Origin of the sequence: Polynucleobacter sp. Adler-ghost, from assembly GCF_018688495.1 — a bacterium.
GTDB lineage: Bacteria > Pseudomonadota > Gammaproteobacteria > Burkholderiales > Burkholderiaceae > Polynucleobacter.
Map to the genome: position 1 here is coordinate 1,175,432 of NZ_CP061320.1, position 55,004 is coordinate 1,230,435.

Annotated in this window: 67 protein-coding genes, 1 other RNA gene, 1 pseudogene and 1 riboswitch (2 of these 70 running past the window's edge); of the genes and pseudogenes, 29 read left to right on the plus strand and 40 right to left on the minus strand. The window is 43.6% G+C overall.

What is annotated here, in order from left to right; all coding sequences use genetic code 11:
- The 3 genes from ispG to ndk all read right to left on the minus strand — a co-directional run.
- On the minus strand, window positions 1–958 hold the 5' portion of the coding sequence (gene ispG, locus ICV89_RS06110) for a flavodoxin-dependent (E)-4-hydroxy-3-methylbut-2-enyl-diphosphate synthase (RefSeq protein WP_215307406.1). It extends 311 nt beyond the left edge of the window; 958 of the gene's 1,269 nt are visible here — the first part of the coding sequence; its start codon is at window positions 956–958; its stop codon lies off the left edge, out of view.
- 18 nt (window positions 959–976) lie between these two features.
- Window positions 977–2,173, minus strand: coding sequence for a 23S rRNA (adenine(2503)-C(2))-methyltransferase RlmN (gene rlmN / locus ICV89_RS06115; protein ID WP_215310346.1), 1,197 nt, complete (start codon window positions 2,171–2,173; stop codon window positions 977–979).
- Between the two features lie 91 nt (window positions 2,174–2,264).
- Entirely contained in the window at window positions 2,265–2,690 is a 426-nt protein-coding gene (ndk, locus tag ICV89_RS06120; protein WP_215307408.1) for a nucleoside-diphosphate kinase, read from the minus strand.
- Between the two features lie 293 nt (window positions 2,691–2,983).
- On the opposite strand from ndk, the gene ICV89_RS06125 reads away from it, so the two are divergent.
- Window positions 2,984–3,685 carry a Bax inhibitor-1 family protein gene (locus tag ICV89_RS06125; RefSeq protein ID WP_215307409.1) on the plus strand — a complete coding sequence of 234 codons (702 nt, stop codon included), beginning with the start codon at window positions 2,984–2,986 and terminating at the stop codon, window positions 3,683–3,685.
- Window positions 3,686–3,759: 74 nt separating this feature from the next.
- Here ICV89_RS06125 and rlmD read toward each other — a convergent pair whose 3' ends face one another.
- From rlmD to dnaX, 15 genes and pseudogenes are all read right to left on the minus strand, one after another.
- Window positions 3,760–5,187 (minus strand): 23S rRNA (uracil(1939)-C(5))-methyltransferase RlmD, encoded by a 1,428-nt coding sequence (gene rlmD / locus ICV89_RS06130; protein ID WP_215307412.1) that lies wholly within the window; start codon window positions 5,185–5,187, stop codon window positions 3,760–3,762.
- Window positions 5,180–6,001, minus strand: coding sequence for a 3'-5' exonuclease (locus ICV89_RS06135; protein WP_215307415.1), 822 nt, complete (start codon window positions 5,999–6,001; stop codon window positions 5,180–5,182). Before ICV89_RS06135 ends, rlmD begins: the two co-directional genes overlap by 8 nt.
- A gap of 31 nt (window positions 6,002–6,032) precedes the next feature.
- On the minus strand, window positions 6,033–6,797 hold the full coding sequence (locus tag ICV89_RS06140; protein WP_215307417.1) for a peptidoglycan DD-metalloendopeptidase family protein: 765 nt from the start codon (window positions 6,795–6,797) through the stop codon (window positions 6,033–6,035).
- Window positions 6,798–6,805: 8 nt separating this feature from the next.
- Window positions 6,806–7,429: pseudogene (locus ICV89_RS06145) on the minus strand (protein-L-isoaspartate(D-aspartate) O-methyltransferase); the annotation flags it as partial.
- 29 nt (window positions 7,430–7,458) lie between these two features.
- Window positions 7,459–8,253 (minus strand): 5'/3'-nucleotidase SurE, encoded by a 795-nt coding sequence (gene surE / locus ICV89_RS06150; protein ID WP_215307421.1) that lies wholly within the window; start codon window positions 8,251–8,253, stop codon window positions 7,459–7,461.
- Between the two features lie 25 nt (window positions 8,254–8,278).
- Window positions 8,279–11,356, minus strand: a complete 3,078-nt coding sequence (locus ICV89_RS06155; RefSeq protein ID WP_215307423.1) for an efflux RND transporter permease subunit — start codon at window positions 11,354–11,356, stop codon at window positions 8,279–8,281.
- Window positions 11,357–12,628, minus strand: coding sequence for an efflux RND transporter periplasmic adaptor subunit (locus tag ICV89_RS06160; protein ID WP_215307425.1), 1,272 nt, complete (start codon window positions 12,626–12,628; stop codon window positions 11,357–11,359).
- Window positions 12,629–12,637: 9 nt separating this feature from the next.
- Complete coding sequence (locus ICV89_RS06165; protein ID WP_215307427.1) at window positions 12,638–14,110, minus strand: TolC family protein; 1,473 nt, start codon at window positions 14,108–14,110, stop codon at window positions 12,638–12,640.
- 229 nt (window positions 14,111–14,339) lie between these two features.
- Window positions 14,340–15,758: a carbohydrate porin gene (locus ICV89_RS06170; protein WP_215307429.1), complete on the minus strand. Its 1,419-nt coding sequence runs from the start codon at window positions 15,756–15,758 to the stop codon at window positions 14,340–14,342.
- 209 nt (window positions 15,759–15,967) lie between these two features.
- Window positions 15,968–16,156, minus strand: a complete 189-nt coding sequence (locus tag ICV89_RS11010) for a ParD-like family protein (protein ID WP_215307431.1) — start codon at window positions 16,154–16,156, stop codon at window positions 15,968–15,970.
- The gene (locus ICV89_RS06180) at window positions 16,156–16,425 is read right to left on the minus strand and encodes a type II toxin-antitoxin system RelE/ParE family toxin (protein WP_215307432.1); all 270 of its coding nucleotides are present in this window, start codon (window positions 16,423–16,425) and stop codon (window positions 16,156–16,158) included. Before ICV89_RS06180 ends, ICV89_RS11010 begins: the two co-directional genes overlap by 1 nt.
- Complete coding sequence (locus ICV89_RS06185) at window positions 16,409–16,633, minus strand: DUF6290 family protein (protein ID WP_215307434.1); 225 nt, start codon at window positions 16,631–16,633, stop codon at window positions 16,409–16,411. The genes ICV89_RS06180 and ICV89_RS06185 overlap by 17 nt, the downstream gene beginning before the upstream one ends.
- Before the next feature lie 202 nt (window positions 16,634–16,835).
- The gene (gene recR / locus ICV89_RS06190; protein ID WP_215307436.1) at window positions 16,836–17,450 is read right to left on the minus strand and encodes a recombination mediator RecR; all 615 of its coding nucleotides are present in this window, start codon (window positions 17,448–17,450) and stop codon (window positions 16,836–16,838) included.
- A 25-nt stretch (window positions 17,451–17,475) separates the two neighbouring features.
- Window positions 17,476–17,799, minus strand: a complete 324-nt coding sequence (locus ICV89_RS06195; protein WP_046330302.1) for a YbaB/EbfC family nucleoid-associated protein — start codon at window positions 17,797–17,799, stop codon at window positions 17,476–17,478.
- 27 nt (window positions 17,800–17,826) lie between these two features.
- Complete coding sequence (gene dnaX, locus ICV89_RS06200; protein ID WP_215307438.1) at window positions 17,827–19,473, minus strand: DNA polymerase III subunit gamma/tau; 1,647 nt, start codon at window positions 19,471–19,473, stop codon at window positions 17,827–17,829.
- A gap of 32 nt (window positions 19,474–19,505) precedes the next feature.
- On the opposite strand from dnaX, the gene ffs reads away from it, so the two are divergent.
- An RNA gene (gene ffs, locus ICV89_RS06205) (signal recognition particle sRNA small type) lies at window positions 19,506–19,603 on the plus strand.
- Window positions 19,604–19,671: 68 nt separating this feature from the next.
- Here ffs and ICV89_RS06210 read toward each other — a convergent pair.
- The 4 genes from ICV89_RS06210 to ICV89_RS06220 all read right to left on the minus strand — a co-directional run bounded on the left by ICV89_RS06210 (window position 19,672) and on the right by ICV89_RS06220 (window position 22,654).
- Complete coding sequence (locus ICV89_RS06210) at window positions 19,672–20,073, minus strand: hypothetical protein (RefSeq protein ID WP_215307440.1); 402 nt, start codon at window positions 20,071–20,073, stop codon at window positions 19,672–19,674.
- Between the two features lie 87 nt (window positions 20,074–20,160).
- Window positions 20,161–20,292: a hypothetical protein gene (locus tag ICV89_RS10970; protein ID WP_256441772.1), complete on the minus strand. Its 132-nt coding sequence runs from the start codon at window positions 20,290–20,292 to the stop codon at window positions 20,161–20,163.
- Between the two features lie 132 nt (window positions 20,293–20,424).
- A complete protein-coding gene (locus tag ICV89_RS06215; protein WP_215307442.1) occupies window positions 20,425–21,783 on the minus strand; it encodes a VWA domain-containing protein in 1,359 nt (452 codons plus the stop codon).
- On the minus strand, window positions 21,776–22,654 hold the full coding sequence (locus ICV89_RS06220) for a helix-turn-helix domain-containing protein (RefSeq protein ID WP_215307443.1): 879 nt from the start codon (window positions 22,652–22,654) through the stop codon (window positions 21,776–21,778). The genes ICV89_RS06215 and ICV89_RS06220 overlap by 8 nt, the downstream gene beginning before the upstream one ends.
- A 312-nt stretch (window positions 22,655–22,966) precedes the next feature.
- On the opposite strand from ICV89_RS06220, the gene dcm reads away from it, so the two are divergent.
- From dcm to ICV89_RS06235, 3 genes are all read left to right on the plus strand, one after another.
- Window positions 22,967–23,938 (plus strand): DNA (cytosine-5-)-methyltransferase, encoded by a 972-nt coding sequence (gene dcm / locus ICV89_RS06225; protein ID WP_215307445.1) that lies wholly within the window; start codon window positions 22,967–22,969, stop codon window positions 23,936–23,938.
- A gap of 69 nt (window positions 23,939–24,007) precedes the next feature.
- Entirely contained in the window at window positions 24,008–26,260 is a 2,253-nt protein-coding gene (locus ICV89_RS06230; RefSeq protein WP_215307447.1) for an McrB family protein, read from the plus strand.
- Between the two features lie 17 nt (window positions 26,261–26,277).
- Window positions 26,278–28,671, plus strand: a complete 2,394-nt coding sequence (locus ICV89_RS06235; protein WP_215307449.1) for a DUF2357 domain-containing protein — start codon at window positions 26,278–26,280, stop codon at window positions 28,669–28,671.
- Window positions 28,672–28,758: 87 nt separating this feature from the next.
- Here ICV89_RS06235 and ICV89_RS06240 read toward each other — a convergent pair whose 3' ends face one another.
- On the minus strand, window positions 28,759–29,103 hold the full coding sequence (locus ICV89_RS06240) for a polyhydroxyalkanoate synthesis regulator DNA-binding domain-containing protein (protein WP_215307451.1): 345 nt from the start codon (window positions 29,101–29,103) through the stop codon (window positions 28,759–28,761).
- 154 nt (window positions 29,104–29,257) lie between these two features.
- On the opposite strand from ICV89_RS06240, the gene ICV89_RS06245 reads away from it, so the two are divergent.
- Genes ICV89_RS06245 through ICV89_RS06260 form a run of 4 tightly spaced genes read left to right on the plus strand, consistent with a single transcriptional unit; the run spans window position 29,258 to window position 35,818 of the window.
- Window positions 29,258–30,859, plus strand: coding sequence for a hypothetical protein (locus ICV89_RS06245; protein ID WP_215307453.1), 1,602 nt, complete (start codon window positions 29,258–29,260; stop codon window positions 30,857–30,859).
- A gap of 5 nt (window positions 30,860–30,864) precedes the next feature.
- On the plus strand, window positions 30,865–31,623 hold the full coding sequence (locus ICV89_RS06250) for an OmpA family protein (protein ID WP_215307455.1): 759 nt from the start codon (window positions 30,865–30,867) through the stop codon (window positions 31,621–31,623).
- Complete coding sequence (locus ICV89_RS06255) at window positions 31,620–32,981, plus strand: EH signature domain-containing protein (protein WP_215307457.1); 1,362 nt, start codon at window positions 31,620–31,622, stop codon at window positions 32,979–32,981. The genes ICV89_RS06250 and ICV89_RS06255 overlap by 4 nt, the downstream gene beginning before the upstream one ends.
- On the plus strand, window positions 32,978–35,818 hold the full coding sequence (locus ICV89_RS06260) for a DEAD/DEAH box helicase (RefSeq protein WP_215307458.1): 2,841 nt from the start codon (window positions 32,978–32,980) through the stop codon (window positions 35,816–35,818). The genes ICV89_RS06255 and ICV89_RS06260 overlap by 4 nt, the downstream gene beginning before the upstream one ends.
- A 115-nt stretch (window positions 35,819–35,933) precedes the next feature.
- Here the strand turns inward: ICV89_RS06260 and ICV89_RS06265 are convergent, their stop codons facing one another.
- Window positions 35,934–36,488, minus strand: a complete 555-nt coding sequence (locus ICV89_RS06265; protein WP_215307460.1) for a hypothetical protein — start codon at window positions 36,486–36,488, stop codon at window positions 35,934–35,936.
- Window positions 36,489–36,668: 180 nt separating this feature from the next.
- On the opposite strand from ICV89_RS06265, the gene ICV89_RS06270 reads away from it, so the two are divergent.
- The 3 genes from ICV89_RS06270 to ICV89_RS06280 are packed head-to-tail and all read left to right on the plus strand — an operon-like array spanning window position 36,669 to window position 37,711.
- On the plus strand, window positions 36,669–36,887 hold the full coding sequence (locus tag ICV89_RS06270) for a sigma factor-like helix-turn-helix DNA-binding protein (RefSeq protein WP_215307462.1): 219 nt from the start codon (window positions 36,669–36,671) through the stop codon (window positions 36,885–36,887).
- 9 nt (window positions 36,888–36,896) lie between these two features.
- Window positions 36,897–37,319 (plus strand): hypothetical protein, encoded by a 423-nt coding sequence (locus tag ICV89_RS06275; protein WP_215307464.1) that lies wholly within the window; start codon window positions 36,897–36,899, stop codon window positions 37,317–37,319.
- Window positions 37,316–37,711, plus strand: a complete 396-nt coding sequence (locus ICV89_RS06280; protein WP_215307466.1) for a hypothetical protein — start codon at window positions 37,316–37,318, stop codon at window positions 37,709–37,711. Before ICV89_RS06275 ends, ICV89_RS06280 begins: the two co-directional genes overlap by 4 nt.
- On the opposite strand, the gene ICV89_RS06285 is transcribed toward ICV89_RS06280, so the two are convergent.
- On the minus strand, window positions 37,704–38,141 hold the full coding sequence (locus tag ICV89_RS06285) for a DUF1810 domain-containing protein (protein ID WP_215307468.1): 438 nt from the start codon (window positions 38,139–38,141) through the stop codon (window positions 37,704–37,706). The two genes, ICV89_RS06280 and ICV89_RS06285, sit on opposite strands and share 8 nt — an antisense overlap.
- Window positions 38,142–38,244: 103 nt before the next feature.
- Between ICV89_RS06285 and ICV89_RS06290 the strand changes: the two genes are divergently transcribed.
- From ICV89_RS06290 to ICV89_RS06305, 4 genes are all read left to right on the plus strand, one after another.
- Window positions 38,245–38,679 (plus strand): hypothetical protein, encoded by a 435-nt coding sequence (locus ICV89_RS06290; protein ID WP_215307470.1) that lies wholly within the window; start codon window positions 38,245–38,247, stop codon window positions 38,677–38,679.
- A complete protein-coding gene (locus tag ICV89_RS06295; protein ID WP_215307472.1) occupies window positions 38,676–39,281 on the plus strand; it encodes a hypothetical protein in 606 nt (201 codons plus the stop codon). The genes ICV89_RS06290 and ICV89_RS06295 overlap by 4 nt, the downstream gene beginning before the upstream one ends.
- Window positions 39,282–39,480: 199 nt before the next feature.
- On the plus strand, window positions 39,481–39,891 hold the full coding sequence (locus ICV89_RS06300; protein WP_215307474.1) for a hypothetical protein: 411 nt from the start codon (window positions 39,481–39,483) through the stop codon (window positions 39,889–39,891).
- A 20-nt stretch (window positions 39,892–39,911) separates the two neighbouring features.
- Window positions 39,912–40,844, plus strand: a complete 933-nt coding sequence (locus ICV89_RS06305) for an RES domain-containing protein (protein ID WP_215307476.1) — start codon at window positions 39,912–39,914, stop codon at window positions 40,842–40,844.
- A gap of 26 nt (window positions 40,845–40,870) precedes the next feature.
- Here ICV89_RS06305 and ICV89_RS06310 read toward each other — a convergent pair whose 3' ends face one another.
- The 3 genes from ICV89_RS06310 to ICV89_RS06320 are packed head-to-tail and all read right to left on the minus strand — an operon-like array spanning window position 40,871 to window position 43,520.
- Entirely contained in the window at window positions 40,871–42,808 is a 1,938-nt protein-coding gene (locus ICV89_RS06310) for a DUF3857 domain-containing transglutaminase family protein (RefSeq protein ID WP_215307478.1), read from the minus strand.
- Complete coding sequence (locus ICV89_RS06315) at window positions 42,805–43,200, minus strand: hypothetical protein (protein ID WP_215307480.1); 396 nt, start codon at window positions 43,198–43,200, stop codon at window positions 42,805–42,807. The genes ICV89_RS06310 and ICV89_RS06315 overlap by 4 nt, the downstream gene beginning before the upstream one ends.
- Before the next feature lie 29 nt (window positions 43,201–43,229).
- On the minus strand, window positions 43,230–43,520 hold the full coding sequence (locus ICV89_RS06320) for a hypothetical protein (RefSeq protein ID WP_215307482.1): 291 nt from the start codon (window positions 43,518–43,520) through the stop codon (window positions 43,230–43,232).
- 211 nt (window positions 43,521–43,731) lie between these two features.
- Here ICV89_RS06320 and ICV89_RS06325 point away from each other — a divergent pair, with 211 nt between their 5' ends.
- The 7 genes from ICV89_RS06325 (at window position 43,732) to ICV89_RS11015 (ending at window position 46,378) form a co-directional block, all read left to right on the plus strand.
- Window positions 43,732–44,079 carry a DUF6516 family protein gene (locus tag ICV89_RS06325; RefSeq protein WP_215307484.1) on the plus strand — a complete coding sequence of 116 codons (348 nt, stop codon included), beginning with the start codon at window positions 43,732–43,734 and terminating at the stop codon, window positions 44,077–44,079.
- Entirely contained in the window at window positions 44,076–44,450 is a 375-nt protein-coding gene (locus ICV89_RS06330) for an HTH domain-containing protein (protein WP_215307486.1), read from the plus strand. The genes ICV89_RS06325 and ICV89_RS06330 overlap by 4 nt, the downstream gene beginning before the upstream one ends.
- A 71-nt stretch (window positions 44,451–44,521) precedes the next feature.
- A complete protein-coding gene (locus ICV89_RS06335) occupies window positions 44,522–44,842 on the plus strand; it encodes a hypothetical protein (RefSeq protein WP_215307488.1) in 321 nt (106 codons plus the stop codon).
- Window positions 44,839–45,039 (plus strand): DUF4177 domain-containing protein, encoded by a 201-nt coding sequence (locus tag ICV89_RS06340; protein WP_215307490.1) that lies wholly within the window; start codon window positions 44,839–44,841, stop codon window positions 45,037–45,039. Before ICV89_RS06335 ends, ICV89_RS06340 begins: the two co-directional genes overlap by 4 nt.
- Entirely contained in the window at window positions 45,039–45,464 is a 426-nt protein-coding gene (locus tag ICV89_RS06345; protein ID WP_215307492.1) for an HAD domain-containing protein, read from the plus strand. Before ICV89_RS06340 ends, ICV89_RS06345 begins: the two co-directional genes overlap by 1 nt.
- 6 nt (window positions 45,465–45,470) lie before the next feature.
- Window positions 45,471–46,124, plus strand: a complete 654-nt coding sequence (locus ICV89_RS06350; protein ID WP_215307494.1) for a bifunctional 2-polyprenyl-6-hydroxyphenol methylase/3-demethylubiquinol 3-O-methyltransferase UbiG — start codon at window positions 45,471–45,473, stop codon at window positions 46,122–46,124.
- Between the two features lie 44 nt (window positions 46,125–46,168).
- Entirely contained in the window at window positions 46,169–46,378 is a 210-nt protein-coding gene (locus ICV89_RS11015) for a CDGSH iron-sulfur domain-containing protein (protein ID WP_215307496.1), read from the plus strand.
- Between the two features lie 5 nt (window positions 46,379–46,383).
- Here ICV89_RS11015 and ICV89_RS06360 read toward each other — a convergent pair whose 3' ends face one another.
- The 5 genes from ICV89_RS06360 to ICV89_RS06380 are packed head-to-tail and all read right to left on the minus strand — an operon-like array spanning window position 46,384 to window position 48,103.
- On the minus strand, window positions 46,384–46,851 hold the full coding sequence (locus ICV89_RS06360) for a hypothetical protein (protein ID WP_215307498.1): 468 nt from the start codon (window positions 46,849–46,851) through the stop codon (window positions 46,384–46,386).
- Window positions 46,844–47,032, minus strand: a complete 189-nt coding sequence (locus ICV89_RS06365) for a hypothetical protein (RefSeq protein ID WP_215307500.1) — start codon at window positions 47,030–47,032, stop codon at window positions 46,844–46,846. Before ICV89_RS06365 ends, ICV89_RS06360 begins: the two co-directional genes overlap by 8 nt.
- Window positions 47,033–47,034: 2 nt before the next feature.
- Window positions 47,035–47,370: a hypothetical protein gene (locus ICV89_RS06370; protein ID WP_215307502.1), complete on the minus strand. Its 336-nt coding sequence runs from the start codon at window positions 47,368–47,370 to the stop codon at window positions 47,035–47,037.
- A gap of 18 nt (window positions 47,371–47,388) precedes the next feature.
- On the minus strand, window positions 47,389–47,733 hold the full coding sequence (locus ICV89_RS06375; protein WP_215307504.1) for a hypothetical protein: 345 nt from the start codon (window positions 47,731–47,733) through the stop codon (window positions 47,389–47,391).
- Window positions 47,723–48,103: a hypothetical protein gene (locus tag ICV89_RS06380; RefSeq protein ID WP_215307506.1), complete on the minus strand. Its 381-nt coding sequence runs from the start codon at window positions 48,101–48,103 to the stop codon at window positions 47,723–47,725. The genes ICV89_RS06375 and ICV89_RS06380 overlap by 11 nt, the downstream gene beginning before the upstream one ends.
- A 300-nt stretch (window positions 48,104–48,403) precedes the next feature.
- Here ICV89_RS06380 and ICV89_RS06385 point away from each other — a divergent pair, with 300 nt between their 5' ends.
- The 3 genes from ICV89_RS06385 (at window position 48,404) to ICV89_RS06395 (ending at window position 50,031) form a co-directional block, all read left to right on the plus strand.
- The gene (locus tag ICV89_RS06385) at window positions 48,404–49,375 is read left to right on the plus strand and encodes a YafY family protein (protein ID WP_215307508.1); all 972 of its coding nucleotides are present in this window, start codon (window positions 48,404–48,406) and stop codon (window positions 49,373–49,375) included.
- A gap of 73 nt (window positions 49,376–49,448) precedes the next feature.
- Window positions 49,449–49,724: a type II toxin-antitoxin system RelE/ParE family toxin gene (locus tag ICV89_RS06390; RefSeq protein WP_215307510.1), complete on the plus strand. Its 276-nt coding sequence runs from the start codon at window positions 49,449–49,451 to the stop codon at window positions 49,722–49,724.
- Window positions 49,725–49,728: 4 nt separating this feature from the next.
- On the plus strand, window positions 49,729–50,031 hold the full coding sequence (locus tag ICV89_RS06395) for a HigA family addiction module antitoxin (RefSeq protein ID WP_251370791.1): 303 nt from the start codon (window positions 49,729–49,731) through the stop codon (window positions 50,029–50,031).
- Window positions 50,032–50,063: 32 nt separating this feature from the next.
- On the opposite strand, the gene ICV89_RS06400 is transcribed toward ICV89_RS06395, so the two are convergent.
- The 7 genes from ICV89_RS06400 to ICV89_RS06430 form a co-directional block, all read right to left on the minus strand.
- Window positions 50,064–50,561 carry a hypothetical protein gene (locus tag ICV89_RS06400; RefSeq protein ID WP_215307512.1) on the minus strand — a complete coding sequence of 166 codons (498 nt, stop codon included), beginning with the start codon at window positions 50,559–50,561 and terminating at the stop codon, window positions 50,064–50,066.
- A complete protein-coding gene (locus ICV89_RS06405) occupies window positions 50,558–51,265 on the minus strand; it encodes a DUF3293 domain-containing protein (protein WP_215307514.1) in 708 nt (235 codons plus the stop codon). Before ICV89_RS06405 ends, ICV89_RS06400 begins: the two co-directional genes overlap by 4 nt.
- Window positions 51,262–51,645, minus strand: coding sequence for a hypothetical protein (locus tag ICV89_RS06410; protein ID WP_215307516.1), 384 nt, complete (start codon window positions 51,643–51,645; stop codon window positions 51,262–51,264). The genes ICV89_RS06405 and ICV89_RS06410 overlap by 4 nt, the downstream gene beginning before the upstream one ends.
- Window positions 51,646–51,724: 79 nt before the next feature.
- Window positions 51,725–52,087: a hypothetical protein gene (locus ICV89_RS06415; protein WP_215307517.1), complete on the minus strand. Its 363-nt coding sequence runs from the start codon at window positions 52,085–52,087 to the stop codon at window positions 51,725–51,727.
- A gap of 80 nt (window positions 52,088–52,167) precedes the next feature.
- Window positions 52,168–52,785 carry a hypothetical protein gene (locus ICV89_RS06420; RefSeq protein WP_215307519.1) on the minus strand — a complete coding sequence of 206 codons (618 nt, stop codon included), beginning with the start codon at window positions 52,783–52,785 and terminating at the stop codon, window positions 52,168–52,170.
- Window positions 52,782–53,213: a hypothetical protein gene (locus ICV89_RS06425; protein ID WP_215307521.1), complete on the minus strand. Its 432-nt coding sequence runs from the start codon at window positions 53,211–53,213 to the stop codon at window positions 52,782–52,784. The genes ICV89_RS06420 and ICV89_RS06425 overlap by 4 nt, the downstream gene beginning before the upstream one ends.
- 96 nt (window positions 53,214–53,309) lie before the next feature.
- A complete protein-coding gene (locus tag ICV89_RS06430) occupies window positions 53,310–53,546 on the minus strand; it encodes a hypothetical protein (RefSeq protein ID WP_215307523.1) in 237 nt (78 codons plus the stop codon).
- Window positions 53,547–53,622: 76 nt separating this feature from the next.
- Window positions 53,623–53,727, minus strand: a riboswitch (SAM-I-IV-variant riboswitch).
- Between the two features lie 301 nt (window positions 53,728–54,028).
- Here ICV89_RS06430 and ICV89_RS06435 point away from each other — a divergent pair.
- The 3 genes in view from ICV89_RS06435 to ICV89_RS06445 are tightly spaced (at most 48 nt apart) and all read left to right on the plus strand, a layout consistent with a single transcriptional unit that may run on beyond the window.
- Entirely contained in the window at window positions 54,029–54,202 is a 174-nt protein-coding gene (locus ICV89_RS06435) for a hypothetical protein (RefSeq protein ID WP_215307525.1), read from the plus strand.
- 2 nt (window positions 54,203–54,204) lie between these two features.
- Window positions 54,205–54,630, plus strand: a complete 426-nt coding sequence (locus ICV89_RS06440; protein ID WP_215307527.1) for a polymer-forming cytoskeletal protein — start codon at window positions 54,205–54,207, stop codon at window positions 54,628–54,630.
- A gap of 48 nt (window positions 54,631–54,678) precedes the next feature.
- On the plus strand, window positions 54,679–55,004 hold the 5' portion of the coding sequence (locus tag ICV89_RS06445) for a hypothetical protein (RefSeq protein WP_215307529.1). The gene runs 73 nt beyond the window's last position; only the first 326 of its 399 coding nucleotides appear in the window; its start codon is at window positions 54,679–54,681; its stop codon lies off the right edge, out of view.

The following is a 55,004-nucleotide window of genomic DNA, read 5'->3' on the forward strand; positions in this document are numbered from 1 at the left end:
TTCTGCCACAACCCGGACAGGCAATCACCATAGGTGTGAAATTACGCAATCCCATGGTTTGTAAAATCTCTTGAGCCACAATGATTTCATTCTCTCGTGGCGCACCTGGGTCAGGCGTTAAAGAAACTCGAATAGTGTCGCCAATACCCTCTTGCAACAAGATACCCAATGCCGCAGTGGAGGAAACAATACCCTTGCTTCCCATGCCTGCTTCGGTCAATCCCAAATGCAATGGGTAATCTGAGCGATTAGAGAGATCGCGATACACCGCAACCAGATCTTGTACGTTACTGACTTTACAAGACAAAATAATTTGGTTTGGATTCATACCAAACTCCACCGCTTTTTCAGCAGACTGCAAGGCTGACTGAATCAAAGCTTCAATCATGACCTCTTGCGCAGTCTTGGGAACTGGCAGTGCTGCATTAGCATCCATGATGCTGGCTAACAAGTCTTGATCCAAGCTACCCCAGTTCACACCAATGCGAATCGGCTTGTCGTATGTACAGGCCGCTTCAATCATTTGCGCAAATTGCGGATCACGTTTAGCGCCCTTACCTACGTTACCGGGATTAATTCGATACTTCGATAAAGCCTTGGCACACTCAGGATAGTCTTTTAATAGGGTGTGTCCGTTGTAGTGGAAGTCACCGATCAATGGCACTAAGACATCCATCTTGTCTAACTGCTCACGAATATAGGGCACTGCTGCAGCTGCAGCTGGAGTATCCACAGTGATACGAACCATCTCTGAGCCAGCACGAGCCAACTCTTTAATCTGGATAGCGGTACCGACTGCATCAGCAGTATCGGTATTGGTCATCGATTGCACGCGCACTGGTGCGTTACCACCAATCGTAATGATGTTGGTTTTCCAGGCAACTGTTGCCTGACGTGTTTCTCGTTTTGGCAATGGGCCTAATGGCAGCTTTGCAGGATTGCTAGATGTATCGCTCATAGGACTCTTTTTATGAAATTAGTCGTCTAATCTTTTAAGCCACTGCACTGGGTGCTCAGCTAGGTACTCTTGCTCTTCTTCATCATCATCAAGACTATCAGTATCGTCATCTTGACCCAAATTCATCTGCTTGTCATGTACGGCACGCTCACGCACTTTGGTGCGATCAACCACATCACCCGCTAATTGACCACAGGCTGCAGCAATATCATCGCCTCGGGTTTTACGAACAGTAGCGACCATGCCAGCGTCCAATAAAATGCTGGCGAAGGCATGAACGCGCTGCGCTGTTGAGCGTGTTAATCCTGACTCTGGAAACGGATTAAATGGAATCAGATTGATTTTGCATTTGATGTTTGCCAGTAAACGCACTAACTCCTTAGCCTGAATATCAGAGTCATTAACGCCATCGAGCATGCAATATTCAAAGGTTAAGAAATCTCTTGGGGCAAAAGGTAAATACCGTTCGCACGCAGCAAGCAATTCTCTTAATGGATACTTTTGATTGAGTGGAACGAGTTGATCGCGTAGCTTATCGTTCGGTGCATGCAATGACACCGCCAATGCGACTGGGCAATCTTGTGCCAAGCGATCAATCATTGGTACTACGCCAGAGGTTGAGAGCGTCACACGACGACGCGATAAACCATAGGCTCTGTCATCGAGCATCAAACGTAAAGCCGTTACCACGTTATCATAGTTGAGCAAAGGCTCACCCATACCCATCAGCACCACGTTCGAAATTACACGACCCGTGTGCTCCCAACCTGGAGTTGGATATTTCTCAATACGGCGAACGGCATTTGGATCTGTGCGGAGTAAATGTTCTGCAAACCAGAGTTGACCAATGATTTCACCAGCGGTGAGATTGCGTGAGAAGCCTTGATGCCCCGTTGAGCAAAAACGGCAATTGACTGCACAACCAGCCTGAGATGAAATGCACAAGGTGCCACGATCATCTTCAGGAATAAATACAGACTCGACAGCATTTCCAGCGCCAACATCGAGCAACCACTTCCGGGTACCATCGGCTGCATGCTCATCTTTCATGATTGGCAGTGAAAGAACTTCTGCCTTATCGAGCAGCGTTGCTCTAAAGCTTTTTGCTAGATCACTCATGTCATTAATGTCAGAAACACCACGTTGGTGTATCCACTGCATGAGCTGCTTTGCCCTAAAGGGCTTTTCATTTAACCCCGCGACATACGCTGCCATTTGGTCAGCGTCAAAATCTAAGAGATTTACGCGCGGGGAGGTCAATGCGACTACTTATGTATTAAATAGCTTATTCGTTAGCAATCGTGAATTAACGATTGAAAACATTCATGCCAGCGAAGAAGAATGCAACTTCGACAGCTGCAGTTTCAGGAGCATCAGAGCCATGAACCGCGTTTGCATCGATGCTATCAGCGAAATCAGCACGAATCGTACCTTTATCTGCCTTCTTAGGATCGGTAGCACCCATCAAGTCACGGTTCTTAGCAATTGCGCCTTCGCCTTCCAATACCTGAATCATGACAGGACCAGAAATCATGAAGCTCACTAAATCCTTGAAGAAAGGACGTGCTGAGTGAACGGCGTAAAACTGCTCGGCTTCAGCTTGTGACAAATGCGCCATTCTGGACGCAACAATCTTCAAACCAGCAGACTCGAAACGGTCATAGATCTTGCCAATGACGTTTTTTGCTACAGCGTCAGGTTTGATGATAGAAAGGGTGCGTTCAATAGCCATGTAAAACTCCAATAGTGATTTCAAAGATTTTGCCAAATTGGCGCTGAATTAGGTCCAGAGAGAACTTCTCCCCTACTTCCTACAACGCGCCAGGATTTCGGCGACCCCCAAATTATACATCGGCTGACCGTATTTACCCTGATCTGAGCGGGTCTAAGCCATTGAATTTACAGGGCATAACCCTTCAATTTGTAGTCCTTTTCAGGGGGGGCTTGAAATTACCCTATTTTGTCTATACTTACTGTCAACAGTCCCTTGTGGGCTTATGTATTCACAATGAAAAAGGAGTCAATATGAGCGATCTAAACTCTTACGGCTTTGGGCAAACTGGCTCGATTAGCACCCCTCAAGTACGCAACCGCGTACTGCGCAACACTTACGCCCTTTTGGCGCTCTCGATGGTTCCGACTGTCATTGGCGCATGGCTTGGCGTTGCTTTTGGGCTGAACTTCATGGCGGGCAGTCCTTTTCTAGGCTTCATCGTCTTCATGGCAATCGCTTTTGGTTTCTTCTGGGCGATTGAGAAAAACAAAGACACTGGAGCAGGCGTTCTGCTGCTGCTGGGTTTCACCTTCTTTATGGGCATCATGATGTCCGGCTTAGTGGGCTACACCCTCAATAGCTACAGCAATGGCGCAACCTTAATCATGCTGGCCTTTGGTGGTACTGCTGCAATTTTTGCAGTCATGGCCTCCATTGCTACCGTGAGCAAGAGCGACTTCTCAGGCATGGGTAAATGGTTGATGGTTGGCGTACTGCTCTTGATCGTGGCTTCATTAGCCAACATCTGGTTGCAATTGCCTGCTTTGATGCTCACTGTGATGGTTCTCGCAATTGCGATCTTCTCAGCTTTCATCTTGGTTGACGTACAGCGCATCATCAACGGTGGTGAGACCAACTACGTGATGGCAACTTTAGCTATCTACCTAGATGTGTATAACGTCTTCACAAACTTGCTCGCACTCTTGGGTATTGTGGGCGGTAATAGAGATTAAGCATTGGTATGCTTCAATAGAAAAGGCACCTGAGGGTGCCTTTTTCTTTATCTCGATCATCATCTGCTGAGTTGTCAGGGTCTTTCAAATACCGCCATGGATTCCACATGGGAGGTATGGGGGAACATATTGACGATACCCGCACTCTTGAGACTGTAACCTGCTTGATGACACAAAATCTCGGCATCTCTAGCTAGTGTCTTAGGATTGCAAGAGACATAGACAATGCGTTGGGGCGGAAGATCACTACCCTGCTCATGCAATTGGGCTAAGGCTTGGCATATTTCCATAGCACCTTCGCGCGGCGGATCCATTAACCAGCGCTCAGCTTTGCCCCATGAGGCAATCGTTTCTGTTATCACTTCAAACAAATTGCTTTGCATGAAACTGACTTTATCTGCCAGTTGATTGTGTTCGGCATTGGCTTTAGCTCTAGCTGTCAGAGTTTCTAAGCCTTCAATACCTAAGACAGTATTTGCTCGCCTTGCAAGCGGTAAGGTGAAGTTACCAATGCCACAGAATAAGTCGAGTACACGATCACTTGCCTGAACATCTAAAAGACGAATCGCCCTACTGACCAATGCACGATTCATCATGTGATTGACTTGCGTGAAATCCGCCGGCTTGAAGGGCATCTCGATTTCAAATTCAGGTAAGCGATAACAAAGCTTACCTGTTAGCGGGTAGAACGGCGCAACAGTTTCTATGCCTTTGGGCTGCAACCAAATCCAGACCTGATGCTCATCTGCAAAATCTCTGAGCAACTGTTCATCTGCTGGTGTAAGTGGAAGGAGATTTCTAAACACCAAGGCAGTGACCGGCTTTGCTTTTTTAAGGTCGTCCGAATTGGGATCCTCGGGCTCACCAACAGCGATTTCGATTTGCGGCATACGATCCACAATCGATAAGCCCATCACCAATTTACGCATCTCTGGCAATAAATCAGATACATGCTTAGGTAAAATTTCGCAAGCAGTCATATCAGCGACATAGCCACTCTTGCCTTCATGAAATCCAATCAGTACGGTACCTTTTTTAATCGAGCGATTGACGGCGCTTAAGCGTGCGCGATGACGATACTCCCAAGCAGGACCACCCATCGGACGAAGAATCTCTTCAGGAGCCACTTTTGCTATGTGCTTGAGATCATCTTCGAGTACCCGTTGCTTCATGGCTACCTGCGCTCGAATATCTAAGTGCTGCATAGTGCAGCCACCACATACGCCAAATGCTTTGCACTTAGGCTCCGCTCTAAATACGGCAGGCTTGAGGATATCGAGAACTTTGGCTTTACTAAAGCGAGCTTTGTCACGCGTAATGACGTAAGTGACTAGTTCAGTTGGCAAGGCACCTTGAATAAAGACAACCTTACCGCTTTGACCTTGATTAAGCTCTTCCTCGTTAGGTGTCAAGCGTGCAATCCCTTGTGCTTCTAAATCAAGGGAATCAACTCGGACTGGCTCAGTCACAATAATGTGGACTGGCTTTTCTCCTCTACGCATCCGGAGTAAAGCCTAAGAGATATTCTTGCCACTGTTCACCATGTGGCTCTTTAGACTCTTTCTCTAAATACGCTTTTACAAAAGCAATTTCTTCTTTGTATTCTTCTAATGAGAAACCACCACGCAGTAGCTGAAAGCGGCAATACATCAGATAGGTATTAACCACATCAGTTTCACAATAGCGACGAATCTCATCAATTCTGCCTTCTTGATACGCAGGCCATACTTGACTGCCATCCATTCCCATCTTGCCTGGGAAACCGCAAAGTTTTGCTAGGCCATCGAGAGGTGCGTTGGCGCGACCATTAAATTTAGCTAAAAGATCCATTAAATCTAAATGGCGCATGTGGTAACGACTGATGTAGTTGTTCCACTTAAATTCTCGGCTATCGTTTTCTTGGCTCTCACCCATCTCCCAATACCGCGGCGCTTGCACATGGTTTGCTAATGCGCGGTAATGCAGTACCGGCAAGTCAAAACCACTGCCATTCCACGACACTAACTGGGGAGTGTATTTTTCAATGAGCTCAAAGAAGGTCTGAATCAATACTTTTTCATCATCTTGCGCACTGCCTAAGGTTCCCACCTTAATTTGAGGTGAGCCGTCTTTGCTGGTTCTGCGAATGACACAGGAGATAGCGCAGATACGCTGTAAATATAGTGGGAGAAATTCGATACCGGTTTTCTCGGCGCGCTCTGCCATCGCTTTTGTAGCAACTTCACTATCTGAAAGCGTATCCGGATAGTCATTGAGGCGACGTAGTCCTGCAACATCAGGAATAGTTTCAATATCGAAGACGAGAACGGTTGCCATACTTAAATCGCTAGCAATAGATTGAAAGCAATTACTGCAAGTACGGCGTTGGATTTACAGGCTTGCCATTCACGCGTAATTCGAAGTGGAGCTTGACTGAAGTCGCATCGGTATCACCCATCTCGGCAATCTTCTGACCCTTCTTAACTGAATCACCCTCTTTCACCAAGAGTGTGCGATTGTGAGCATAGGCCGTCAGATATGTATTGTCATGCTTGATGATGATCAGGTTGCCGTAGCCACGCAAGCTGTTGCCAGCGTAAACCACCTTGCCTTCAGAAGCTGCCATTACAGGCTCGCCTAACTTACCTGCAATATCAATACCCTTGGTCTTTTCACTGAAATCATCTGTGACCTTACCTTTAGCTGGCCACGATAAACGAATACCCGGCTCAGCAACGATTTCTTTAGGGACTTCTTTGGCAGCATCTACTTTTGGCGCATCGGTTTTGGGGGTATCGCCAGCTGTTTTCGGAATTGGCTTCACAGTCATTTTGCTATTGGCTGGCGGCCTTACCAAAATGAGCTCATCTACTTCAATTAAGTTTGGGTTCGATAAATTATTCCACTGCACTAAATCGCGTGGAGACTGACCGTTATCTAATGCAATCCTCGCCAAGGTATCACCGCGTTTAACGCGATAGTAGCCTGGAGGAGTTGGCTCACTGCTGCCACCGCCACCGCTACGATCAACCACAGTCGCTGGCTTAGCTCTCGGGGTAGTTGAGCAACCGACATTGAGTAGCAAAGAAGTGATTGCCAGTATCAGTAGGAGGTATTTAGATGGGAGATTCATAGGAATTTTCATACTACCCCTGATTGTAAGGGGACAAAAAAGACCTCGTCCAGAACGGTTCTTTGATAGCGCTGGGAGCTCATCCGCTCAACCATGATCAATTGCTGTTCTTTCTCATTCTTGGCAACCGGGGCCACTAGGCGTCCGCCAATGGCCAATTGATCCAATAAGGCGTCTGGAATACCTAAACCTGCAGCTGCCAGAATGATTCCATCAAAAGGGGCTGCTTGAGGCAAACCTAGGATGCCATCGCCATAAATGAGGCGTAGGTTTTTAATCCGGAAGGGTCGCAACCTCTCTCTTGCCATATCGTGTAATGGACGAATACGCTCGATTGAATACACCTCATCCGATAACAAACTGAGAACGGCTGCCTGGTATCCACAGCCAGTACCAATCTCCAATACTTTTCCTAAAGATTGCTTGGGCTTATGCAAAAGCTCAATCATGCGTGCCACTACCGATGGCTTGGAAATCGTTTGCGAGTGACCGATTGGTAAAGCGGTATCTTCGTAGGCTTGAGGATGCATACCTGCATCCATAAATGCATGGCGCGGGACGGTAGCAATGGCCTCTAAGGTTTTGCCGTGCTTCACTCCAGCAGCAAGAACTTTGGCTGCTAAAGCTTGCCGATGGCCAGCGTTACGTTCTGCCGCTGACTTCAACCGCGTGTCCAGCCATCAGCCCGCATGGCAGCCAAGCGCGCATGATGCGTTAGATCTAATTGCATCGGCGTGATGGAGATGCACCCCTCATCAATGGCATGAAAGTCTGTACCTTCAGAGCTGTCTTTGGCATGTCCTGCTGCACCAATCCAATAAATATCATCACCACGTGGACTTTTTTGCACCACTACCGGTTGCGAGTGATGGCGATTACCTAAGCGCGTCACACGCCAGCGATTAAGGTCAGCATAGGGGCGATTCGGAATGTTGACGTTGAGTAAGGTAGCGGCGCCATCGGTGTGGGTCACATTGGATGCCAGGGTTTGCGCGACGATATCGTGCGCTGCTTTGGCGGCATCTTCAATCCGGTTCCAGCCCTTATCGATTTGTGAAAAGGCAATTCCTGGAACACCAAACATCACACCTTCTACTGCGGCAGCTACAGTGCCCGAGTACAGGGTATCTTCACCCATGTTCTCGCCTTGATTGATACCAGAAACTACCAAGTCTGGCTTCTCATCCAAGAAACCCGTCATGGCGATATGTACACAATCGGTCGGCGTGCCATTAATAAATAGGAAGCCATCGCGCTCACCACCTGCCACCCGATGAATTGATAGTGGTCGTGAGAGTGTTAACGAGTTCGATGCACCACTGTGATTTTGCTCAGGAGCAATTACTGTAACTCGACCTAATGGGCGAATGGCGTTGACCAAAGCTAAAAGACCAGGCGCAAGATAGCCATCATCATTTGAAATCAGAATATGTGGCTGTTTTGTGTTTTCACTCATCAATATCAATGCTTTCTTAGCAGCCCTAAGCTTTTGCTATCTTCGTTAATGCACGACCTCGGAACCATCCATATATTACTGGCAATACCAAGAGGGTCAAAATAGTCGTCGTCACCATGCCACCCACAATTACTAGAGCCAAAGGACGTTGCGCTTCAGAGCCAATTGAATGGGATAAAGCGGCTGGCAAAAGTCCTAAGCCAGATAGTGCGGCGGTCATCAATACTGGACGCACACGCAAGGAGGCGCCCTCCACCATCACATCTTTCATCTCACCATGCTCGGTAGCCGCCGTCTTATTAATAAAGGAGATCAGAATGACACCGTCCTGAATCGCGATACCGAACAAGGATAAGAATCCAAAGAAAGCAGAAATACTTAAGGTCTCGCCTGCAAGGTGCAAGGCAATCACACCGCCAATGGCAGCAAATGGTACGTTAATCATCACGATCACTGCGTCACGGAAATTACCAAAAGCACTTACTAGCAACAAGAAGATACCCAGTAAGGCCAAGGGCACGATCAGCATCAACTTCTTCTGCGCCTGCTTCATTTGATTAAATTGACCATCCCAGCTAATCGAATAGTTAGGTGGCAAGGTGATGTTTTTCTCAACCAAAAACTGTGCATCCTCTACAGCACTACCTAGGTCACGGCCACGGACGCTAAATTTAATTGCAATATAGCGCTTACCTGCTTCACGATAAATAAAGAACGGACCATCACTAAGCTGAACCGTTGCGACCATCGACAAAGGAATCGCTGCCCCACTTGGTGAATCTACTAAGAGGTGCCCAATATCCGCAATATCATTACGGCTGCCTTCATTTAAACGAATGGCAATCCCGAACGTTTTTTCATCTTCTAAGAGATTAGTCACTGCGGCTCCACCAATAGCGTTAGCGACTACCGTCTCAATGTCACTCACATTAATACCGTAGCGAGCGGCGCGCTCACGATCAATCTGAATATTGAGAGTTGGTTGACCAAGTTCTTTCAAAATACCTTCATCAGCAACCCCGCGAACCTTCTTCAGCTGTTCAATCACCTCGTGGGCTTTTTGATCTAGCACTTCTAAGTCCGTGCCATATATCTTGACGGAGTTCTCACCCTTCACGCCTGAGAGCGCTTCATTGACGTTGTCCTGAATATATTGCGAGAAACTATAGGTGATGCCAGGGATCTTATTGAGCTCACTCTCTAAATGGATAATCAAATCCTTTTTACTAGAGCCCTTTGGCATCTTGTCCGGACTCTTCAGATATAGACCGTACTCTTGATTAAATACACCAGTGGAATCCGTGCCATCATCAGGTCGACCAATCTGGGCAGCAACCTTTTCAATCTCAGGTTGCTTTAAGAATGTTTCGCGCAACTGATTGGCTACCTTGACGGAGTAATCTAGATCTACTGTATTTGGCAAAGTAACGCGTAACCAAATATTATTTTCTTCTAGAGTGGGTAGGAATGCCGTCCCCAGACGAGTCACACTCAATAAGGTCAGACCCAAAACAAAGACTGCGACAGAGAAGACAGTTAACGGACGATCCATCCACTTTCTCAAGAGCGGTTTGTACGCATTGAGAAGCTTAGTGATAAATCCTGGTGGCTTGTGATGCAAGTTCTCGCCAAAGACCAAAGAGATCATGGCGGGCAAGAAAGTCAAACTCAGAATTACAGCCGCAATCAACGCAAAGCCCATCGTAAATGCCATCGGCTTAAAGATGATGCCCTCAACTCCACCCATAAAGAACAATGGGGAGTAGGCAACAATAATGATCCCTGTGGAATAGATCATGGCGCGCTGTACTTCACTCGTTGCCAAAATAATGCTTTGGTTGAGGCGCTTACCACCTTCCTCTAAGTGACGCATCACGTTCTCGGTCAGAATGACGGCTGAGTCAACGATGACTCCAAAGTCAATGGCGCCTAAGGAGATTAAGTTGGCTGGCACACTCCAAAGATGCATCTGAATAAACGATACACAAAGTGCCAAGGGGATTACTGCTGCAACTACTGCTGCTGCCCGCAAATTACCTAAGAAGAAAAATAGCACTGCCAATACTAATGAGATACCAAAAAACAGGGTGTGCTTCACGGTACCAATGGTGATATCTAAGAGCACCTGTCTGTCATAGAAGGGCTTTACTTGGATGCCAGGCGGAAGAACTTGCCTATTAATATTGTCAACCGTACTGCGGACACGCGCTAACACTTCGGTGGCATCTTCGCCACGACGTAAGTAAACGATACCCTCTACTGAATCTGGGTTGTCATTGAACTGGAATAAGCCTAAGCGCGGTGCATTACCAATCTCGACTCTAGCGACATCACCAATTCGAACTGGCACATTATTGCGAATAGTAATCACAACCCGCTTAATGTCATCAATATTTTTTAGCAGGCCTACACCACGCACCACAAATTGCTGCTCGCCACTTGGCAACAGTCCGCCACCCGTGTTGCTGTTGGCATTGGTTAAAGCAGCAATAAGTTCATTGACCGTTACGCCCTTAGATTGCAGACTTTCTGGGCTAACAATCACCTGATACTGACGTACCTTGCCACCAAATGAGGAGACATCAGCCACGCCGGGGGTTTGCTTTAAGGCCTTATAAATATCGTAATTCTGTAATGTTTTTAATTGGGTGGAAGAGGCGTAATCCGACTTGACCTCGTAACGCATGATCTCACCAGTAGCATCAGAATCTGGACTGACGCTTGAAGTGACTCCAGGCGGAAAGGCCACATTAGACAAACTGGTAATGAAACGTTGGCGTGCTCGAAATGGGTCTGTCGTGTCATCGAATTTGAGTGTGACAACTGATAAACCAAATAAAGAAACTGAGCGGAAAGCTTGTAGTCCAGGAATACCTGCTAATGCATTCTCAACGGGGATGGTAACTTGCTGCTCTACCTCAGTAGTACTTCTACCGGGCCACTGAGAAATCGCCTGAATGGTTAGTGGCGCCACTCCTGGATATGGCTGAATTGGCAACTTAGAAAGACTGAACATCCCCAAGCCGAGGAGCACGACTGAGCCAACGATAACCAGCACGCGTTTCTCAAGCACGCCTCGAATAAAGGAGGTAAATGCGCTCACTTAGTCTTCCTGTTTAGCAAATCGATCATTTAACAAAACAGCGCCTTCAGCCAAGATACGCGCACCAGGCTCAACACCTTCAGTAATCGCAAAGGTCTTACTGTTCAGGTCATAGCCTTTAACTGGGAGACGGCGATAAGCTTCGTCCCCCACTTTGGTAATGACATAACGCATCTCCCGTATGCGCACTACGGCAGTTTGTGGCACAACGATAGCGTCCGCCATGCCGGTTGTCAGTTTTGCTGAAGCATACATATCCGGACGCAAGAGATCGTCATCATTCTCAATGTTTGCGCGAATTAATAAAGCTCGAGTTTGCGGATCCACCGTGGGAGCCACATAGTTTGCATATGCCACAAACTCTTTACCGGGATAAGCCTCTACTTGCAGCACCATTTTTTGGCCCGGCTTCACAAAACGAAAATCTTGTTCAAACACATTGCCTAAGAACCACAGTTGCTTTGGGTCTGCCAAGGTAGCAATCACATCACCCGAATTCACTACTGATCCTGGCTCTACATTGCGTTTAACCACCACCCCCTTTAAGGGAGCACGCATGATTAAATTACCCTGAGTCCTGCCAGTGGTTTCAATCGATCTGATATCAGCATCGCCAGCACCTAGATTGCGCATACGGCTTGCTGCAGCTTGCTGAGTAATACGGGCATCACCGAGTAAATCACTCATAGTCTTAGTGGATTCCAATACCTTAGCGGTTTTGGATGAGAGTAAATACTCTTGTTGTGCCGAAATAAATTCGGGACTATAGAGCTCTACAACGGGGGAGCCTATATTGACTTCAGCGCCATCAAAAGCGTAAATACGCTCCACTCGACCGGGCGCGCGTGCAGATAAGACTTTAGATTTTTCGGCATTAAATGCTAGGCGGCCTGGCACTTTAATATCCACTGGTACCTGCACTTTGATCGCAGTTTGGAAGGTGTAAATTTCTGGATTCAGTTTGATGCCCGGGAGTTTTAATTCCAAAATACCGCTCTTATCTACTTTGAGTGCTTTATCAGAGGCTTCAATTTTGACAGTACGATTTACATTGGTAATACGGCCTAAAACGATACCAATTGAGAGAATGGCGAATGCAACAGCAGCCAAACGAACGCGATGACGATTTTGAGGAGTCAAGTTCCAATACAGGCCGGCAACACTAGCAAAAGCTAGCTGCAATCGATGACCACCAAAACGCAAGGCCTTATCAGTAACAGGCTTTGCCTTATCGGCTAACTGCTTTAGAAAAGAAAGAATTTGGTCTTTCAACACTGCTCCTTAAAAAGGTTCTTTGCCAGATGTCACCAGCAATACTGCTTGCGCTTGTAATAGATTACTCTCTGCAAGCGCCAATTGAACTTCAAGATTACGCAATTGCGTTTGCGCTGTCAGCAAATCATTAAACCCCTGACCATTATTCGAGTACTGAGTTAAGCCGACCTTATAAGCAGCATCTGCTTGAGGGACTTGGCGCTCTTTTAAAAACTGGGTTTGATTCTTAGCCTGCTCATAGCCAGCATAAGCACTATTGACGGCCAACACAATTTGTTGACGATTGGAGATATTGCCTGCCTCGGCAGCCGCTTGATTGCGCTGCGCCTGCTCTACACCATATCTCTCTTTGGTAAAGAAATATAGTGGAATGATGAGATCAAGCTCTAGCTGATAAAACATTGCGCCGTTGTTGGCAGAAAATGGACCGCGTGGTGTAAATGAAGACCCAATCACCTGAAAATCGGGCAAGTAAGCCTTCTTAGCCAGATCAACACCCTTACGCGCTGCCTCGAGCTGCAGCGCAGAACTCTTTAATGAAGGATGACTGGTTTCAGCATAGTCTTCTAACTCTAGCAAAGTTGGCACGCTGTTCATGGCACGACGCACATCACCACGCAAGACGAGTTTTTCTCTCGAGTGGCGACCTACTAAAGTATTGATATTGTTTAAGGCGACCGATAGCTGACGCTCAACATTAAATTGATCCGCCTGAGCTGCGCTTTGCGCTACTTGCGCATTGAGGTACTCAACATAAGCAGCAGCATTGTTGGCATAGCGCGCTTTGGCTACGTTCTTAATCATCTCCAAACGCATGACTGATTCTTTGAGCACCTGTAACTGCTTTTGTGATGCCAATGCGGTGTAATACAAGGTAGATAACTGAGCGCCTAGCTGTAAGTAGGTAGATTCGCTTTGCGCTAAGAGTGCTTCAGCATTGGTATTGGCGATATCGGATGCCAAACTCTTCTTACCTGGAAACTGAAATGGCTGGGCTATCGAGATAGAGTTATTGTTACTGATACCACCAGGATTTGCAGCACTAGGCGTATTAGCCCCACCTAATGCAAATGGAGAATTCACCGGCATACCAGACCACACCAAACCCACCTGAGGATTGGCTGGTGAATTAATCTGCGGCACGGTTGCCTTGGCAGATAAATAGGCCTCACGCAATGAAGACAATTGTGGGTTATTGAGCTTGAGCTCATTCCACAGTTGACGCAAATCCATATCCGTTGGACCCGATGGTGCACCCTTGGTATAAATCTTAGGGGTATCGCTCTTGGTTACCGGTGCAAATAGTGATGCGGCATTTGCAGGGTTGGCGGTCTCATTACTGATTACTGGCGGCGTTGATAATGAATCGTTAGATTGACTCACTTGCACTGTGACACTGGCTGGAATCGGAGCATTGATCTGGGCAAATACAGGGGAGGCAAAAATCAGCGAGGCGAATACACAGGCAACCCGTTTCATGGGGATTGCAGTAGCAATAACAAATTCGCTCGTTTTTATCTGGCCGTAAATCAAATCGGCTACCTCTAAATCTGTACTAATGCTGTTTTTGTAGCCCAAAACACAGGTTTACCTATGCTTGCAAGGGAATTAGAAGATTATAGGTGAGAAACTCCAAAAGGCGAATTATTGGAGTTTTATAACTTATTGATTATAAAGAAAATAATGAATCTGAGCGGCCTTGAAAGGCTCAAAACTCGGCATGAATCCTGAATGACAGGATGTTGACCGGTCCGCGGGCAGAGTTATAAGCTGGATTGATGATGTGTTGGAAGTTCAAACCGGCAAGCACATTCTTGATCACCGTAGCGTTGTAATAGACCTCACCAATCCGCTCAGGTGAATAAGAAATCGTCTGATTTGGACTAGCGTAGTCACCAATGAAATAAGACACACCTCCTGCTTTTAGGTAGCTGCGACGATAGCTTGATAAACCATTTTGCATTGCAGAGATACCAATACTGTCATGCGGCCGCTTCCAACTAGTGCCGTTCATGCCCATGCCCACAGATATGGAATTGTCTGCCTCAGTAAAAGACATTGTTTCAGTATGACCATCAGAGGTAAAGGCGCGGCCATAAATGCCAAGGTCTTTCGTGAGAGCCTGTTCACCATGCAGACCAATACCCGTTTTGATCTGCATATTGTTGCGGACATTATTAATCGCTTGAGTACCTTGGCGAGCACTCGGATCTTGTTCAATGTAATTAGTAGCATCCGAGAAACGTGCCAACATCATTTTGTTGCGATAGGCCAAAACGCTGACCTTGCCAGGCAGATCGGCAATGTTGTGCTGACGCTCTACTTCTACTTGATCACCATAGGTATTGAAGACTTGCCAATTGAGGTCACGACCATTCGGTGATTTAGGGGCGAGCATGCGGGAGGCGCGCATGACCCAGTGATCGAGATACCACTCGCCCGCCAAGCCCCAGCTATAGCCTCTGGCATCGGCTGCATAGTCATAGGCTAGATAGGTCATATTGCCCCAGTTCATGAACTGAACACGGGGATCTTTAGCATAACGGCTGTCATCAAAAATATCGAGTGTGGAGAACTGACCGCCAGTCAGTACGACGCGATTACTACTCACTGTCTGAGTAATTTGATTGGCTTCATTCTCCAGAACAACTTTATCGCCTTCTTGATTAATGATGTGGCGCGCAAAAGCGCGAGCAGAATACATTTTGGCCTGCGCACCATTGGCTTTGGTCGCCTCACCATTTGAAAAGCCACCTAAACCATTTAAGTTAGAAAAAGGAACTCCAGAAATTACCTCTGGATTAAAGTAAATATCAGTATCTGGTGCAATACGAGCACCCATGAATAAGGTGCCTGACCAGGTATAGCTCATCGCCTTATCGCTGGACAGACTTCGTATGCCGGAGTACGAAGATGTGAAGTTGTTGTAACGCTGATTGATATACGTAGTCTGACCGTGGACATTGACTGGCAATCCAAAGAGCTCCCCTTCTGTAGGAAAGCTCTCAATCGGAGAAGCAAAGGTTGCGATTTGATCTGAACCAGACCCTGCCTTCTGTGCGTGCGCAGTCGAGCTACCAAAGGCAGCAAGCAAGCTCAACAGGAGAAGATAGGATTTGCGGGTCATTCACAATTTCACAATACTTAGCATCTATGACCAATGAAACACTAAAAGAAACTAGAAGTAACTAGAAGTAACTAAAGGCCAGATCTGCCGGGGTAAAAACAAGACAGCTCGGATAGGCACGGTGTGAGGTTGAAACTCAACAGAGGTGCAGACCTAATTATCCCCAAAAAGAGCTAATTTACCTAGAATTTATGTCGATTCAGTGACCATTAGAGTCCAGGGGATTGGGCATTGAGGATATCTAACAATCTTTTCCCCGTTAACTCGGAGTTGTTTTCCGCAAATTTTCCTAAGCAAACCCAATGTTCAATTTGTTGAGATGGCGATCTTTCGGTGACCTTACCAACCTCTCTTGCTTGTATTGATAGATTCTGAGATAGCCTAATTACTTTGGGCATTATTTGTAAACATGCTTTCGATCTCCAACACTCACGACAATAATACTGATCTCTCCATCATGAATGGAGGCAATAATCCTATAATCGCCGACCCGATATCGCCAGTAGTCTCCATACTCCTTCCCTTTTAAAGCTTCGCCAAGAATTCTTGGGTCAGCTTGAACGGCAAGCCTCTCTCTGCAAAACTTAAAAATTCTTTTAGCTACTTTAGGATCAAATTTTCTTAATTGCTTTTCTGCTGATGGGGCAAACTCAATCAGCCAAACCAAGATTTCGCTCCACTTGGTCCAATGGAATAGCTTTTACTTTGCCACTTTTTAATGCTCTCATACTCTTATCAGCTAGATATAAGTCTTCCATATCTTCCATATAAGCCAGAATCGCTTCGCGGGCATAAAAGGTTTTAGTTCGGCCAGTTGCCTTGGCTAAATTATCAAGTCTCAATTCAATTTCCTTAGGTAATCGTATTGCTAGCATATGACCTCCTTGTCTTTGCTATACAAGTATAGCAATTATGACGAATTTCTAAGAGGGATAGCAATGACAGTTTTTTTATTTAAAAAAGTTGGGCAAGAAAGATACCAAAATAAATAAGCATCATTCAAGAAGGATACATTTTATTCGGGAGGTACCCGATATTCAACGCTATTGATAAAAGGGTTTTGGGAAGCCGCCCTACTTAACGACGATCCATTAGTGCTCTGGCCAACGTGCCTGCATCGACATACTCGAGCTCACCACCCACCGGAATACCTCTAGCAATTCTGGTGACTTTGATGCCTTTAGACTTAAGCACTTCACCAATGTAGTGGGCAGTAGCCTCACCTTCACTCGTGAAATTCGTTGCTAGAACTACTTCCCTGACTGGTATTCCAGTATCGGGAGATTCAATACGATTGAGTAGTCGATCAAAATGAATTTCATTGGGACCCATGCCATCGAGTGGTGAGATGCGGCCCATTAATACAAAGTAATTACCCTTAAAACTCATAGTCTGCTCAATCATGACTTGGTCGGCAGGAGTTTCCACTATGCACAGCAGGGATGGATCACGACGATCATCCATACAAGTGCCGCAGATTTGGGTCTCTGAAAAAGTATTACAACGGGCGCAGTGACCTACAGTCTCTACTGCTTCACCTAATGATTGGGCTAGCACCGCTGCGCCATTGCGATCATGCTGCAGTAGATAGAAAGCCATACGCTGCGCTGACTTGGGACCTACTCCAGGTAATACGCGCAAAGCCTCGATCAAACGACCAAGGGCATCTTGCGGAGCTTCTTGACGCGCCATTAAATGAACCGTTTTTGGTTAATGATTAAAACGGCAGCTTAAAGCCAGGGGGCATTGGCATGCCCGCAGTAGCACCAGACATCACTTGTGAGCTGGCCGCTTCGACTTGTTTGAATGCTTCTGTATAGGCAGTAACAAGCAAGTCTTCAAGCATTTCGCGATCATCCATTGCGCCTGGATCAATCTGAACACGCTTCATTTCGTGTTTACCAGAGATAGTGACTTTGACTAAACCACCAGCAGCTTGACCGGTGACTTCGAGCGCAGCCAATTGCTCTTGCGCTACTTTCATCTTCTCTTGCATCTGCTGGGCTTGTTTCATCAAACCAGCAAGGCCGCCTTTCATCATCGCTTTATTTCCTTATGTTTTTAATCTTTAGATTGGCTTAACAGAGCCACCAACTACTTTGGCCCCAAACTCTTTTTCTAATTGCTGAATAAATGGATCTTGAGCAATCATCTGCTCTGCATTTTGTCTTTTCTCTTGGTGTATCTGAGCATCGACTTTAGCGACGGTCTTACCCTCGACCTCACCCTTCTCTATTACTACTTTCACAGGCTTTCCAAAGTGTGCAGTGAGCGCATCTGCAAGGCGGCCAATGGAAGCCTCTGAAGCTAATTGCGGCATCGGTGTCACCACTGTGGCGCGGACGCCTGCTGGTGAATCCTCCCAATTCTGTAACTCTGTCTGAAACGCCAACTGTTGCACTAGACCTTTAACGGGCAACTGACGCATTAAGGTATGCCAGTCTGGACGATCAGAACTAGAGGCTGATGCAGCGGGCTTAGCTGCTGGTACTGGTGCTGGAGCAGATGCTGCAGGTGCAGACCTGACTGGGGCAGCAGTTTGATTTGCTGGTGCGGAAGGTCTTGGTGCCGAAGCTACTGGCGGTGTTGAGTTCCCTGCTCTACCGAGAGTTTCATTTCCGGGACGAAAGGCCAACATCCGCAAGAGAGTCATGGCAAAGCCAGTTTGCTCATCGGGTGCTAGTGATAAGTCTGGGCGGCTGGTAATACTGATTTGATAGAAGAGCTGCGCTTCTTCTTTTGTCAGCGCGCTAGCTAAGCGACGAATCTCTGCTGCTTCTGGCCAATCTTCTAATACTGACTCAGGAACAATTTGTGCGGCTGCGATTTTCTGAATGAGGCTTGATAGATCAGCCAATGCTAATGAGAAAGACATGCTGCGCTCACCCATCTCATTAGAGATAGCTAACAATGTCGCGCCATCTTTTGCTATGAGGGCATCTAAAATTTTAATGAGGTAAGCATCATCCAAAGTGCCAAGCATGCCACGCACGGCTTCTTCAGATACTTTGCCAGCAGCATAGGCGATAGCTTGATCAGTCAGTGATAAAGCATCACGCATAGAGCCTTGCGCTGCTTTTGCTAAAACACGCAGTGCATTGGTCTCGCTATCGACTTTTTCTGAGGCAAGTACTTTTTCTAGATGCTCCACGATCAGCGGTACTGGCATTTGCTTGAGATTGAACTGCAAGCAACGCGACAGAATAGTGACTGGGATCTTTTGAGGATCAGTTGTAGCCAGTATGAACTTCACATGTTCAGGCGGCTCTTCGAGCGTTTTGAGCATGGCATTAAAGGCATGATTGGTGAGCATGTGCACCTCGTCAATCATGTAGACCTTGTAACGTGCATTACTGGGTGCGTAGGCTGCTTTTTCTAATAGAGCGGCAATGTCGTCTACCCCGCGATTACTCGCAGCATCCATCTCAATATAGTCAACAAAGCGTCCCGCATCGATTTCTAGGCAAGCTGGGCATTTTCCGCAAGGCTCTGAGGTCATGCGACCTTGGCCATCTTCCCCGGTGCAATTGAGGGCTTTGGCCATAATTCGGGCAATGGTGGTCTTTCCGACCCCGCGAGTACCTGTAAAGAGCCAAGCGTGGTGTAGTCGGCCTTGGTCCAAGGCATGGGTTAATGCCTTAACCACATGGTCTTGTCCTACCAATTGGGAGAATGTTTTAGGGCGCCACGAACGGGCTAAAGCCAATGCAGTCATGTATTACATTCTAACAAGCTAAAATGGAATTGGACGGGCCTCCCCGCATGGCGGTTTGGATAACCTGGTCAGGTCGGGAACGAAGCAGCCAAACCCAATTCTGTCAGTGCCGGGGGTCGGGCTCGTCCACCCCCCTCATATATTGAGAATAATTGTCGCCCCTTAGGGTTATGGGCCTAGGGTCACGCCCTTAGTCTCTTAGGAGTCTATTTTGATTTTCTTAAACTTATCTAAAAGTGCCAAGCTAGCTAAGATTTGATTGGCCATATCCGCATCAAGCTCCCCTTTGGCTAGTGCATAGAGCACTTGATCAGCGTGCTCTGCTTCTGGGGCATCTAGTAAAGCCTTAAAGATTTCTTTTTGCGTCATGCCTACATGAATCTGTAATGGCGCCAAATTGATTTGCACAGCGCTGCCCTTAATACCAAAGCGCACTTGAGCCATCTCAATGAGTTCACTGCGCTGCTTTTCTTGGAGCTGGGCAAATGAAGGTAATGGAGAATTTGCGCTAGATGAGTTCGGTGAGCCATCAGCAGAAGAGCCTAAAGCAGGGCCTTTTCCACGTTTTTTATATACCAAATCGTCCATAAAATCATCCATGAGAGCCTCCTAAGTAACTTATGAGTGCAGGGTCATTCATGATCAGAATATTACCGCGATCCTTTGAAGGAGGCTTATTTTAGGAATTTAAAGAATATGGAGAATTTTCATGATTTGCCAGATCATCAAAATGATCAATAAGACAACAATAGTTCGTGCGTCCATGACCAATCTAAATAAACGCAATTGCTTGTGAGTGCATTCAAGTGAAACCTGCATGACAAACCCCTAATAGCTAGAAAAGTTCAGCGTAGAGGTTTGCATCGAAAATGAACAGGGATTGAAGTTGATTGGTGTGTAGGAAAGGATTACGCCCTCCTACACCCAATCAATACAGATTACTAATCAAGATTATGTTTGTGAATCTGAGTTTCTGCCTTGGGTGACCTTCTTGCGAAGAAATGCAGGCTTCACTGCCTCAGCACTCATACAGAACATCACGTTATCGTCTAGATCAGCAATGCGATTCTTGAGCTTATCTGAGGAATACATCAGTTCTTTTTCCATTGCCTCATGATCACGTCTCTCTAGTAACTTGCGCAAGTAACTGACTGTTTCTGCCAGCCAGGGATTCTCATGTGAGCGCTCTTCTAGTTTTGCCATCAGACGCTCTACTGCTGACCAATTACGGTCACGTACATGTAGGCGAGCTTCGCGCTGAATATCAGCAGCCTCTACTTCATTAAAGCGACGGGCCACTAGTTCGTCTTCCGGGGCTAACTGGTAGTCAGCTAGTGATACGACCTTAAGCTGAGGCAGACTGACTGCAAACTCATGCTCAATACCATCTTTGTCTTTTGCCAAGATCGTGCAACGTAGTACCGAGCCATTGTCTTGTAGGTGAATGACTTCTGGCATTGAAAGAGAGATTGCCATCCATACTTCAGATCCTTGAGCAATCGCTGGCAAACAGTATTGACCACTCGCATTTTGTACATAGTCATTGCGCACCCGTACTTGTTCATTCCTTTGTCCTATACGATGCAATAGCGGTGTATTTAACTTAATACGGACATCTTGCCAAACCAAACTAGTCAAGAAACCGAGTTCTGCATCAAAAGATTCTGCAAGGTCTTCGGCACGCTGGCCGTACCAGCTATTGCCTTGTCCCGCAGTAGCAATACCAGTCATCAACTCTTCATTGAAATCAAACCCAATCCCCACTGTGGATGTCGTTACTCCTGCGCTCGCCAGTTCTCTGACTTGCTCATAAATTGCTTCTTTAGACAGCAGACCTCGATTTGCTTGTCCATCAGACAACAAGATGACTCGACTGACCATGCCGCGACCGGCACGTGGCGCCAGGGTTTCAGCGCCTTTGAGCCAGCCGCCATGAAGGTTTGTCATGCCATTAGGCTGAATGCTATCCAAGCGAATTGGCAGCAATGCTTTTGCCATCCTTACTGACATGGTTTCTAGTAAGACTTCCACCATATCGTCATAGATCACTACTGAGACCCAGTCTTCGTCTTCTAGGCGAGAGAGTAAATCTAGGGCGCAACGCTTTGCTTCAGTCAGCTTGCCGCCATTCATGGAGCCTGAGCGATCGATCACTAGAGAGACTGCTAAAGGGGTGCGTTCAGACACCCCTGCCATCTCCTGAACTGGTGCACGCAAGCGGACTAATACATCTACGCTCTCCCCAGTATTGTTTGCCATTACTGGTTTGCGGGTTCCTAGTAGGACTTCTAATTCTTTGCCGTTAATCATGTGCTTTTCCTTTACCTTGCTCGGCCATCATGGCCATTAATCGATTGAGTTTTTCTTGCATCTCTAAAAATTGATTCTGTCTTTCTGCTCGCTCTCGGTCTATGGTGTCGAACCATTGCGCTCGTTCATCCAGCATGACCAGTCGCATTCGTTCGAAGCGTTCTTCGTAAACCATGCGTTCTCTTTCAGCAATCAGCTGCGCTCGATCTACTAAATCACTAAGGCTGTGCCGAATGGTTTCTGATAGATCATTAATCTGCTTATTGACTTGATCACTCAATCTATCTAGACGCTCTAATGAATCGATATTTACGGGCTCTGGAATGCTTGCCTGTATACGACTGGCAAATGCATTGAGATCTGCACTCAGAGCATCCTGAATTACAGACTTCTGACTGTTAGCCATCACCCAAGGTATTTCAGAGGCGGATGGATCTTTGATCTTGATCTTACGAACTGATGAAGATTGATCTTCACTAGCGCTACGCATACTCTTAGGTGATGGGTTCTGAAATGAAGCCACTAATAGCTCTGCCATATTGGGCTTGGTTTTATTCATGACCAAGGCTTCAAGCTGTGCACTCTCCAAGGAGGAAAGATACGGAGCTACCTTTTGCATAGGAAAGCCAGCATCCACCAAAAAGCGCCCTGCTAAGAACTGCAAAAGATGTAGGTAGCCATACTCTGCATCCCGACCTATTCTTTTAGGGCGATCTACCAGACCCTCAGTTACGTAATAGCGCACAAGGCGCTCATTGATTTTGTCTAGATCTCCAGGCATTTGGAGATATTGGGCGCATTGGGTTGCTACGGATGCCATATCCACGGCATTTCCGCTAAACCCGTGATATTGATTGATTAAAAACCCCATTCCATCCTCTCCTAGAAGCAATGCTAACTATTAATGACACCTATTACTGTCAATATGACATCTAAAACTGGTGATGTCAATAGCCTAATTCATCAAAGAAGAACTATTTATTGCTTAGGAATAACAGTAGATGGGGAGAGGCTCAGGGGGTGAGCTTCAGAGATGAGAAATTGAAAATTTAAAGAGCAAAACAGCGCATTTCTTATCCCACAAAAACAAAAGCAAAAAATTGATAAATATATTGGGGAAGACTCACTCAAATACAATGAAATTAAAAGTGATTTAACAGTTAAAAAAAATAATATGGCCAGAATGAAAAATAAAGAAACTATCAAATTTATAGATTTATTTGCCGGAATAGGTGGCATGAGAATTGGCTTTGAAGATGCTGGCGCGCAATGTGTTTTGACTTGTGAGATTGATGATGCCGCAATGACTACCTACAAGGAAAACTATAAACCTGAACACAATCACAAATTTTCACGTGACATTCTAAACTTAGGCCTAGGTAGCGATTTTGTTCCTGATCACAATATTCTGGTTGCAGGATTTCCATGCCAGCCCTACTCTATTGCAGGGCTCAGAAAAGGTCTTAAAGATGAGCGTGGTGGCGATATTTTCAAAGCTATATTGCGTATTTTGAATAAAAATAAGCCAGATGCATTTTTACTCGAAAATGTAAAAGGGATTGTTAATCATGAAAATGGCGAAACCTTTAAGTTCATGATTACGTCTTTGGCAGAGTGTGGCTACCATATCGTACCTCCGGAAGTATTAAATTCAATGACGCATGCAAATGTGCCTCAAAACCGAGAACGCGTTTTTGTAGTTGGATTTAAGGATCCTGAAAAAGCAGCAAAGTTTAAATATCCCAATGAAGTGAAATTAAGCAGAACAATTCATGATTGCTTAGAGAGCGTTAAGGCTGGGGAAGAGTTTTATTACACAGAAGAAAAATATGACTGCACCAAGGCATTAAAGGTGGCCATGAAAAATAAAGACACTATCTATCAATGGCGTCGCCAATATGTTCGCGAAAACAAGTCGAACGCATGCCCAACATTAACCGCAAACATGGGTTCAGGTGGCCACAATGTCCCGCTAATTTTAGATAGTTTTGGCATTAGAAAATTAACCCCACGTGAAACAGCTAATTTCCAAGGGTTCCCAAGATCCTTCAAATTACCTAAATTAGCCAATTCCAAGCTTTACCATCAATTTGGAAACAGCGTTACAGTTCCATTAATTAAAAAGATTGCTACAGAAATAATAAAGGTTCTATAAAAAAGCTTATAAAAGAGCTATTCTTTAGAATTAGATTGCAAAAAGCGTTAAGGCGAGAGAGGCATTGCTATGAAGTTCTATTACGTCAAACTAAGTTGTCCAGAGGCAAATGATGGTGATAAATTCAAAAAAATTCTTAGCGCATGTCTAACTAAAAAGGTTGAGGATTTTGAATTTTCAAATATTCCAAACAAGATTCATGAGCTTGAGAAAAATGATTTCGTCGTTTTTATTCTTAGCGGTGATGTTGGCAATAAAAATGTATATTTTCGAAATGATGACAGCTTAAAAAATTTCGGTAATGGTATATACGCCCTTGGAAAAGTAAACTCAATTACACCGGTAGATAAAAAATTCTCCGCAACTCTCTACCCTTTGAATGAGTGCATCTCACGAGAGCAACTTTATCTTTATCCTCAATTTTCTGACAACCTAGGAGTGATGACGAAGGGAAGTCCGAATCAAGCTGGGTTGTACAGCCTGGATCAGGATGTTTATCTGTCGTTAATAGATTACTTAACTAAAAATAAGATTATAAATAATGAATATGGGCTACTTAAAGAAATCAACTATACGGACAAATTATCACAAGTCGCCATTGCAAACCAAATTTTTTTAAAGGCTAAAAATCTTGAAAGCTTCAAAGCTTTAGGCCTATTACAGGCCTCGCCTAACAAATTATTTACTAGCCACAATAATGCCCCCAGGGACTATTTAATAGACTGCTTTTGCAAGTGGTTCGCTAAGCCAGAAAATTTCAAAATATCTTATGAGGGTCTTGTAACAGGCAAAGTTTTAAAGTCGTGGGATCAAGATTTCTTTAACCATCAAATTTTTAGCATCGATAAGGATGCAATTGATGAAGATATAAAGAAAATAAAAAAGATTGTTGAAAATTCTGATGCCAATCAAGAATGGTCAAAGTTCAATGACTCAAGTAGCAAAGGTGCGCCAAAGGCTGTGCTTGGAAAAAACAATTATTTAAGTTTTTTAGATTCGTTCTCAAAAGATCCGGAGCAGATTAAAGCATATAAAGATCTTTTTAACATCAAGGTAACCTCAAACGCAAACATCGCCCTTAGATTAAGTAAGCCCTTCATATTGTTGGCAGGAATTTCCGGGACTGGCAAAACTCGATTCATACGTGAGCAAGCTTCAAAAACTGGCTCCATTGAAAAAACCTACCAACTCATTCCTGTTAGACCTGACTGGCATGAACCATCGGACCTTCTTGGATACGTATCCAGAGTAAGTGGTTCCCCGTATTATGTGGCTACAGATGTATTGAGATTTATAGTTAAGGCCTGGTCTGCAATAGCGGATAAAAATATAGATTGTCAAAGCAAAGTCATCAAAGGCCACATTCTCGATCTAAATGAGATTCCCCCATACTGGTTATGTCTTGATGAGATGAATCTTGCGCCAGTTGAGCAATATTTTTCGGATTTTCTATCAATACTTGAAACTCGTATATGGGCCAAGAATACCAATAAATTTGAGTATTCGTGCGATGCCCTTCTGAGTGGCAAATTAGTAAATGAAGGTGGCCATCAACTAAGAAATGATCTTGAAATAACTGGGGGGAAATATGACGCGCTGTGGGACCATTTCTCAAACTTTGGGATTGGAATACCCCTAAATCTGATTGTTGCGGGTACAGTCAACATGGATGAAACGACCCATGGATTTTCTCGCAAGGTGTTAGATCGCGCGCTAAGTTTTGATTTTGGTGACTTCTTTCCAAATAATTTTGACTCATACTTTAACCCCTCAATTGAGGCGGTAACTTTAGGCTATCCAATTTGGTCAAATGCCTCGATAGAGCTGGATGCGCTCTCAACAACAATAGATAAAGATGGCAAAAAATCAATAGGATTTCTATCTGAAGTTAATGAAAAACTTGATGGTAGCTACTTTAAGATTGCATATCGCTCATTAAATGACCTACTACTTTCAGTCATTGCTTTTCAACCCAAATCTGAGATTGAGCTACATGCCGTGTGGGATGATTTTGTAATGTGCAAAATCCTACCAAGGATTGAAGGAGATATTGATAAATTAGCCATTCACGGTGGTACCAGCGACGCACAAGTAACGATTCTTTCAGAGCTCAAAGAACTTCTAGCAAAAAAATTATCATCCATTTGGAATGATGAGTCTAGACCAGACCTCTATCGTCGATTTTCAGGAACCACAACAACTGATAGAAATATTCAAGAAACAAATACAAATACAATTCTTATCGCCTGTAGAAGTAAAAATAAAATATCCTGGATGGAGAATAGACTTACCAATACTTCATTTACAAACTACTGGCCATAATTTTTTTAAGTACGTAAATGCCTGAATTACTGCGACTAAAAACTAAGGATTGGGAATTGACCTTATGGAGCAGTGATATAACGTCTAGACAAAACATCCTTAAAAGAACCCTAGCACGTCATAATAAAACTTCCTCACCATCAAAAATTATTTTTTCCAAGCAAATTAATGCTGAAGTTTTCCAGAATACAGAAAATTATTGGCTAAGTTTAAGCAATATCCGAGATATAACTATTGCACAGCCATTATTTTTTGAAAATACTCAGTATCAATTCGAGTGGGTATTTTTTGATCCATCAGTTAACAATGCCTTTATCGCCCACAAGCTAACCAATTTAAATAACTCATTTCGTTTTTCAGCTCCTAGGAATGAGCATGATCTTCCAAGGCTCATAGGCGGACTAAATACGGGCAACGATATTGGATGGTTGAAGCTTCCCCTTCATTACACCAATCAATTTGGAAGGGAGAATTCTCTAGCAATTTCTTTGGAAGTATTGCCCACCAAAATGGATATGACCTCTGATTTGGTCAATATGTATAAAAAAATTGATATCAAATACCCACTTTGGAGATTTAATTTAGCCAGTAAGACAGAACAGTCGATCTCTGCAGGAAACAATATTGGGTACTTTCCAATTCTTTGGTTGGCACATTTTGAAAATTTACGTCAAAAATTGTTGCTTGGGCTTAAAGTTGTCACTAATACTCCCCATAGCAATCTAAAAAATAAATCTCGTTATGTCAAAGCTGAAAAGCTTAAAGGAAAACTTTCAAATAAGCAGGTAGAGCTATTTCGCGAAAATATTAAACAGGGTTTTTTTAATGAGAATTATCGTCATTCAAAGAAATATCTCTCGCTAGATACGCCCGAGAATCGCTTTATCAAAAAAGTGGTGTCCACCACCAAATCGAGATTGACAACTTTTCATGAAAAATTGGTGAAATCAAACGCAGCACCCGATAACCAACAGCTTAGCTCCTTATTTATAAATGAAATTAAAGGATGGCAAGAAGCATTCACAAGAATCGAAAGTCAAACATTTTTAAAGGAGATCCCAAATAACGCTGATTCTGAGGTCGCCACAATAGTCTTACAACAAAAAACTGGCTACAACACAGTATATAAAATTTGGCAGGAACTAAAATTCTACCTTGACATGTTTGACTCACAGTCTTCAGTTTCCATGAAATCAGTATCAGAAATCTATGAGCTGTGGTGTCTTCTTGAGATTAGAGAAATTATATTAAACACTCTACATTTTAAAGAGGTGGAAAAAAATACGAGGTATCTATCCCTAAAGGATCTTGAATACAGGATGAAGGATGGCTTCGGAGGTGCGTTTGAATTTGAAAGGAGCGATGGGATTAAAATTCGTTTAGTACATGAGCCTGTATTTAGTAAAAAGACTAGCCCAATAAGAACCTACTGGGCAACTCAAAAACCAGATCTGCTTATGGAGGTAACCTTACCAAACCATAGTAAATATATATGGATATTTGATGCCAAATACCGAATTGAATCAAACAATAATCGCTATGATCCACCTAAAGAAGAAATAGATTTTGTACCTGAAGATGCCATAAATCAGATGCATCGTTATCGAGACGCATTAATCAATTGCTCACAAGATGAATCCGGCCATGAAAAAAGCACCTTAAGTCGTCCAGTGTATGGCGCATTTGCACTTTATCCTGGATTTTTTAATCAAATCTCTAGTTCAAACCCCTATCAAAATACAATTGAAAAAGTCGGCATTGGTGCCTTTGCACTGCTACCAAACTCAGAGTTTAGTGGAGGTAACCAATGGTTAAAAAATTACTTAGTTTCACAGATAGGGTTGTCGCATAATTCTGTCAATAATAATTTTACGAATGAAGCACTTGCTCTAAAAAGCCCATCAAGAATACCTTTAAGCGGTATGTATCAAAATTTGTATAAAAATTTAACATTGGTTTCAATATTAGGGGCGACGAGTGTTCAAAATGAACATCAATTTTTGATAAAAGATAATGGAAACTTTAGTGAATATAGGGTTAGCAAAAAACTATTTGGGCATGTAGTAGACGAACATATCCTTCGGGAAATTAAATTCGTGGCAATTTCTGAAACAAAAACAACTGATCAATCTAATAATTTTATTGATGCAATTTGGCCAATTAAATCGGTCGAACTTGGTTACGCCGATCCACGAGAATCAAAAAATACCTCAAAATGTGAACTCGCTGAACCCTATTGGATAATATCCCTGGGTCAAAAGTTGAAACTCAATAATGCAATAGAAAATATTGCTCACTACAAAAAATCAGATCAAGTTAAGTTAACGACACTTGAGTTGCTTGATGGCGTCAAAGATTATGACTGCATACCTGAAGTTTATGTTGGTAGGGTATCCATTCCGCCCTATTAGGGATTGGCTTAATCAAAGAAAACCGGCGCTGGTGAGACTAAATTTTAGACAGTAAAAAATACCTAGTTAAAAAAATTATTACAGGAGTTATTTTTTTGAGCCTTGCGGAATCCAGTAAGCCAAAGACTGATCAATTATATTTTTAATAACGCTCTTTGTTTCATTTGAATAAGATTGATTTTTGATGATTAGAGCCAACAATTCATTGGAGCAAAAATTTAAAACATGTGTATTTTCTACCAAATAACTCGCTAATGTAATGCGAGTGAGATCCTCATTTGTTTTTGAGTCTATCACCGACACTTCAAATCCATCGGCGATAATTTCACCTAATTCTTTAAATGAAATGTATTTTGAGGTCACGGTATCGTATAACCTTCGGCTACCGTATTTTTTCACCACTCTTAGGCTTTCTGATTTTGCAGAATTCATTACTTATCGCATCCTAGAATATTTGCTTAGAATAATGTCAAAACTAATTCTACCTAATTAATATAAAAAGCTCATAATTTGAGCCTTTAAAATATGAAATTAATGCAATTTAAAGCTTATTATTCATAAATCTATTCACCAAAAAAGTTAAAAGATGTCAATTCCTTCAAGCCTTTACTATCCAATTGGCATAGCCATTGGAATATTTCTGATATCGCTCTACCTTTACACAAATTGGTCACAGGTGATTCAAGACTCTATTAATGAGATTGAAGATCTCACCAAAGGAATTAAAGATAAAAAATTTCTTAGCGAGGATGTCTTTACTGCGGCAATTGAAGCAACTAAAAACAATCGCATCAAAGATCTACTGCAAGAGAGCAAGCGAAATCTTATTAGAATTGATGGTGACTTAGGTCCAGAAAGATACTGCCTAAAACCCTACGCAGATATTTGGACAGCAAGAAACGTACTAGCAGGAAGAATGAATCTTTCCTTGTACGAAACTATGCCAAATTTATTGGTTGGCGCTGGATTGATGTTTACATTCATCTTTTTAGCATTTGCGTTACAAAACGCTGGTCAAGCGATGTCGGGCAGTCAGAAGCTACGTGACCAGGCGTTGAATGGTCTAATTGCAACAGCGGGTGGAAAATTTATCACCTCAATCGCCGGCCTCTTCTGCTCTCTCATATGGAGCTGGAGAGCTAAAGTCTCTATTGAAAAGCTAGAGGCGACCATAGATGAGCTGGAATTAACGCTAAGAACTATTGCATCAGATAATGCACCGCAAGCAGTCATTCACGCACAACTTGGAATTTTTAATGAGATTCTCTATGAAAATAGAGAACAGGTTGGACAATTAAAACGGTTTGAAACGGATATTGCTCTAGCAATTGCAAAAGCTATTGGCAATGCACTACAACCATCATTTGAAGAGCTTGGTAAAAAATTAATTGAATCTCTCGATAAGCTAACTGATCGCATCAGTAGCATTAATGAAGATGCGCTAAAAGACATCATGGAGAAATTTCTCGATGGAATTAAGGGAGATTCAGCGAAAGAGATGGCTCAATTCAAACAAACACTCTTAGATGTAGCAGAAAAATTAAATAGTGCTGGTGTAGGCGTTGGTAAAACATTTGAAGACGCTGGAAATTCGTTTGGAAGCGCCGTAAATATTCTTGAAAAGACAATCACAAAAACTAATGAGACCGTTATTCAGCTTGAGTCTGGGCTGGATAAAGCCAAAGATCTCACTAATGATGGCTCCTCAAGACTGGAGCTAGTAGTCAGCAGTCTAGTAGTGGCAGTAAATGGGGTTGATAAGGTCATTATGAATGTTGATTCATTTGTCCAAAAAATTCAATCGAGCACTGAGTCTTTAAATCTCGTAGCCGATAGCCTTGATGATACCGTGGCTTCACAGAAAGCAATTAGCGATGAGTTCAAGGTGGGAATTCCAACCATGTCCAACGCTCTTAAGGATGCAATTAACGAGATTACCCTGGGAACAAGCGCCTCTCGTGAAGCTCTCGCCTCTCTTAGATCGGATTTTGAAGAGACAAGAACGGCTGTTGACGAAACAGTCAGCCTCTTAACTAATGGTGTTGCTGAATACTCTGATAAGGTCGCGCAACTTCATTCAACGCTAGATCAAAAACTAGCCCAAGCAGTTTCATCTATCAATTCCACCATAGTCACCCTCGAAGAAACGATGGATGACTTTGTTGAGTCACTACCTAAAAATAACTAACTCATATGATCATTCTTCCATCGGGTCGAAATAATCAGCATGAAACTGTTGAGGAGGCTGGCTATTTTGCATCAGCTAGTGATCTGATGATTGGGCTACTTTTTGTATTCATCATTATGGTTGTCATGCTCTCCCAAAAAGTAGATGCGATTCAAAAAGGTGAAAATCAAAAGGATCCTTTAGCTAGCGCGGTATTAATCATTGGGCAGAAATTCAAGGATGCTGGTTTACAGGTTGTGATTGATCCAGCGTCTGGCGTAATTGGTTTGCCTGCGGACACATTATTTGGATTTAATAGCGCCGTATTAAATGAAAATTCTATTGCTACTTTAGGAAAAGCAAAGAACTCCTTAACGGAGATCCTGCCTTGCTATATATATTCCGAAAGATCCAATCGACCTTCAAGCTGCCCCATTAATGATGAGGATGCAGAGATTGAAACAATCTTCATAGAGGGGCACACTGATTCGGCTGCATTAAAACAAGGTAACTATACAAATTGGCATCTTGGACTTGATCGTGCACGAGCTGTCTATGATGTGCTTACAGAAGGCAAGCCACAAACGTATCAGAATGAACGGAAACTTGATGTATTTGGAATTAGCTCTTACGCAGACAAAAGACTAAAAAAGAATTTTGGAATTGAAGATGCTAAGGCGAGCCGTAGAGTTGAATTACGATTTGTTCTAGCATATAAGCCAGACTCCAAAAGAGGCAAGGCGGCTAAAGCTGCAGCCAATATTGCCAACACTGTACAACAATGAATCTCGCCACCCTTCCAGTTGATTTTCCACTGTTAACGCTAATTCTTGAGCAAATATCAGGCGATAAGGTGGGCCTACCACCGGATACCAGATCAATTGGGGAGAGAACTTATCGACGATTTGAGTCTTCTGGGTTCACTGGTAATAATGTTGACCCACGGGATTGGAGACATTTTCCATATGCCCTTTGGTTAGAGCAGGAAAAGGGTTTAGCAACCAAATCCAACATAACTATTATGTATCTGCAGGAGCAACTACCACGCTCCCTGAAATCTGCTCGCAGACCAATGAAATGGGGTAGGCCATTATTTTTTACTTACCTAGATCATTTCAACCCAAATGATTCAGTATTTGAAAAGCTTGCGCAAGCTGGACATGACTTCTTTACAAGTAACGCAGTTGTTGCAAATACTCCAATAAAAGCCTTATCTACAGAACTTAGCCTCTTCAAAACCAATAGCGGTCCTCGCTTGGTGGCAAACTCTATTTTAAAAACCAAAATAGGTTTATCTAAATGGATTAGTAAATTTGAACTTTGGCCTGGTTTTATTTCAACACCATTTGCACAATTTTCATTTATTGAGCTACTTAAGTTTCCTGATGCAGAAAGAAGGCAGGTTGATTATGTGAGACTTGTTTTTGATTGGGGGCTTACATATACAAACCAATTGCGATACCCAGCATCAAAATCAATATTTGCAGAGGCCTTGCTTTTACCTTGGAGAAGTCAACAGCCCCCAGAAGATCTTAAAAATGAAATCATTGCAAAACTTCTTGGTACGATAGGAGATCCCCGCATAGATCGACAACACTGGTATGGGGTAAGCGCGGAAGCAATTCAAGTATTAATTAATTGGATTAATGGAAGGACGCTTGACGCGTTTTTCAGGATTTTGCAGCAAACTGCCGATGAGATTTGGCAGTATCGCCAAAAATTTTGGCAAGCTTATTTTAGTCGTGGATACATTGAAGAAGTATGGATTGCGCTTGGTGATAACGCCCATCATTACTTGCGACGAAATAGCTCTTCAAAAGATTTGCAATGCGCGACCTTGACTGGAGCATCGCCAGATCAAAGCATCTTGCTTTTAAAGATCGGGGGGATACTCTTTTGCGAATGGAGCCATAATGGGCGACTGAGAGCTCAACGTATCGACTCTCCAATAGCCCCTGAACTCTATAAGAAAACCTATCATGGCGCAGATTTAAGATTTGAATCCTTAGATTTTAATAACCGCCAAAATGAAGATCCTGGACTAGTTCACTTTAGTTCTGATAGCGCAGGCTGGCAAAGAAGGGCAAGGGACTTTATTGCCAAAAACGTAGGCGTCAACGTATCTTTATCTGAGGTTATATGATCAAGCACACTATCAACAACTCTGACATTAGCTTTGAACTAATGCCATCAGCAGAGCAATGGGCCAGCGCAGCTAGTGAGGAGTTGCTACCGATAGCCGCAAAAATTCTAGAAGATTGCAGTACCTTTGACATTGATACTAGAAGCTCATCAATAACTCTCCCAAACCTTGCAATTGCTGCTTGGCCTGAAAATGTCGCCATATTAGCTGGCCTACCTCCAAACTGCCCTTTTGGATTGGACTTAAGACTCTCAAGCGGACTCGGACAACCCGGAACAACTTTGTCAATGAGATTGCTAAAACCCGGAACAAGCCTGCCTCTCTCGACCCCTCCATCCATAAATGGATTAATAGTTAATCTAGGTGAGAAACAATTTCGCCTGCATGATCCATTTTTTACAGTTATAAAATTAGCAGATACATTTAACCAGGCTGGAGTAAATGACCCCCAAGATCAATTGCGTATTTGGAGTCATATAAGAAATACGCTTGGCGAAGAAAATGTCACATCTGTTACGGATAATTTTCTACGAGTATTGAAAGTTGCGACTGCTGACAGCTTTACATTTAACTATGAAACCGATACAAATGGAGATATTCAGGTAATTCCCGTTCTCCTAACCAAAGACTACTCAAATAATGGTGATGGCAGCATTAAGAATCGTGTTTTGCTTGAAACTGAAGATGAGGCTTTTACAAAGCGGTTAGATGATCTGCCTGAAGGAGCATCTGCATTCCCATTGGCAAACGGAACCTACGTAGTTGTTGATGAAAAACTTCAGAAAGCATTAGCAGCTGTTCGTAAGATAAGACAGTCACCTCCTGCTGAAAGAAAAAGGGTTTTTCTTAAACCTGAAGCGATCATCTCTGAAATGCTTGGGGAGGATCCAGACTCTAATACTGAAAATTCTATATTTGTAGAGACTGAAAAATATTCCGAGCGAGTACTGGACCTTGCTGAATGGGTTCCGCCGGTAGTTCCCTGGATCAAAGTTCAGAGCCAAAGTTGGCTCCCAAGTGATTCATGCGGATTTAGGGTTGGCGCGCAAAATGTTCCTATCGAGGCAGGCGATATCCCAAGTGCAATTGCTACCGTTAAAGAGGCAATGAACGCTGGCAACCCAACCGCGGTTATTGCCAAGGTCCCAGTACCCGCAAATCAAACAACTTTAGATTCATTAGCATCACTACAAGAAACTATTGACGATAGGAAAGCCGGAAAACCTCCAAAAAAACATACGGATAGTTATCCTGGCAGTACGCCTAAAGTATTGGTTATTGAAACTAATTTTATTAAAGAATTTAGCCATACGAACCCAAATAAAAGATCTGGCTCATATTCGTTGCCAGATACTTTAAGAACAAATCCTAAATCACACCAAGTTGATGGATTGAAGTGGCTGATCTCTCACTGGACGAATGGCTCTTCGGGCTGCTTACTAGCGGATGACATGGGTCTTGGAAAAACATATCAGTCTCTCGCTTTTCTTGCCTGGTTGAAAGAGCAAATGGAGAGCGGGGAAATTGAAAAACGTCCTATTCTGATCGTTGCTCCAGTTGGATTATTGAAGAACTGGGAGGCAGAACATTACTTACATCTCAGCCAGCCAGGGCTAGGAGAAGTATTACTGGCTTATGGAGAGCATCTCAAGTTTTTAAGAAAAGGATCTCATTCTTCTGGATCGGCGAACCTAGATAATGCCCGCCTCAATTCAGCCGACTGGATACTTGCGAACTATGAGGCAGTGTCCGACTACCAACTAAACTTTGGAGCAATTAAATTTGCTTGTGTAATTTTTGATGAGGCTCAAAAAATAAAAACCCCCTCAGCTCGAATGACACACGCTTGCAAAGGACTAAATGCCGAGTTTCTTGTTGCGATGACTGGCACACCCGTTGAAAATCGCTTAGCTGATCTGTGGTGTATTGCAGATACTGTACAACCACTAGTACTTGGTACATTACGTGAATTTAGCGCTAAGCATGAATCACCAGATTCAGTAGAAGCCATTAAATCTCTAAGGGAAAATATTTGGCAAAAAGAAGATGCTATTGAATCCCTTGCCCCACTGCTAATGCTTAGACGCCTTAAGAGTGAAAAATTAACTGGACTTCCAAAAAAATATGAGCACCATATAAAACGGGATATGCCGCAAGCACAAATTGATGCTTATGCAAATATTGTGGAAAATCATTTTATTAAGGGCCCCCAAGGAACATTAGGAACCATTCAAGCCCTTAGGTCTGCTTCATTACACCCGAGTATCGGCAACGAATCATTTGATATTAATCAATCCGCAAGATTTCAAGTTGCTTTTGAGATTTTAGATAAGTGCAAAAGCATTAACGAGAAAGCCTTAGTCTTCCTTGAATCGCTGGATCTTCAGGCCGCCGACCAAATACCGCTATTGATTATGCAACGCTATAACTTAAAAAAGTTACCGATGGTAATCAATGGGGAGGTAGATGCTTTTAAAAGACAAAAACGGGTAGATGAGTTTCAGTCCAGTAAAGATTTTGATGTAATGATTCTATCTCCCAAAGCTGGTGGTGTTGGTATTACGCTAACCGCAGCAAACCATGTCATCCATCTCTCACGTTGGTGGAATCCCGCCGTTGAAGACCAATGCTCCGACAGGGTTTATCGAATCGGGCAGACTAAAGATGTTCACGTCTACTACCCTTTGGCAATTTATCCTGCCGACCCAGATAATAGCTTTGATATAAAGCTTGATGCACTAATGACACGCAAAAGGAATTTAAGTCAACAGCTGCTTGCCCCCCCAATCATTACGAAAGATGATTATGACGAGTTACTAAAGAGCGTTCAACACTAGCGTCAAATTCATAATCAAATAACGGGTCGACATACTCTACAAAATCTATCTACACCCTACTATTTTCATAGGTCATTGCAGTTTTTCCACCATATTCAATCTTCCGTCAAGTCTCCTAGTGATTGAGATAACTGCGGTTTTCTGCCATTCTCAAAAACTCGAGATCAAGTGACTTTGAATTCTCATACTGCCAATCTAGCGGATAGGCAATCTCACCTTGATCCCAGTTTTTGATTCGGAGTTCCTCCTTTTCATCCGTCTCTTCATAGGTCGCTGCAATCAAAATATGCTCTTGGGATGACTCTTTAAGCTCTTCTTTTGATTCCACCTTTACTTCCGCTTTAATCTTTCTAGACCTACTTACCGGAATCAGATCAATCCACCAGACTCGTACGCTAGGTCCAAAGACTTGATCAACCAAAACAGCATCGGTCCTTGCTGGATCTTCTTCATTAATCAGGGCTACCCTCATACCCTTGTCTGCCAGCATCTTGAGTAGTGCTCTAGCTTCATCATGGGTTTTGTAGGCAACACAAAGCAGTTGGTTGCTCGCTGTAAAGCTCACATAGTCATTGAGATCAAATAGAAATTGGGCATACCCCCCTTTGTAGCGCTCATGAATTGAACCTTTACGTAGCAATACAGAAACACCTTCAATTAACACCGGCATAAATCACTCCTCCCTCACTTAAATTGAATCTATTGAGAGAGCGTAGGCAGACCTAAGCTCATATATCGAGCCATCAAATTTATTTGCAAATTACTTACTTTTCTCATGATGTGAAACGCGAATATGCCATACTTAATAAGGACATTTCAATTACGCAGCATCTTCCCAAGGAGATTGACTATGAATAAAAATGGCACCAAATTACCCAAACAACGCAACGTAAGTCAGTCCAAAATCAGAACGAGCAGCACTCATGGCGGATGCACCTTAAGTGAAGTTGCTGACATGCTGAGCATTGGCAAAGAACGAGTGCGCCAGATTGAAGCTAGGGCTCTGACTAAGCTACGCAATAAGTTAGAGGCAAAAGGCATAAAACCAAATGACCTGCTAAATCATTAGGAAAAAGAGATGGCAAAAGCTGGAAGCGGTAGAACTGCAAATGGAGGAACTAATGGTGTATTACTTAAATCGTCTCCGGAGCAGAGAAGAATTAAAAAAGAAAATATTGGTGTTACAGCCCTGGTTAATGAACTTCAAATACTTTTTCCAAAAACCTCAAATCTAGCGATTACTGATTTTGCACGTTCTCCTATTGGTGAAGGCTGCGCTAAGGAATTAGCAAAGGCGAATCGAGTTGAAGACCTAAAAAGTTACCTATATAAAAATTGGGGCATTTGGCCAAAAGAAATCACAGATAATTTTCGGAGTGTATTACCCATATCCTGGGACAAGGCTGCTACATTGGGAGAAAAAACAAGATTTATACCTGAAAAAAAGGTTTACAAAGTTAAATCTGCCAAGCAAAAGAGTTTGAAAAGAAATAAGAAATGAAAAATGCAGAATTTGATCCTAGCGGCCCACCTCTATTTGTCATTAGTTCAGACGATTGGTGGGTTAAGGTCTTGGGGATGCTTCAACATAATTGGGCCTTAATTGATGAGTCCAATAAAGGGGTTACTGCCTACTTCTTTCATGATGAAGGGATCGCCAAGGGCTTTCCTCCTGGATTTACCCTCAGTCAAATGCGGAATCGATGCGCCATCATTGACTCAATAGAATTTAGAACTCTTGACGAAGCTAAAGAAGCGCTTAGCAGAAATGGTTTTGAAAGGCTTGAGGAAAATCCTGGTCCCTGGGATGACTACCAGCCACACGGTAATCTCTATGATGCGCGCGAAACAGAGGATAGAATTTATTCTAAGGCAGGCTATTGGGTCAAGTAGACAGAATAGCTATGGTTTTTATATCAAGCTTTTGAGCATACAAGTTCTTCATGGCGGCGTTTAGTATTTCTGAATCTTCATCAACCTGAAGAAATAAAGTAAGAGATGATTGCAATTTTTTAGCGTCAATTACTCCCAGTACATCTTCTGGTGTTTTATGACTATCCATAATTAACTGGAGACATTCTTCATATCGAGATCTCAGTAAATCATTATCCCAGTACGCTTTAGCCTCTAGCAAGCCTTTGATTCCGTAATAGACAGAGTATTCACTGAAGCCCAGTCCAACCACTTGGGGAAATATGTACCAAATCCAATGAGAGGTTTTCAAACCCTGCTTTAGCTCATGAAACACTTCTTCGTAGCAAGTATTTTGAGCCTCAATAAATCTCTCTAAGGATTGAGTTTTATCTTGGTGGTTTAGTGTCATATTTAATAGTTAAGAATATATTTCATTTTATTTTGCTTATAGCTCAGATATTGAGCCTATGACATTCTATAAATTATCCATAGAGCCCCTACATGGAGAATAAATGACCGCTCAAGCATCTGAACTATTAATTTATGGTGGCAAGGAAATTCGCCTGTGCAGCAATCCCTTATCTTTATATTTAAAGCAGTCGGGAATTTCCTTTGTATCACCAAGTACTGCCTGTTGGCGAGGTTATATAGGGACTTGGGAGATCATTGAAAGCGAAGGTATTGAGCGTCTGTACTTGGTTGAACTTTCCGCACACCGTACTTATGAAGATGTTGTTGGGGTATCAGATATCTTTCCAGGATTTGATCGCGTTTTTGCACACTGGTTTACTGGTGAGTTACGTTGTCCTCAAGGTGCTCTACTAGACTATGTTCATGGGGGTTATGCCAGCACCTATGAATACGACCTACTGATGGATTTTAAGCAAGGCGTACTAGTCAATAAACACGCACGGCATAACGAAAAACCTAAGAAAGCATCGCGATGAACTACCAGACTCCCTTGGGAATTGCATGGTATTGGTGGTTATGTGCCTACACATCGCCAGGCCTAGCGTATGCAACATATCACTTATTTAAAGAATATTTCAATCGCCCATCTGACTTTGTTAAAGGTATGCTTGAAGCGCTTGGGCAAGCTAAGAAGAAAAGTGTTCTTGATCATCTGCTTGAAGCATTTGCCTATAGCGTAGCTACTCTTTGCATTGCACTAGGTTGGCCAGCATTCTTGATCTGGTCAAGAATAAAAGCAAAAGAGGATGCAGCTCGAGCTATTGAGAGAGATAGGCCTCAATTCATTTGTATGCCACAGTATTTGATTTGTAAAGTAGATGCTTTAGATGCTGAAGCCTCAAGCTATGTCAATGACCCACTTGGGACTGTGCCAGCCCTGCCCTTTGGCCACTTAAACCAAGCTTGGGGTAATTTCTTGGCTGATATGTTGGATCCTGAGGATGAGCTTTGGTCGTTTCATATACCCAAGGGTAGCAAATGTGGGATGTTTGGCATGGATTCTTCTGGCGATATTTCTGGATACGCAAAAGTGCGTCATGGCCAAATCCTTGGGGAATTCATCACCGAAAATGATTAGCTCTTTATTTGAGCCAATACCATGCTTTAAGGAATTTATTGATTAACTGCTTCAGTGATTAAGGGGATCAGGTATGAGTGCCTCATGAAAAAAACCATACTATTTCGTCACTAAAGGCCTATTCTGGGCCTTTATAAAAGTGGTTTATTATTGGTTAAAATATGGTTTACAATTGGTTAAATCAGATAAAATCTACCCTATGAAACAAATACATAGACCCCAAAATACTAAGAGACCAATCGGACTTTTTGACACCATTGCTGACGATGTTCTTCATTTTGGAGTTGGTTCGTCATTTAACGCTAAAAAAGTTCCAGAAATACTCAATCTCAAAAGAGAGGATATTTCTCGAATTACTTCTGTATCAGTGAAATCGGTTCGATACGATGATGCGATTCCTGATCAGATGAAAGAGCGTCTCGAAGAAATTGCCAACACCATCAATATGGTTGCAAAAGTATTTAACGGGGATATTGAAAAAACAATCGCCTGGTTCAAGGTAAGAAACCCCTTACTAGGTGATGTCTCTCCAAGAGATATGATTCGACTTGGTCGATATGAGCGTTTAAGAAAATTTATTATCAATGCCATGTCTAATAACATCGAATGATTTAAAAACAAGTAATCGATTTGCCCAATAAAAAAATTACGCCTACTTCAGGCAACAAGACATCTAACCCAAGAGGCATCCTAGAGTTAGAGCGCTTTACAGAGGAAAACATCACTCAGTGGAATTACGCCTCTGAAAATCTGAATGAGCTAGAAGATGTTCTTTACTTTAATCTCGAACCAGAGCGACGCAGGCTACGCTCTGATCTGATTTCAAGCCTACAGTCTGTAGGGCCACATGAACTTGAAATTAATAATTGGTCAAGAGTCGTAAGTTACGAACATAGCGCAGAGCCCCTATCCTGTCTTGGAAGTGTCAAATCCTATGGAGGTAGATTTAATGTTGGGCAAGAGCTGCATAGTGGGACATTACATCCTTGGCCCGCTCTTTATGTTGCAGAAACTTTTGAGACGGCTTTTAGAGAAAAGCGTCAAATTGCTAGCGGATCAAACTCTGAAGGACTGACTCCAAGTGAACTGGCACTGCAGCCCGGTGAGAACCTAACATCAATATCAGTTCAAGGAAAACTATATCGAGTTTTTGATATGAAAACTGCTAAATCCCTAGAGCCAATAAGTAAGATCTTGAGAAAAATAAAAATGCCTGACCGGGCCAAAGTCCTGCAAAAAAGACTAAGAATTTCTACTCGAGATCTTTTTATGATTAGAAGCTCAAAACAGCTTCACGATGCAATATCTAAGGGCAATTGGAGAGCTCTACCCATTCAATTTGGACTTCCTTCACAGAGCCAAATCATTGCTGAACTAGTTATGTCAGCGGGTTATGAAGCTATTCTCTACCCATCAAGTAAAGGCATAGGTGATTGTTTGTCTATTTTTCCAGAACTACTAACTGATCACTCATATATAGAAGTTGCAGGCAGAGTTCTTGATGGCGTTAAGTACAGAAGATTAGATTCTTCAAGCGCATCAAATCTTACAGGCAAGGAATGAATAAAAGTTTGAGGATCAATACAGAATCATTCATAAAAAATCTGCCCTCGCATATCTTTAATAAAGACTTGGTAAAAATCCCGCCAGTTCTGCAGTTCTGATGGCTGGCATACCGCTCCCGGTCTTTGAATAGCTAGCTTTCTAGTTACTAATAGACTGTTATTGCGCTCGGTATAGGTCGACTCATATTTAATGCCTGCCTTTTCATAAGTCACATCTGGCGGAATCCGCGTCACCTTGGTATTACTCGGAAATGTAATTTGATAAGCCTCCCCTACCATTCGAGTTGCGCAGGTGTAGGGCTTAGTAAATTTCTCGGGCGGCCTATCGTTAGCAATCATGGCTAGCTCACCTGGCGCTAAGCCTACCGGCACTGTAATGGCACCAGGCCCTGGGACATTGGCAATCGCATCAAGGGAGAACTCAGTATCACTCGTAAAGGGTTTATCGAGATCATAGACATAGCTCGTACTAATCTTGCCTTCACCCGTTTGTCTAAATTTAGCTAACTGGTTTTTGACAAACTTATCTGCGTAGGTCGTCTCTACTCCTTCGTACTTATAACGTGCGCTGATTTCAGCACTACCAAAATACTTGGTATGCGCTTTGCCTTTAATTTGGCCATCTTTCCCAATGATCATATTGATACCGGTGACCATTTGGTTATCTTCTTTCTTAGCCTTGGGAGTGCGCCCTACTTTTTCTAGCTTGGTGAGCAAAGTGGGTTTATCCACCTCACCACTTGGCAGCACTCCAAAGGGTGCCATCTCTGCTGTGGAATCCAAGTAAAGATCCCAAGCCGGTATGTAGGTAATGACATGATTAAAGGGGCCAACGACAGGCAGCTTCGGCACTACAAAGGCTGATCCTGAATTAATCAGTGCACTCGTGGCATTGATGCCTTTGGCAGCTAGCAATGCAATAAGGAGTGCATTGTGGTCTTTGCAGTCCCCATAGCGATTACGAATAATGCTATTGGCATCATGCGGAACAATGCCGCCATCCCCAAGGTAAATAGCAACATAACGAATATTGCGTGTTACCCAGTTATAAATCGCTCTGGCCTGCTCTTTTTTAATGTCTCGCGCTGGAATGCTGGTTTTATCTCCGCCTTTATCAATGCTCTTATCAATTCCCTTATCTATACCCTTAGTAATTTCATCAGCGAGCTTTTGCACTTCTGGGGTCACTACCGATTTACTAGCAATGCGCTCTTCATAGACTTTGGCAAATGCCGCTTGATTGGGCATGCTTGAAATATGAATGTAGGGAGAAAAGTCACTATTGGCCACTTGATGCTGCTCTTTAGTTATCGCTTTGAGGTTTTGATAAAAATAACTGACGTGACGCATGCCATCTTTGGTTTCATCACGGGTTTGTTTAATGCCCTTAATGTCATAGTAGAGCGCTAGTGACTCTGGATAGCTCAGGTGGTACTCGTAGTGCTTGACCTCGGCATTGGGCGAGAGGGTTAAGCGGGTATAAAAATAGCCTGGTAGCAGCGGTTTAAAGGTGGTGAGCTTGGCCTTGTAATACGTTCTCGATCCTGGGGTTACCTTAGAAAAGATAATGATCTTGTGCTTTTGATCGGAGAACATCGCAGCGCCTGAGCTATTGTCATCTTCAACAGTGCGAATAGCATTGGCGGCTACGGGGATCTTTTCTCCCTGCGGAGTAATCGTATAGGCCTCGAGGATTTCTAGAGTAGAAAATGTCGAGTTGTAGGGCAAATCGGCTTGCGACTCTACATCCACTACGAGTTGAGACTTCACTAAGGTGGTGAGCTCATCGATTTCAACAACAGTACCATCAGCTTGTATCGTTTCGGTAATGATTTCTCGCTCGACTACCGAGAGGGATTCAAGCTCACCCTTGCCCGCGCTAGAGATTCCGACATTAGCGAGTAGCAAAAAACCTAGTAAAACGGCGCCAAGACTGCTAATCGATTGCAGAGCAAATTTCATGAATCTTCCTTCAGCTTGCGCTGCGAGCCAACGAGTTCACCAGGCTGCGTGCCAGCCAGATACACGCCACCGGTCTTTTCATCTACGGCCAACCAATCACACGGCATGGTTGCGCCTCCGAACATGCCTTCATAAACGCACACGTCTTGCCAATGTTTATTGCCATCCACCTCTTTGTAACACTGAAAGCCTAGTGTTTCCCATAAATCTACTAGCGCTTCAATGCCTTGCGGGCTCATTGCGCCATCTCGAAAGAGATGCTCGTCATACCAAACCCGCCCACCGATGAGCTCCTTGTGATCTTCAAGACAACGCTCCCATCCCCCAAAGTATTTTTCTTGGATGATATGAATCGGCACAATGAAATCGATAAATTCAGTAGCGATGGCCATGCTCTAGCTCCTTGGGTCTGATTGGGTACTTAGCGCCTAACATAGGTATTGATATAGGCTTTACGTTTGGTTTGATTAATCACAAAAAGCGTTCCTGACTCTCGATATAAGAGAGCTGCTGGCTCTTGCAGTTGTGATCGATTGGCAAAATACAGATTGCCATTGGAGTCACGCAGGCGAAACTTGGGCAAACCCAAAATCTGGGCGCTATCAATAAAGGCAGCGACCGCCAAAGGTTGATTGAGTGGCAGCATGGCTGAGCCACTGGGTGAGACCTGTAATGGCATCAAGGTAATTAGGACAAGTGCGCTCGTTAGCATGGCTCTCTTTTGGGTGATTTAACAGTTTTATTAATTATTTGATTTTCTTTGTCGATTGGCTCATCAGATGAGCTATGCCTCAAATTTATCCATCCCCTCCTCCCTACATTGGCATTTGGGATTTGTAAAATTGCATGCGGATATTCCCTTTGACCACAAAATATAGGTGTTTACAGGTGTGTTATTTAAAATCACACCTGATATATAATGAATGCGTAGAAAAAAATTAGTAACTAGTGGCCCTGAAAAATTGCTTGAGCGGGAAGTCATCAAGCTTAAGAAAAAAAGTGGGGGTGGAATTCTAAGTTATGAGGTGTGGGGCTATCAGCAAGGCAAGGAGAGTAAGGTGACTCGCTATAACTTGGCATATATCAATCATGAGATTACAAAAAAGGATCATGGGCGAGTTTTAGGCTTTGATAATGCCCACGATTATCACCATCGCCATTACATGGGCATGATTGAGTCTGTTGAATTTGAAAGTTATGAAAAAACTGTGGAACGTTTTCAACAAGAATGGCTGGCAATTAGTGCACAGCATCTAAGGAGCAAGAAATGAGCAAAGTCGTTATTCGTACTGGTGATGTCAACGCCTTCTTTGCTAAGGCTAAAAAGGCGGCAAAACGGGCGGACCGTAATGAAGCACTCGATGAAACTATTACGATTACGTTTGAAGATCCCCAAGAGTTATTCAAAATACTGACTGATGCTAGACGAAAACTCATGCGGGAGATCATGAATCAACCTAAGAGCATTAATGAATTAAGCAATAAATTGCACAGAGATCGTGCCGCTATAACCAAGGATGTGGGTTTACTTGAGAAGGCGGGCCTTTTAATCTCCCAGCGCAGACCAAATCCTGGTCATGGAATTGAGAAAATTGTCCGTGCAGTTGCGCCAAAGATAGAAATGGTGGCAGTCCTGCATTAAATCGGCATTACAGGCTCATTATGTGAGCTCATATCTCCTTAGCATTAAATCCTCAAACATAGGAGATGGTCATGAAACGTACTCTACATATTCTTACATTTGCTTTTGCTAACTTAATCTGCGTTACGGCTAGCGCTCAGGTGACTAGTTGGGATAACTCACCTCTGAACTACAACAACAGCCCACTCAATTACAACAATTCACCTCTGAACTACAACAATTCACCGCTCAATTATCAAAACAGCCCCCTGAACTACAACTCGAGTAATGGGGTTTATGACAACGGCGGTAATCGTATTGGCTATCAGACCCAATCGCCTGCTGGGGTAACCAATGTCTTTGATAACAATGGCAATCGCATTGGTTACTCCCCTGCTGGAGTAAAGCAATGAAAACCTATGAGTACCAAGTCATCAAGATGGAACCCGTAGAGACTGATTGCGATACCGTAGAAGAGATGCTCAATACTCATGGGGAGCAAGGCTTTCGCTTTGTGGGGATTCACAAGCTGTGGGCTAGGGATAGTGAATACAACGCGATTCAGCGCAACTTTCTCGTTTTAGAGAAAGAAGTGGAAGAAGAGCTGTAATGAGCGTAGTCAAAATTGTGTATCTGGACTTTGATGGGGTCTTGCATCCCAGCAGTCCAATAGACAACGCTCTTTTTTCTAGAGCCTCCCTCTTGGAGTCTGCATTTGAAAACTCCACCGCCTCCATTGTGATCTCATCAAGCTGGCGCTTTACCCATACACTAGCAAACCTCAAAAGTAAGCTGCCAGGCTTTCTTGCCAAGCGAGTGATTGATACCACTGGCGCCGCAGTCATTGGAAAGCATGCCCGCTTTCATGAAATTACTGCTCACGCCTACTCAAACGATGTTGTAGTCCTATGGCGCGCATTAGATGATTCCTATTGGGAATTTCCTACCTCTTGCAAAGAGCTGATTCGCTGCAATCCCAACACCGGGATTGACCCTAAAGAAGTTGAGCTACTGAGAACTTGGCTTACTATGTAGCGATATATGACTACCAACGATTCTCCAAAACGCTCAAAGACTTTATCTACTGAATCGAGCTTGATTGCCCAAATGAATATCGGTCATTACGAAGAGCATGCTGCCTCATACTATGAGGGCACCAAAGATCATGATGTCAGTCAAAATATTGATGCGCTTTTGCGCGCAATTACTGCGCCTGCGCCCTTGACCATTCTCGATTTTGGTTGCGGCCCCGGCAGAGACTTACAAACCTTTACCAAGTTAGGTCACTGTGCAATCGGCCTAGAAGGTAGCCCAGAAGCTGCTCGCATTGCTCGCTCGATCAGCGGTTGTGAAGTCTTAGTGCAAGACTTTTTTAATCTAGATTTACCAAAACAATGCTTTGATGGCGTGTTTGCCAATGCAGCGCTCTTTCATATACCCAAAGAAGTATTGCCTCAAGTCCTCAGTAATTTATGGTCTTGTTTAAAGCCTGGTGGGATTTTGTTTAGCTCTAATCCCAGAGGCAATAATGAAGCGCACTGGTTTGGTGAGCGCTTTGGGCTCTATCATGACCTGGATGGCTGGCGCTCTTACATGAAAAAGGCCAATTTTGTAGAGATTGAGCATTACTACAGACCTAGCGGTCTGCCCTTTGAGCAGCAAGCTTGGCTAGCGAGCGTTTGGAAAAAAAATTAGCTTGGCATTAAGATATATCGAAGTGATTAACTAGGAGAATCCTGATGCCCTATGCAATTGAGGTTAAAGCTGGTCAAGAATATTGGCTCTGTGTTTGCGGCAAGAGTGGAACTGGGCTTTGCAACGGATCACATAAATCGACTGACATACTCCCCAGTCAATTTAAGGCTACAAAAGATCAAACTATCTATGTGTGCGGTTGCACTAAAACTCAGAACAGCCCTTTTTGTGATGGGACACATAAATCCTTGTAATGCAGCTATCTGATACTTTGAGACGGCTCCGGTAGCTCACAGTCAATTTGATTGGTGTAGTAATAAACCACAAAACGATCTAGTGCGACCATGCCAATCAGTAAAACGCCAAGCACTGCCCCAGTCATCAAGGAATGCTTGACGATGGCCTGACATCTTGAGCTAGTGCGATAAAGAGATAAAAGCCAAATCGACACTAAGTAGAGTGCGGTGAGTTTGATCCCCCAAAACAGGGTCTCTACATTCACGGGATATTGATGCGGTGTTTTGACCAGCCAATAATAGGCAAGCACCTGAAATGCGCCCTGAGCTATTTGGAGCAAACCCACAGCAAACAGTAAACCTAAGGATAGAATCACGGCCCACCGAAGGGTCCATCGCGCTGATTCAATACCCCAACGCACTCCTGTCATTACATCATGATTGTTATCGAGTGTTTTTTCACGCATCTTGTCACTCGTCTTGTCACTCATCCCAATCGAGTTCCAAAATAACAAAGTCGGTACGCGATGGATAGGATTTACGCAGGTGCTGCATCACGGCACTTTCAGACTTGCCATAGATATTCATTGTCACCGAATCAATCGAGCGATGATTGCTATCACTCACTGGCGAATACTGAAACTTAATACGCGCTTTATTCCAGGTGGACATAGTTAATCAAACATAATGGATGCAGGTTCAAATTCTAGCGTCATCTCTTTGCATTGAGGGCAAAAATTTCCCGTACGTGGCGCCGTTCTTCTCCCCCACTCTACCCCTGGTCGCCCTTCGCTTGGCAGCGAGATTGGCGCCTGGCCATAGGCAATCACCTCTTGCGAATGACATGTAGGGCAAGCAATGGGGTCAGCTTGCATATTGGCATTCACAAGACCGCAAGTCTTGCAGTAATGTGGAAAAGGCGCGTTCGTTTGAAAGTCGCGCATGCCTCCACCTACGGTAATCGTGGAGCTAAAGCCACAAGCGCAGGAAGCACTTTGTATTTGACCCATTATTTTCTCTTTTCTCTTTTACAAGGTGCTAGGCTCAATTGCTTCGCGTGTTTGGCAATCCTCAAATTCCAAACGCAGTTGATCATTCTCCGGAACGAGGCGCCTTAAAAAGCAATCGGGTATGGGACCAGTAGATTGAACATCGAGCTGATGCTTATTGGGATAAAAGTAATACAAGAAACTACCCTCTGCCGCTATTTCAACCTGCCAAACATGCACGAGACCATCGATCTCTGGCCAAGGCATCATCCCTAATGAATCAATCACGCGCACGACCTTGCCAATATTGCCGCTAAATTTGGCATTGACCGTAATCGCTAGAGCGCCCACTTCACAATTGAGCTTTTGCGTTTCATTCATCATGACTGAGCTCCTCTTGCAAAGTTTGATCTGCAGGTTCAGTCAGTAATAAATCCATTTGCAATTGCTCTGAATCGATTAATTCATCCATCAAATAGTTTTGAGGTGGTGTGAGACGTCGCAAATAGCGATCTGGGACTGGTCCCTCCTGAAAGCCTTCAATGCCATCTTCCATTTGATAAAAGAGCTGCCCACCTTCTGTGGCGACCTGCACATTCCAGGTAAAGAGTGGCTCGCTAAAACCTTGCCATTCATCAAAGCCAATAGCAGAAATGATTCGCACGATATTGCCCAGGTTCTGTGGGAAAGCGCAATTAACCGTAATTGCCAAGTCCCCTACGCTGCAATTGAGTTTTGTGGTGTGGTCTGTCATCTTCTTCTCCTGTATTTAGCTCGCACTTTTTCTCTATGTATAAACAACAAATGACCACAAATGCCTCGGCTACAGACCAAGAATAGGCCTAATAAAAACCACAGCACCAAAGAGAGCTCAAACCCCTGTTCCAAGCAGACTGCACTGACAAACATGAGGAGGATGCCAATCAATTTGATCATTTTTACCCCTTTAAATCGATATTTAAGAGATTAATGACCTACTAGCTCATTAAATGAGCTATAAAGTAAATAAAGTGATAAAAACAATAACCTTTATGACATTAATAGTGAGAGCCAAATGAGCGATCCAGAGCGCCTACACCGTATTAAGTACATGATTCAGCAGCGTAAATGCGTGCCAATTGAAGACTTTATGAGTGAGCTAGAGATCTCTAAAGCTACCTTTAAGCGCGATCTGGAATACCTACGCTCACGCTCTAAGGCCGATATTGAATATGACCGCTTTTTAGGCGGTTATAAATTCAAAGAAGGTAGCGATATTAATAAGATTGAGCTCACCGGTATCTGGTTCTCTGAAAAAGAGGCAACCGCGTTAGTTCTCATGCAGCACCTTCTGTCTTCACTAGATCAAGGCGGTCTGATTGGTCCGCACATTGAACCACTGACCGCGATTATTGATGGCATTTTGGGTCAAAGCGAAACCACCGCCAAAGAATTACGCAAGCGCATCAAGGTGCTCGGCATGGGTTCACGTAAAAACTCCATGGATAACTTCTCGGAGATTGGCGCTGCCCTCCTCAAACGTAATCGCCTGGTCATTGAGTACTACGCTAAAGGCAAAGATGAGAACACGCAGCGCGAGATTTCACCGCAGCGCCTCATTTACTATCGCGAGAATTGGTACCTTGATGCCTACTGCCATATGCGAGAAGGTCTGCGTAGCTTTGCTGTTGATGGTATTCGTAGCGCAGTGTTAACAAACACCAAAGCGCAAGATGTGTCTGATAAAGAGTGCCAAGAGCACTTTGCAGAAAGCTATGGCATCTTCTCTGGTAAAGCCACACAAAGAGCAAAACTACGTTTTACTCCAGAGCATGCCCGTTGGGTTTCAGGTGAGAACTGGCATGGCCAGCAAGTCGGCAGCTTTGATAAAGAAGGTTACTTCAATCTCGAATTTGACTATAACCAAGATCCGGAATTGGTGATGGATATTCTTAAGCATGGCTCAGGAGTCGAGGTGATTGGTCCAGCCAACCTGAAAACAAGGGTGAAGGCAGAACTAAAAAAAGCTTTAGATAAGTACCAATAAACCTAAGCTCCTTAAGCCTTTACAAGTGTAAGGCATTGCTTTACACTTTAGTTTAAGCCATTAAAATGATTGAATGATTCAATCGTTTATTCATAAGGGCTTAGAAGAGTTATTTACAGAAGGGAAAAGCAGTAAAGTTCAGAGAGCTTTAGCCAGCAGAATCATACGACGTCTAGATGCAATTGATTCAGCAGTGAGCTTGAGTGATTTGAATGTGCCAGGCTTTAACTTTCATGGATTAGAGGGAAAACCTAAAAGATTTAGCATTCACATCAATGGTCCTTGGTGCATTACTTTTGAGTGGTTAAAAGAGAATGCATACCGAGTTAACCTAGAAAATTATCACTAATATCATGCGAAAAAGATCACCCACCCATCCTGGAGCTATTCTGAGAGAAGATGTTTTTCCAAACCTTGGTATTTCTGTTACTGAATTCGCTAAGCATCTCGGAATCTCAAGACAAACTCTTCATGCTGTGCTCTCTGAAAAAAGTGCAATCACGCCTGAGCTTGCCTTAAGGCTAGGCATTTTTTTGGGTAACGGGCCACAACTTTGGATTGAGATGCAATCAAGGTATGACTTGTGGCATGCAGAAATCAAACTTAAGAAGATATTGTCAAAAATTCCTCCATTTAATGGTCTTTTAGCGGCGTAATTCAACCGTTGGCATTCCCAAAATAATGTAGATTAATTTATCTTGGGATGCTGAATACTCCAGTCATGCGCTAAATCAATAAAGAGCGCTGCCTCTTGCGAGAGGTATTGGGCAGATGGGTAGATCCCCACCCTACCCAAATCGAGTCGATCTGCATCCCAGCAGGTTTGAATGGTGGCATTGGTCGAGACTTCTCCTCCAGAGTGATGCTGCAGGGCATAGCAAAGATAGTCTAGTTGCAAGGGTTGCAAATCAAAGTAATCCCCATGAATGCCATGCGCAAATTCAGCAGCGCGCTTGCCATGATCAGGATCACGGCCATCATTTAGGCGGCAGCTATCGTGCAAGAACCCAAAGAGCTCCACGACAAGTAAATCAGCTTTGCGGATCTGAGCAATATTCTTTCCATGATGCAAGACCCGGGCCCAATGATTAGCCCCATGGATGCCCTGCCAATCTAAAGCAAACTCACTGCGTATTAAAGCAATGAGTCCTGCTCGGTCATAGGGGGTGGTAGTTGATACGGTCATGGATAGAGCTTTTCTAGGCCGTTTGAGGTGAGTTTGAACATCCGATCGAGCTCAGTCCCAATCGAAATCGCACAACCGTCAGGGCGAGCCTGAGGCCAGGGCGTATTCCAATCCCAAGCGCTTGGTGACAACCAGTGCTCTTGCTCCTTGTTACTGACTGTCATTAACCAATTACGCTCTGCTATGGGTAATTGCTGTGCAACACCATGCAAATGATTTGGCAGTTCATCCAGCCATTCCTCGAGCTCTTCTGCGCTAGGATCTGCTAAAGGAAAGCGTAACTTGAGATTCACTAAAGCATTGGCATTGGCAATCCACAGAAAAGCATTTTGACTAAATTGATCTGCTAATTGCTCAGCATGTGAGCGTGACAGCCCCAAGGCAAGCACACCGGGCTCAGCATCCCAATCATCATGTGGATCAGTGCCAAGGCCTTCAATCGTCTCTATGCCAGCCTGAGTAAGCTTTCCTAGGAGTCTTTGGTGCGCTGCTTGATTTTCTTCTTCAGAGCGTACTTGGCTATAGGGGTTACACGCTGTTAAAAAGGCGGCGCTGGTCGCGCCATAAGTATTGAGTAAATCAATTAAGGCGTGATTAACTTCCCCTACTTTGAGTAAGTAGATTTCCTCGCCATGATGCACAAAGTAATGGGCATTGCGATAGGCTTTGACAAGCCAGGGTGCAATTGTTCGGTTGGTATTCATGCGTTGCCCCTTGTTTGAACTTCTAGATTATTGGCCAAAGAAAAAATATCAATCGGCGCTGCAGCGTTTTCTGGCCAGTCATAGCCAATACCGAGCTCTTTGGCTTTGCGGATGCGATGGTGTAATTTTAATGCTGAGGAAAAGTAATACAGCCTCGGGTTTGCAATCACTCGCTCATATTCATATTGCTCAGCTTGCACCGTCACACCATCGACACGGTAAAAATACTGACCATCATGCTCTATCGCTTCTGCAAAGTAATTATTTTCGTCTTTGATAAAGGCAATCGGAATATATCGATCCCGAAAGACATCCAATACCTTTTTCCACTTACTGTCATTCAATTGCAGTAAACCAATTTTGAGTTGGGTAATATTCATTGCACTCTCCTATTTAGCCAATTTGACGAGGGTCTGGGCTTGGCAATTGGGATTAAATCCGCCCTTACTTCTTCAACTTCTAATGCAGCACCGACTCACTCACCTCGGGCTTTCCTTGTGGATCTTTTTTTTGGCTCGTGACCAAATACTCTTTGGTCTCTAGAGCCACCTTGAGGTATTCATCAATAGCCGCTCTAAAGGCATCAGCACCATCTTCTTTATTAAAGATGTAGGCGAGGCTATAGATCAGGTTATCGCCATCTTCCCCATCGACTGTGATGGTATTAGCTTCGTCGTTATCAACAACGCGCAGTCCTCTAGTAAATTCTGGCTTTTCGCCATCAACCCAGCTCATGTCTAAGCGGTCAATATCAAACCGCAGACTCCGAAAGAGGTTGCACACAGTAAAACGAGCGCCATTGAGATAGGTATAGTCACGCATGATTTCTCCCTTGTTGATTTGATGTATTTATTGTAAAAACCTGATAGCTCATAGATTGAGCTTGTAGCTCCTTTTTTGAGCTATCCCAGACCATAATCACCCTCCAATACTTCGATGCGAATACCTTGCTCCAGTTCATTAAGCCGAGCTTGTAATAAGGAGATCGATAGCAAGTCAGGCACTTCAACCCAAAGCGTTTCATTACCCGGATGAAAGCCATCAATAAAGCGAATACTGCCGGCAGTTTTTCCTGCAATATCGAGCTCTGGTCCCAGATCAATTCCCTCTAGCTCTTTGTAGGCCAAAGCATTGGGTGATTGATGGCGTAGCCACCAATCGAGCACCAAGTCATCATCGGCTTTTGTATTTAAGAGATCCTGCGCCCCGCATTTACACAGGTCATAGTGCTCTCGTAAATACTCCAGCGTGTCCTCTTCTCTGTGCCCCCAGGCAACATTGCCAAATTCTTCCCAAGTAAATTGGGGGTTAATGTACTCATTAGGTTTACCGCCCAGAAACAAAGCAAACTTACCCTCACTGGGAGCGGCGTATAGCGTCTCTATGCTGCGCGCAATAGGCTGGATGAGTAATGGCTTTTCTTCGGCAGCAATGAGCCACTGAGCCTCTTTAAGGAACTGGGTGGTCAGTAAAGCACCGACAGTTGCGCTTGAGCGAATTAAAAAGGATCGGCGATTCATGAGCACACCTCCCCTTGATTAGTTTGGGAAATTTCCTCTAAGCCAGGAATCTTGATCCACCAACCCGCTTGGTAATTGCGCCCCTTTTTTCGAGACTTAAAACTAAACCAGCTGCTACCCGAAGTTTTGATGGGGGCCTCGTACAACCACTCATCGGTAATGCAAATGTAGCCAGAAGGGAAAAATCCATGGTCTACATAATGAAATAACAACAGATTGAGAAGGTACTCACGTTTTAAAAATGAATAGGCATGGGTACCATACGGACCATAGCGCTGTGGACTACAGTGATCCACAATCAACTTAGCCTGCTCTATTACGCTCTCATCATGAATGGTCGCATCAATATTGGCCACCCATTCAAGGCCTTGGGGACTTGCACCCCAAACGGTTTGAGTCCGCTGTACATCCGGTGTAAAAAAACTCATGTTTGCTCTCCTATTTAGCTAGTTCGACAAGGTGTCAGGCCTAGCAATTGGGAATAACTCCGCCCTTACTGCTCATACTGCTTTTATTACTACTACTTACTCCAAGTTACTTAAAAACCCGTTGGCAATGGCTAGCCATTTTTGCTCTAGCGCTGGTGGATCGAGATTTTCGATGTCAAACGCTAGTTCGGTAGCTTCTGGGTCGGTAATACTCAAACTGTGTTCACCGACAAACAGTCGATAAACATCATCCACAATCCAAATATCCAATGCACTACCTACATAGACTACTTTTGCGGGCAATAGTTGATCGCCCACGATGACTCTGGCCATAATGAATCTCCTCAAATTGTTAAAGAACGTGGGCTTTAGAAATGAAAAAAGCCCCAAAGAAGGGGCTTTACGTTTAGTTATCTAATCAAGTTATCTTGTTAGATCACATTCGCTATCAAGCGTAGCACCGTTGTCTAGTAGACCGGTTGCTGTGGGCTTTCGCCCCCTCTTCATGTATGTGTAAATTATAGAGACAATCACCTTATTTGTATAGGGTATTGCATCATTATTTTGTCATATCTCTTTTAGAAATTTGAGCCCTGTGTAGATAAATCAAGTACTTAGAAGCTAAACGAAATTGTTGCTTTGCAACTAAATTTCATCTCGTAAAAAATTCAAAAAATCATTGGACAAGATGGTTCTTCAAGAACAAGATAAAGCCATGTCGATGAATCAGTTAAGCGTGCGAACGGTCCCGTTTCGATACAGCATGAATTAACTGATTTGTTGACAACCAAATGTACATTCCTGAAGAGCACATCATGAATCACAAACAATTAGAAATTGAGGAAGACCAGTTTCCGAAGCAGGCATTTGAATTACAAAATCACGAATTAGTCGAAGAAAGACTCATTTGGCATCATCTTACGAGAAAGAAATTGCACAAGATGAAGTGGAGTCCAGAGTCAGACTCTAGCAAGTTAAGGCAAGAATAACGATGTTTGATAGAAAACCAACTAGCGCACAATTGACCTTTACCAATGAAATTGGCTCGGGGTCTAAAGTACTCGGAAACCTAGAGGGCAATGGCAATATCCGGGTTTTGGGTCACTTTGTGGGCGATATTACCGAAGCGTCAGAGAGTAAAGCAACCCTAGTAATCGACAAAGATGGGGTCTTAACTGGCGACCTGCATTACACCAATCTCATTGTTGCTGGCACGATTGAAGGCACTATTACCGTAGATGAAAAAATTGAGGTCTATCCTAGCGCGCTGATCCGCGGTGATATTCACTATAAATCGATTGATATCCATCCAAATGCCAGAGTCAATGGGCTTCTTACCTGCGCAGTGTTAGATAAGGGCGCACTGAACCCATCGGATGTGATTGCCTTTGATCTCACCAAAAAGATCGCTTCATAATCCACTAACCTCAGTTACTACTTCGGCTACAACTCAACGGAGTCCTCTATGCCTTTTAGAATTTCACCTAAAAATGAATTTCACATCACTGAGCGTATGACCTACCGCAAAGACAATAAAGAGATTAACTGTGGTTTTCTGTGGAAAAGTGGGTCTTTCATTACGGAGAGTCCACCCAATTTTTTAGCCGAATATGATGAGCATATTGGTATTAGCGTGGGGAGTCAGGACTTTACGGAGGTGAATCTCTCTAGCGAAGGTCAGCACCTTATCTACTTCTCAGAGACCACTCCCAAAGGTGAGCAAGCAACGCTTACTGAGATTTTTATGCATAGCAATACTACAGATGATTTTGATATTGGCTTTCAACACAA

Coding starts and splice junctions, on each gene's coding strand:
- ICV89_RS06125 (WP_215307409.1), top strand. CDS start 2,984: ATGAGCGATCTAAACTCTTACGGCTTTGGGCAAACTGGCTCGATTAGC.
- ICV89_RS06285 (WP_215307468.1), bottom strand. CDS start 38,141: ATGACACTAAACCACCAAGATAAAACTCAATCCTTAGAGAGATTTATT.
- ICV89_RS06325 (WP_215307484.1), top strand. CDS start 43,732: ATGCGTAGAAAAAAATTAGTAACTAGTGGCCCTGAAAAATTGCTTGAG.
- ICV89_RS06295 (WP_215307472.1), top strand. CDS start 38,676: ATGAACTACCAGACTCCCTTGGGAATTGCATGGTATTGGTGGTTATGT.
- dcm (WP_215307445.1), top strand. CDS start 22,967: ATGAAAAATAAAGAAACTATCAAATTTATAGATTTATTTGCCGGAATA.
- ICV89_RS06280 (WP_215307466.1), top strand. CDS start 37,316: ATGAAAAATGCAGAATTTGATCCTAGCGGCCCACCTCTATTTGTCATT.
- ICV89_RS06365 (WP_215307500.1), bottom strand. CDS start 47,032: ATGTCCACCTGGAATAAAGCGCGTATTAAGTTTCAGTATTCGCCAGTG.
- ICV89_RS06385 (WP_215307508.1), top strand. CDS start 48,404: ATGAGCGATCCAGAGCGCCTACACCGTATTAAGTACATGATTCAGCAG.
- ICV89_RS06245 (WP_215307453.1), top strand. CDS start 29,258: ATGTCAATTCCTTCAAGCCTTTACTATCCAATTGGCATAGCCATTGGA.
- ICV89_RS06270 (WP_215307462.1), top strand. CDS start 36,669: ATGAATAAAAATGGCACCAAATTACCCAAACAACGCAACGTAAGTCAG.
- ICV89_RS06440 (WP_215307527.1), top strand. CDS start 54,205: ATGTTTGATAGAAAACCAACTAGCGCACAATTGACCTTTACCAATGAA.
- ICV89_RS06370 (WP_215307502.1), bottom strand. CDS start 47,370: ATGGGTCAAATACAAAGTGCTTCCTGCGCTTGTGGCTTTAGCTCCACG.
- ICV89_RS06400 (WP_215307512.1), bottom strand. CDS start 50,561: ATGACCGTATCAACTACCACCCCCTATGACCGAGCAGGACTCATTGCT.
- ICV89_RS06235 (WP_215307449.1), top strand. CDS start 26,278: ATGCCTGAATTACTGCGACTAAAAACTAAGGATTGGGAATTGACCTTA.
- ICV89_RS06290 (WP_215307470.1), top strand. CDS start 38,245: ATGACCGCTCAAGCATCTGAACTATTAATTTATGGTGGCAAGGAAATT.
- ICV89_RS06230 (WP_215307447.1), top strand. CDS start 24,008: ATGAAGTTCTATTACGTCAAACTAAGTTGTCCAGAGGCAAATGATGGT.
- ICV89_RS06210 (WP_215307440.1), bottom strand. CDS start 20,073: ATGGATGATTTTATGGACGATTTGGTATATAAAAAACGTGGAAAAGGC.
- rlmN (WP_215310346.1), bottom strand. CDS start 2,173: ATGGCAGCGTATGTCGCGGGGTTAAATGAAAAGCCCTTTAGGGCAAAG.
- ICV89_RS06275 (WP_215307464.1), top strand. CDS start 36,897: ATGGCAAAAGCTGGAAGCGGTAGAACTGCAAATGGAGGAACTAATGGT.
- ICV89_RS06315 (WP_215307480.1), bottom strand. CDS start 43,200: ATGGCCATCGCTACTGAATTTATCGATTTCATTGTGCCGATTCATATC.
- recR (WP_215307436.1), bottom strand. CDS start 17,450: ATGGCGCGTCAAGAAGCTCCGCAAGATGCCCTTGGTCGTTTGATCGAG.
- ICV89_RS06140 (WP_215307417.1), bottom strand. CDS start 6,797: ATGAATCTCCCATCTAAATACCTCCTACTGATACTGGCAATCACTTCT.
- ICV89_RS06215 (WP_215307442.1), bottom strand. CDS start 21,783: ATGATTAACGGCAAAGAATTAGAAGTCCTACTAGGAACCCGCAAACCA.
- ICV89_RS06420 (WP_215307519.1), bottom strand. CDS start 52,785: ATGAATCGCCGATCCTTTTTAATTCGCTCAAGCGCAACTGTCGGTGCT.
- ndk (WP_215307408.1), bottom strand. CDS start 2,690: ATGGCTATTGAACGCACCCTTTCTATCATCAAACCTGACGCTGTAGCA.
- ICV89_RS06410 (WP_215307516.1), bottom strand. CDS start 51,645: ATGAATATTACCCAACTCAAAATTGGTTTACTGCAATTGAATGACAGT.
- ICV89_RS06240 (WP_215307451.1), bottom strand. CDS start 29,103: ATGAATTCTGCAAAATCAGAAAGCCTAAGAGTGGTGAAAAAATACGGT.
- ICV89_RS06405 (WP_215307514.1), bottom strand. CDS start 51,265: ATGAATACCAACCGAACAATTGCACCCTGGCTTGTCAAAGCCTATCGC.
- ICV89_RS06320 (WP_215307482.1), bottom strand. CDS start 43,520: ATGCTAACGAGCGCACTTGTCCTAATTACCTTGATGCCATTACAGGTC.
- ICV89_RS06380 (WP_215307506.1), bottom strand. CDS start 48,103: ATGACAGACCACACCACAAAACTCAATTGCAGCGTAGGGGACTTGGCA.
- surE (WP_215307421.1), bottom strand. CDS start 8,253: ATGAGTGAAAACACAAAACAGCCACATATTCTGATTTCAAATGATGAT.
- ICV89_RS06375 (WP_215307504.1), bottom strand. CDS start 47,733: ATGATGAATGAAACGCAAAAGCTCAATTGTGAAGTGGGCGCTCTAGCG.
- ICV89_RS06300 (WP_215307474.1), top strand. CDS start 39,481: ATGAAACAAATACATAGACCCCAAAATACTAAGAGACCAATCGGACTT.
- ICV89_RS06170 (WP_215307429.1), bottom strand. CDS start 15,758: ATGACCCGCAAATCCTATCTTCTCCTGTTGAGCTTGCTTGCTGCCTTT.
- ICV89_RS06185 (WP_215307434.1), bottom strand. CDS start 16,633: ATGCTAGCAATACGATTACCTAAGGAAATTGAATTGAGACTTGATAAT.
- rlmD (WP_215307412.1), bottom strand. CDS start 5,187: ATGCGTAGAGGAGAAAAGCCAGTCCACATTATTGTGACTGAGCCAGTC.
- ICV89_RS06255 (WP_215307457.1), top strand. CDS start 31,620: ATGAATCTCGCCACCCTTCCAGTTGATTTTCCACTGTTAACGCTAATT.
- ICV89_RS06390 (WP_215307510.1), top strand. CDS start 49,449: ATGATTCAATCGTTTATTCATAAGGGCTTAGAAGAGTTATTTACAGAA.
- ICV89_RS06425 (WP_215307521.1), bottom strand. CDS start 53,213: ATGAGTTTTTTTACACCGGATGTACAGCGGACTCAAACCGTTTGGGGT.
- ICV89_RS06165 (WP_215307427.1), bottom strand. CDS start 14,110: ATGAAACGGGTTGCCTGTGTATTCGCCTCGCTGATTTTTGCCTCCCCT.
- ICV89_RS11015 (WP_215307496.1), top strand. CDS start 46,169: ATGCCCTATGCAATTGAGGTTAAAGCTGGTCAAGAATATTGGCTCTGT.
- ICV89_RS10970 (WP_256441772.1), bottom strand. CDS start 20,292: ATGCAGGTTTCACTTGAATGCACTCACAAGCAATTGCGTTTATTTAGA.
- ICV89_RS06195 (WP_046330302.1), bottom strand. CDS start 17,799: ATGATGAAAGGCGGCCTTGCTGGTTTGATGAAACAAGCCCAGCAGATG.
- ICV89_RS06335 (WP_215307488.1), top strand. CDS start 44,522: ATGAAACGTACTCTACATATTCTTACATTTGCTTTTGCTAACTTAATC.
- ICV89_RS06260 (WP_215307458.1), top strand. CDS start 32,978: ATGATCAAGCACACTATCAACAACTCTGACATTAGCTTTGAACTAATG.
- dnaX (WP_215307438.1), bottom strand. CDS start 19,473: ATGACTGCATTGGCTTTAGCCCGTTCGTGGCGCCCTAAAACATTCTCC.
- ICV89_RS06430 (WP_215307523.1), bottom strand. CDS start 53,546: ATGGCCAGAGTCATCGTGGGCGATCAACTATTGCCCGCAAAAGTAGTC.
- ICV89_RS06135 (WP_215307415.1), bottom strand. CDS start 6,001: ATGGCAACCGTTCTCGTCTTCGATATTGAAACTATTCCTGATGTTGCA.
- ICV89_RS06250 (WP_215307455.1), top strand. CDS start 30,865: ATGATCATTCTTCCATCGGGTCGAAATAATCAGCATGAAACTGTTGAG.
- ICV89_RS06435 (WP_215307525.1), top strand. CDS start 54,029: ATGAATCACAAACAATTAGAAATTGAGGAAGACCAGTTTCCGAAGCAG.
- ICV89_RS06330 (WP_215307486.1), top strand. CDS start 44,076: ATGAGCAAAGTCGTTATTCGTACTGGTGATGTCAACGCCTTCTTTGCT.
- ICV89_RS06340 (WP_215307490.1), top strand. CDS start 44,839: ATGAAAACCTATGAGTACCAAGTCATCAAGATGGAACCCGTAGAGACT.
- ICV89_RS06345 (WP_215307492.1), top strand. CDS start 45,039: ATGAGCGTAGTCAAAATTGTGTATCTGGACTTTGATGGGGTCTTGCAT.
- ICV89_RS06415 (WP_215307517.1), bottom strand. CDS start 52,087: ATGCGTGACTATACCTATCTCAATGGCGCTCGTTTTACTGTGTGCAAC.
- ICV89_RS06360 (WP_215307498.1), bottom strand. CDS start 46,851: ATGAGTGACAAGACGAGTGACAAGATGCGTGAAAAAACACTCGATAAC.
- ICV89_RS06265 (WP_215307460.1), bottom strand. CDS start 36,488: ATGCCGGTGTTAATTGAAGGTGTTTCTGTATTGCTACGTAAAGGTTCA.
- ICV89_RS06220 (WP_215307443.1), bottom strand. CDS start 22,654: ATGGGGTTTTTAATCAATCAATATCACGGGTTTAGCGGAAATGCCGTG.
- ICV89_RS06310 (WP_215307478.1), bottom strand. CDS start 42,808: ATGAAATTTGCTCTGCAATCGATTAGCAGTCTTGGCGCCGTTTTACTA.
- ICV89_RS11010 (WP_215307431.1), bottom strand. CDS start 16,156: ATGCCCAAAGTAATTAGGCTATCTCAGAATCTATCAATACAAGCAAGA.
- ICV89_RS06350 (WP_215307494.1), top strand. CDS start 45,471: ATGACTACCAACGATTCTCCAAAACGCTCAAAGACTTTATCTACTGAA.
- ICV89_RS06395 (WP_251370791.1), top strand. CDS start 49,729: ATGCGAAAAAGATCACCCACCCATCCTGGAGCTATTCTGAGAGAAGAT.